This is a genomic window from Micromonospora sp. NPDC023956 (assembly GCF_040639195.1).
Taxonomy (GTDB): Bacteria; Actinomycetota; Actinomycetes; order Mycobacteriales; family Micromonosporaceae; genus Micromonospora.
In genome coordinates this window covers 227,221-269,536 of record NZ_JBEZZN010000010.1, presented here as the reverse complement: position 1 = coordinate 269,536, position 42,316 = coordinate 227,221, and the positions used below count along the sequence as shown (strand labels likewise).

The window sequence follows — 42,316 nt, the reverse complement described above, 5'->3', positions numbered from 1 at the left end:
TTCGGATCGGGCGTCGCTACCCAGCACGGCCTCGCTGACGTTCCCGTTCCCGCACTTGAGCGCGAACCGCACGGCGGCCCCGCCGCCGGTCACCCGGGCGCTGTCACTCGGCCCGGGTGCGTCGGAAGTACTGGCGGGTCGACTCCTCCCGCACGACCAGCCCGAGGGCGGCCAGTTCCCGGCGCAGCTCCCGGGCGTCGTCGCCCCGGTCGTGCTTGAGCGCGTCCTCTCGGGCCCGCAGCAGCGCGTCCGCGCCCGGGGGCAGGTCGGGCAGGCCGGGGACCCAGCGCCGGTACCGGTCCCGGTGCGGATCCTCGGCCAGCCACGGGTAGCCGTGGGCGAGGAACGCCTCGCGCAACCGCCGGGCGCCCAGGTCGCACGACTCCCGGAAGAGTTCCTCGTCGACCGGGCCGAGCAGGACGAGCTGCCGACGGTCCCGGAACACCGCCCGGACCGTCGCCCGGCTCAGCTCCTGCTCCTCGCCCCTGTGGCGCAGGGTCACCCGGTCGGGGGCGACGGTGACGACGAGCCGCTCCCACGTGGCGATCCCGGCGAGCACCAGCCCGGCGAGGGCGCCCACCGCCAGGGCCCCGACGGTGACCTGCGGCTCGGGCAGCGAGGCGACCAGTTCGAGCAGGTCCTGTGCCGGCACCCAGGACCACCCGGCGAGCCGGTCCACCACGGTCGCCAGCAGCCAGCCGGCCCCGGCACCGAGCGTCGGGAAGCCGCCCCAGAAGAGGACCAGCTCGCCGGGGCCCCCGCTCACCACGACCGGCGAACCCGGGTTCGGGCCCGCCGGTACGGCGTCCGCCGGCACGGTCAGGACACCTCGCGGCGCATCGTCCGGACCAGCCCGACGACCAGCGGCGCGACCAGCCAGAGCAGCAGTGACGTGCCGAGCCGGGCCCACTGCCCGCCGGTCATCTCCGGGGAGATCAACGGGGTCATCGTCACCGCCGTGTCCAGCCACTCCGCCGGCGTCCGCAGGGCCTTGACCATCTCGCCGAGCACCGACCAGACGGTCGGCAGGACGAAGTACAGGACGATCGCCAGCGGGGTGTTCCCCAGCAGCAGACCGAAGGCGATCCCGATCAGCACGTTCGCCACCTGGAAGACGACGGCGTGCCACAGCAGCGCACCCGGCACCGACCAGGTGCCGGCGCCCCCGGTCAGGTCGGCGATCAGGGTGCCGGCGGCGGCGACCACGATGCTCGCCACCACCGACAGCAGCGCGGCGACCACCGCCGCCGCCAGCTTCGCGAGCACCACCCGGTGCCGCGCCGGGACCAGGGCGAACGTGGTGAGGGCGGTCCGCTGCGACCACTCCGAGGTCACCGACAGGATGCCGAGGACGGGCAGCAGGATCCCGATCGGCAGCAGCGTCGACTCGAAGAACGGACGGAACGTCTGCTCCTCGGCGGGGGCCACGAACAGCTGCACCGCGACGATCGCGACGGCGGAGAAGCCGATCACGATCAGCAGCCACAGCCCGGCCCGGGTGTCGGCGAGCTTGCGCAGCTCGACCCCGGTGAGCCGGAGCAGCGAGGGACGGCGGTCGGCCGCCGTGGACCGTACGGGTGCCGGGTTGGCGAGGGTGCCGGCGCTCACGGGGCGACCTCCTGCTTCGACTCGGTGGTGGTCAGGGTGAGGAAGAGCTGTTCCAGGCCGCCGCTGCCGGCCGGACGCAGTTCGGTGAGGGCGACCCCGGCGTCGGCGGCGGCCTGCCCGACCGCCCCGGCCTCGCCCCGGACCAGCAACCCCCCGTCGGCGCTGCCGGTCACGGAGAGGCCGGCGGCAGCCAGGGCGCCGCGCAGGGCCTGCGGATCCCGGGCCCGGACCAGGGTGCCGGCCCCGGCCAGCAGCTCGTCCTTGCCGCCCTGGGCGACGATCCGGCCACCACCGATCACCACCAGCCGGTCGGCCACCGCCTCCACCTCCCGGAGCAGGTGCGAGGAGAGGAGCACCGTGCCGCCCCGGTCGGCGAAGTCGCGCAGCAGGCCGCGCATCCAGAAGATCCCCTCCGGGTCCAGGCCGTTGGCCGGCTCGTCGAGGATGAGGATCCGGGGGTCGCCGAGCAGCGCGTGCGCGAGGCCGAGCCGCTGCCGCATCCCCAGCGAATACGCCCGGACCCGGCGCTTCGCCGCAGCCGGACCGAGGCCCACCTGGTCCAGCGTCGCCGGAACCCGCTGCGGGTCGACGCCCATGGTGCGGGCCGCGACGGTCAGCACCTCCCGCCCGGTACGCCCGGCATGCTGCGCCGAGGCGTCGAGCAGGACGCCGATCCGCCGGCCCGGGTTCGGCAGCTGCCGGTACGGCACCCCGTCGACCGTCGCGCTGCCCGACGTCGGCGGGGTGAGCCCGCAGATCATCCGCATGGTGGTGGACTTGCCGGCGCCGTTCGGGCCGAGGAAGCCGGTGACCGTCCCGGGCTCGCAGCGGAACGACACGTCGTCCACGGCGGCGTGCCGGCCGTACCGTTTGGTGAGGTTCTCGACCGTGATCATGTGACGAGCCTGCCCGCGCCACCCGGCCCGCCGCTGCGGCCGAGGGAGTACGACCGCCGCTACCTTGGTCGACGAAGAGGGTGGACTTTGGTCGGTGCCGCAGCAGCGGTGACGCTCCGTAGCATGGGCTCATGTCCCGCACGGCCGTCGTCCCCGAACACCCGTGGTTGCTGCCCGGCGCGCTGACGCCCCCGGGGGACCCGGCGCGGCGGCACCGCCGGACGACCCGTGACTGGCTGGTGGACGTCCTCTGCTTCCTGCTCTCCCTGGGCTGGGTGGTGGGGGCGACGGCGGACGCGTTCTCGGCACGTCCGCAGCTCTCGACGGCGATGCCGTACGACTGGATGGTCGCGGCGGACGCGGTGCTCGGTCTGGTCGTCACCGCCCTGCTCTGGGTGCGCCGCCGCTGGCCGGTCGGCCTGGCGGTGGCCACCCTGCCGCTGACCCTGTTCTCGATGGCCGCCGGTGTGCCGCTGACGATCCTCTACTTCACGGTGGTGGTGCACCGCCGCACCGCCGTCGCCCTGGCCCTGACCGGGGTCGGTTTCGCGACCAACGCGGTCTTCAGCTACCTGCGCCCCGACCCGCACCTGTCGTACTGGGAAACCTCCGCCTGGGGACTGGTGCTCACCCTCCTCGTGCTGGCCTGGGGGATGTTCGTCCGGGCCCGTCGGCAACTGGTGGTCTCGTTGCGCGAACGGGCCGAGCGGGCCGAGGCCGAGCAGCAGCTCCGCGTCACGCAGGCCCGGCAGGTGGAGCGCACCCGCATCGCCCGGGAGATGCACGACGTCCTCGCGCACCGGATCTCCCTGCTCAGCCTGCACGCCGGGGCGCTGGAGTTCCGGCCGGACGCGGCACCGGAGGAGATCGCCCGCGCCGCCGGGGTGATCCGCGGCAGCGCGCACGCCGCGCTCCAGGACCTCCGCGAGGTGATCGGGGTGCTGCGCGCCGAACCCGCCGCCGTGGAACCGGCCGCGCCGGAACGCCCGCAGCCCACCCTCGGCGACGTGCCGTCGCTGGTCGACGAGTCCCGGACCGCCGGGGTCCGGGTCGACCTGCGGGACCGGGTCGACCGGGCGGAGCAGGTGCCGGCGGCGGTGGGCCGCAGCGCGTACCGGATCGTGCAGGAGGGGTTGACCAACGCCCGTAAGCACGCTCCTGGAGTCGTGGTCAGCGTCGACCTCGGCGGCGGCCCGGCGGAAGGGCTGAACGTCGAGATCCGCAACCGCTGGCCGGTGGGGGAGCGCACCCCGGAGATCCCCGGCGCCGGCACCGGCCTGGTCGGCATCGCCGAGCGGGTCCATCTCGCCGGTGGCCGGCTAACCCACGGCCGGGACGAGTCCGGCGACTTCCGGCTGGCCGCGTGGCTGCCGTGGCCGGCGTGACCGGCGCGGGCGACCCCCGGCCGGTGCGGGTGCTCATCGTCGACGACGACCCGCTCGTCCGGGCCGGGCTGTCGATGATCCTCGGCGGGACGCCGGACCTGCGGGTGGTCGGCGAGGCCGGCGACGGCGGCGAGGTGCCCGCCGCCGTCGAGGCCTACGCGCCGGACGTCGTGCTGATGGACATCCGGATGCCCCGGGTGGACGGGCTGGCGGCCACCGAGGCGCTGCGGGCCCGGCCCGATCCGCCGGAGGTGCTCGTGCTGACCACCTTCGACGCCGACGACCAGGTGCTGCGGGCGCTGCGGGCCGGGGCGGGCGGGTTCCTGCTCAAGGACACCCCACCCGCCGAGATCGTGCAGGCGGTGCGCCGGGTCGCGGCGGGCGAGGCGACCCTCTCGCCGACCGTCACCCGCCGGCTGATCGCGCACGTCACCGCCGCCGTGCCGGCCGAGGTCCGGCCGGACCCGCGCCGGGAACGGGCGCTGCGGCTGCTCGCCGGGCTCAGTGAGCGGGAACACGAGGTGGCCCTGGCGCTCGGTCGGGGACGCACCAACGCGGAGATCTCCGCCGAGCTGTTCATGAGCGTGGCGACGGTGAAGGCGTACGTCTCGCGGCTGTTGACGAAGCTGGAGCTGAACAACCGGGTCCAGGTGGCGCTGCTCGTCCACGACGCCGAACTGGTCTGAACCGGCCCTCTGCCTGGTCTTGACCGGTTGCCCCGCCCCGGCGGGCGGTGCCGTCGGGTCCGTCGGTGGTCTTCCCGGTCACGATCCGCACCGGGGTGGGGTGGTCGGAGCCGATCGGCGGTAACGTCACGGACCGGATGACGCAGGAGGTGGCATGGCGCGCGGCGGTATCTTCTGCCTGGAGGGGCAATGGCACCGCGACCTGCACGAACGCGGGTCGGTGCTGCCGACGCTGGAGCTGCTGCAACGGCTCGGGCGGATCCGGTTCATCCACAAGGACGCCGCCACCCCCGACGAGCTGAACTACTTCCTGGACCGTTGGCTGCTCAAACAGTACGCCGACTACCGGGTCGGCTTCTTCGCCATGCACGGCGAGCCGAGCCGGCTCTGCCTCACCGACTGGCACTCGGTGGAGCTCAGCGACGTCGCCGAGCGGATGGCCGGCCGGTGCGGCGGGAAGCGGATCTATTTCGGCAGCTGCTCGGTGTTGCGCGCCTCCAACTCGGCGATACGGGAGTTCCTGGAGGTCACCGGGGCGGCGCTGGTCTGCGGGTTCACCCGGGAGGTCGACTGGGTGGAGTCGGCCGCCTTCGAGACCGTCCTGCTCGACGTGCTCGCCAACGGCCAGCGGCACAACGCCGCCGAGTTGCGGATGGGGTCGGCGCAGTGGGCGCCGCTCGCGTCGTACCTGGGCTTCCGGGTGATCTACGCCAACGGCCGGGAGTGGCGACCGGCGGCCCGGCCCCGGGTGCCCGTCCAGCCGGCCCGTGACCGGACCACCGCGCGCCCGTCGTGAACCGCTGGTAGAAACGAGCGATGGCACGCAGCATCGCGACGAACACGCGGGTCGACCGGCCGGGTCTGGTCGAGTTCCTCACTCCACGGCACCGCGCGGTGCTGATCACCACCCGGGCCGACGGTCGGCCGCAGTCCTCCCCGGTCGCCTGCGGCGTCGACGGCGCGGGACGACTGGTGATCTCGACGTACCCGGACCGGGCCAAGGTGCACAACATCCGCCGTGACCCGCGCGTCTCCGCCTGCGTGCTCTCCGACGACTGGAACGGCCCGTGGGTGCAGCTCGACGGCACCGCCGAGGTGCTCGACCTGCCGGAGGCGCTGGAACCGCTGGTGGAGTACTTCCGGTGCATCTCCGGGGAGCACCCGGACTGGGACGAGTACCGGCAGGCGATGGTCCGGCAGGGCAAGTCGCTGATCCGGGTCACCATCGAGAGCTGGGGACCGGTGGCGACCGGCGGCTTCCCGGCCCGGCTCGGGGACTGATGCGCTCGGCTGCCGGACTGATGCGCCCGGCTGGCGGCCGACCCGCCCCCGGCTGGCGGACTGATGCGTTCGGCTGGCGGACCGACCCGCCAGGCGGCTCGGTGCCGGGGGCGGCGGTCCGGTCGGTCCGCCGGGGCCGCCCACCGTGCGGAGCACGGTAGGGGTACGAAGACTGTCGAGCTGCCCGCAGCTGGCAACGCGGCGGTCGACGGCATCCGGCGCGGTTCAGTAGGCGACGGTGAACCGGGCGTTCAGGTGGCGCGGGTTCTCGATCTCGTCGACCACGGCCACCGCCAGGTCCTCGTACGACAGCGCCGACCGGCCCTCGGCGTCGGTGACCGGGTGGTCCCCGCCGGTGCGGTACCGCCCGGTGCGCTCGCCGGGGTGGAACTCCAGCGGCGGGGGCGAGACGTAGGTCCAGGGCACGCCGTCGGCCGAGGAGCGGTAACAGTCCAACGCGTCGGCCTGCCCCAGCGCCGAGTCGCGGTACTGCTCGGGGAAGTCCGGCGCGTCGAGGAACCGGGTGCCGTCCGGGGCGAGCAGGGTCGCCCCGCCGCCCAGGTGGATGATCCGGGGCGGGTCGGGCAGCTCGCGCAGCGCCGTCACCAGCGTCCGGGCGGCGTCCGCCCAGAGCGCCCGTTCGCCGCCGCCGACCGCGACCACCAGCGCGTCCGCCTCCGGCGCGAGTTCCCGTACGCTGCGCGCGGAGGTGACGTCGCCGGTCACCACCCGGACGCCCGCCGGCAGGTACGAGGTGGCCTCCGGCCGCCGCACGGCGGCGACCACCCGGTGTCCCCGGCGGAACGCCTCGGCGGTGACCCGGGAACCCGCGGTTCCCCCGGCGCCGAACACGACGATGCTGCTCATGACCGCCTCCCGGCCCGACGGACTGGTCCGCCTCCAGGCTAGGAGCGTTCCGTCGACCGGGCGGCGGAACGGCGATCCCGGTGCACCGGCCGACCCGACCCGTGCCCGGCGGGGCGGCTCAGTCGACCAGGGCGGAGTAGACGAGCTGGCGCAACTGGGGCCGCAGCGGGTAGGTGCTCGACGGCATGAGCTGGGTGAACAACAGGGCGGTGATCTCCTCGGCCGGGTCCACCCAGAACGCGGTGCTGGCCACCCCGCCCCAGTAGTACTCGCCGACGCTGCTCGGCACCCGCCCCGGAACCGGGTCCTGCACCACCGCGAAGCCGAGGCCGAAGCCCACCCCGTCGAAGATCGACTCGGCGAAGCCGCCGGTGGAGAGGGCTGCCAGGTCACGTCCGTCGGGCAGGTGGTTCCGGGTCATGAAGCGCACCGTGCGGGGACCCAGCACCCGCGCCCCGTCCAGGGCGCCCCCGCGCAGCAGCATCTGGGTGAAGCGGTGGTAGTCGTACGCGCTGGAGATCAGGCCGCTGCCCCCGGCGAGCAGGGTGGGCTTGTGCCGGGCGACCGCCCCGAACTGGTCGTGCCGCAGGATCCGCCCGGTCCGCGGGTCGGGCACGTAGAGCGCGCCGAGCCGATCGGCGTCGTCCCCGTCGACCCACCAGTGCGTGTCGGTCATGCCCAGCGGGCGCAGGATCCGGTCGGCGACGAAGTCGTCCAGGCGCTGCCCGGAGACCACCTCGACCAGCCGGCCGAGCACGTCGGTGGCGACCGAGTACCCCCACGCGCTGCCCGGCTGGAAGAGCAGCGGCAGCCCGGCCAGGGCCACCGAGGCGCCGGCCAGGTCCACCCCCGCCGGCCAGTGCAGGTCGTAGCCGGCCGTCCGGTACAGGTAGTCGACCACCGAGGTCTGCATGAAGCCGTACGTCAGACCGGCGGTGTGGGTGAGCAGGTGCCAGATCCGGATCGGCTCCACCGCCGGCACCGTGTACGGCTTGAGCGCGGAGCCCTTGGCGTAGACCCGGACGTCGGCGAACTCGGGCAGCCACCGGCTGATCTCGTCGGTCAGCTCGAACCGACCCTCCTCCCAGAGGATCATCGCGGCGACCGAGGTGACCGGCTTGGTCATCGAGTAGATCCGCCAGAGCGTGTCCGGGGTGACCGGAGCGCCGGCCTCCGCGTCGCGCAACCCGTACGTCGAGGAGTGCGCGACGTGCCCGCGCCGGGTCACCACGATCTGCCAGCCGGCCAACTGGCCCGCGTCGACGTACCGGCCGAAGTGCTCGTCGATCCGGGCCAGCCGGGCCGGGTCGAAGCCGATCTCGTCCGGGTCGATGTTGCGCGCCACGTCCACGAGATCTGAACCTACTAGCTGGTACGGACGGTTCGGAAGGGGGTGCGGCTACTCTCGGAGCCGTGCCGGAGCTGATCGAGGACGCGACCTACCGCCACGAGGACTGGTACGGCGAGGAGCTCGTCGACCGGCACTACCTGCGCTGTTCGTTCCAGGGGGTCGACCTGACCGAGGCGACCACCCGGGGCGCGGTCTTCACCGAGTGCTCCTTCGGCGGCGTACGCCTCAACGCCTCCCGGCACGTCGACACGGCGTTCACCCGGTGCGTCTTCACCCGGTGCGTGCTGTTCGAGGCCGAGTTCACCGGCTGCAAACTGGTCGGCAGCACGTTCGCCGACTGTGAGCTGCGTCCGCTTCGGGTCGAGGGCGGGGACTGGTCCTTCGTCGCCCTGCCCCGGGCCGACCTGCGGGGGGCGCGCATCACCGGCGTACGGATGCGGGAGGTGGACCTGACCGGGGCCGACCTGACCGGCGGGGTCCTGACCGACGCGGACCTCTCCGGCGCGCACGTCACCGGGGCCCGCCTCACCCGGTGTGACCTGCGGGGCAGCGACCTGAGCGCGGTCGACCCGACGGCGGTCCAGCGGACCGGCGCGATCATCGACCCGGACCAGGCGCTGGTACTGGCCCGGACGCTGGGCTTCGAGATCCGCTGACGCCGAGGATCGGCACGGCGGCGTGGAAAACCTGTCACCGGATGTCAGGCGCGGCTGCCACCCTCGGTACATGGCATGGTGGTCGGATCTGGTCGACGAGGAACCGGACTTCGCCGAGCGGGTACGCGCCCGCTTCGCGGTCCGCAAGCACGGGACGATGGCGACGCTGCGGCGGGACGGCTCACCCCGGATCAGCGGTACGGAGTTCCAGTTCGACGGCGGGGACCTGCGGGTGGGCAGCATGCCCGACGCGCTCAAGGCGCTCGACCTGCGGCGCGATCCCCGGGTCGCGCTGCACTGCCCGACCGAGGACACGCCCGAGGACGACCCCGGCTCCTGGGCCGGTGACGCGAAGATCGCCGGGATCGCGCACGAACTGCCCCGGCCGGAGGACGGCTCGCACCGGTTCCGCATCGAGGTGACCGAGGTGGTCCTGACCCGGGTGGGCGAGCCGGCCGACCACCTGGTGATCGAGAGTTGGCATCCCGGCCGGGGCCTGCGTCGCCGTACCCGTCGCTAGCGCGCGAACCCGGCGGGCCTCGCGTCACGGGTGCCACCGACCGGCGGGCGAACTGCCGGATCGGTGGCGCCGGGACAGTTTGTCCGTCGCGTTGCGTCGATGGGGTCGTAACTTTCCGTTGTGGAGATTCGACGATCCCGGGAGGCTTCGCTGATGGGCACGAGGACCCGTACCGTCCGACCGGCCGCCACGCGCGCCGGTGGCGCGTCGGCCGGGGAGGTGCTCCGGGAGATACCGCTACCGCCGTACGTCACCGGGGAGGACGCGCAGTTCGCGGTCCGGGCGGTGGTGGTGCACGCGCCGCGCCGGTGGTCCGGCGGGACGGTGTGCCGCAACGACGCCAGCCCGCACCCGTGCCGCCTGCACCGCTGGGGTCGCCGGGTGCTGGCCCTGCGCGGACTCCGCCCGGCCGACATCGACGCCCTCATCGAGCGGGGCGATCCCGCCGCCGTCCCGCCCCCGGTCGCCTGACCCCGGCCGGGGCGGGCCGGGGTGGTGGCAGGGGCCCCGGTCACCGCTCGGTGCGGGACAGGGGCCCCTGGAGGCACCTCAGCAGGTGATCGGCTTGTGCCAGGAGCACTCGATGCCCTCCGGGGTCCGGGGGATCTCCGGTGCCGCCGGGGGTGCGGTCCGCGCCGCCGCGCCGCCGGTGGCGGTGTACGACGCGAGCGTGATCGCGATCTGGTCCTCCAGGTTCTTGACCGAGGAGGCCAGGTAGTTGTTGAGCACGACGGAGAAGACGAGGCGCCGCCCGTCGGCGTCGGTGACGTAACCGGAGAGCCCGGAAACCCCGGTCAGACTGCCGGTCTTGGCCCGTACGTTGTTCGCCGCCGGGGTGCCCGCCATCCGGCTGCGCAGGGTGCCGCCGACGAACCGTTCCGCGTTCCCGGCGACCGGCAGGGCGGCGTACCAGGCGTCGAACCAGGGTTCGGCGCGCACGGCGACCAGCAGGTCGACGAACTCGGCGGGCGGGACCAGGTTCCGCCGGGACAGCCCCGAGCCGTCGCGCTGGCGCAGCGTGCCGGTGTCCATGCCGGCGTCGGCCACGTACCCGCTGATCGCGGAGATTCCGGCCGACCAGGTGCCGGAGCCGCTGAGCACCCGCCCGATCTCCTTGGTCAGCACCTCGGCGTGACCGTTGTTGGAGAGCTTCATGAACGGCACCATCAGCTCGGCCAGCGGCATCGAGTCGTGCCGGGCCACGGCGGTCGCACCGGCCGGGGTCGCCCGCCCGAGCACGGTCTTCCCGAGCACCCGTACGCCGTGCCGGCGCAGCGCCGTGCGGAACACGTCGGCGGCGTACCCGGTGGGTTCCCAGACCGTCACCCAGTCGCTGCTCGGGGTGGCGCCGAGGGCGATCTGCCCGGTCACCACGACGGTGTTGGTGCCGTGCTCGCGTTCGATGGAGACGCTGGTCGTCCCGGTGGCCACGGTGGTGGCCCGGTTGTCGATCCGCAGGTACCCGGTCGACGGGGTGAGGCTGATCGTCGGACGCTGTCCGGCGGCCTTCCCGGGCGCCGCCGCGACGATCACCGTGCCGGCGTCGTAGTCGGTGTCCGGGGCGACGGTCAGCGCGGAGACCTGGGCCGCGTAGTAGTAGGGCTCGTCGTCCCAGGTCCAGTCCGGGCCGAGCCGGGTGGCGTCGTAGCGGGTGTCGTCGGCGACCAGGCCGCCGGTGACCACCCGGATGCCGGACGCCGCGACCCGGGCGGCGAGCGCGTCGTAGTCGGCGGCGAGCATGGTGGGGTCGCCCCCGCCACGCAGGTGGAGGTCGCCGGTGAGGACGCCGCCGCGGGCGGCGCCGGTGCGCAGGACGTCGGTGGTGAACCGGTGTCCCGGCCCGAGCAGCTCCATGGCGGCGGCCGAGGTGAGCAGCTTGGTGTTGGAGGCGGGGATCAGCCGGCGGTCACCGTTGCGCTGGTAGATGGTGTCGCCCGTGGTGGCGTCGGCGACCACCACGCCCGCCTGCGCGCCGTCGAGGCGGGCGTCGGCGAGGATCGCGTCGAGGGTGGCGCTGAGCCGGGTGTCGGCGGGGGCGGGGGATTCGGCGGTGGCGGTGGGTGCGGCGCTGGTGGTCGCGGTGGCCACCGCGGTGGCGAGGGCGACGAGGGCGAGCGCCCGGGGATAGCGACGATGTTGCATCCGCCGATGTTGTCATGAAGGTTCTTTTCAGCGCAGCATCGAGATCGAAGATTCGTGCCACCGACGGGCGTCGGACTCCCCGGGACGCACCTCGCGATCCGGCCCGGACGGGTACGGCGGGGAGGTGGTTGTCCGGACTGCCCGGATGGCCGGCTTCCGCTTGACGGATCCCGCCGCAGCGGGCACCGTTGGCCGGAGAGGGGCGGTACGAGTCGCCCCGTTCCGCAGCAGGTGGCGGGCCCGCTCTCCAGGGCCGCCGGCGTACCGGAGGGCCTGTTCGTGGCGGCCCTGTCCGGACGTCCCACCGGGTGATGTGCCCGGGGCCCCGCGACCGGCGGTGGTCCACGGGACCGGCCGCCGGCCACCGGCGGCGACCCGATCACCAGTGAGGAGTTCCGCGATGCTCACCATGACCGACAACGCCGTACTCGTGATCCGTGACCTCGCCGCGCAGCAGGACGTCTCCGAGGCCGGCGGGCTGCGCATCACCGCCGATCTGGACGCGGGCGCGCTCGCCGTCGAACTGGTCGGACAGCCGGACCGGGACGATCAGGTGGTGGACACCGAGGGAGCCCGGATCTTCCTCGACTCCGACGCCGCCGAACTGCTCACCGACACCTCGGTCGACGCGACCGTCGACGAGGAGGGTGTGGTGCAGTTCGGCTTCACCGAGCAGCCGGCCCGCTGAGCGACCCGCCCCCCCGGGACGAACCCGCCCCGCAGCGGCCGGTCGTCGTCACCTGCCCCACCCCGACTCGTCGCCCCGGGGCGGCCGGGCCGGTCGTCCGCCGTGGCGGGACCCACGGGGTCGGGGGCCCTCGGGGCGTTCGCGGCCCCGGTGCGGGGCCGGCCGGGGCGGGGGCGCGCCCGCCGGCTGCCGGAGCGCGGCAAGCACGTGGGCCAGGTGGTGCGAGGTGCCCCAGGCCGCCCAACTGGTCGCCGAACCGGCTCCGGCGGCACCCCGCGCCCGGCGCAGGATCTCGTGGTCGCCCCAGGAGAACCCGGCCCCGACCGTCGGCCAGTGCGGGGCGGAGACCACCGCCCGGCACAGCTCGGCGACCCGGTCGTCCCCGCGCCCGCCCCGCCGGGACCAGCGGTAGACCCACCAGGTTCCGTCGGCGGTGTACCGCATCGCGGGCAGCCGTTCGGGTGGGGTCGGGGTGGCGGTCCGGATCGCGTAGTCGCCGTAGCCCAGGTCGAGGCCGGTCAGCTTCTGCCAGAGCAGCCAGTCCCAGCGCACCAGCCGGGCCGGCTCGCCGTCCGGCAGGTCGGGCAGCGCGGGCGGCATCGCCCCGGCCGCCACCGTCACCGTCCGCCAGGCGTGCCGGCGTGCCCAGTCGAGCAACCGGCGCACCCGGGGCTCGGCGGCGCGCAGGTCCGCCGCACAGCAGACCTCCCCGACGTCGAGCAGCAGGTCACACTGTTCCGGCATCAGCCCGGTACGCCGCCAGATCCGTTCCGCCGCGCCGGTGGCCGCGTCCGGGCCGCACGGATCGGTGCGCAGGCGCAGGCGGAGCACCGCCCAGCCGAGGTGGGCGCGGGCCATCGCGCCGAGGACGACCAGCCGGTCGGCGTCCTCCCCGAACCGGATCACCGGGACCAGCGGTACGCCCCGGCGCAGCAGCCCGAGCAGCGGCCCGGGGTCGGGGAACCCGGCCAGGTCGACGGCGGCGGCCAGTCCCGCCGGCAGCCGACCGAGCAGGTCGACGGGATCACCGGCGGCGAGGGTGAGGATCGGGACGACGAGCAGGGCGGCGTCGCTGTCGAGATGGCCCAGCGCCTCCAGTTCGCTCCGCCCGGCGGTGAGGACCGGGCGGTACACCGGCTCCGCCGTCCGTCCCGGGTGGGCGGACGCCATACTCCAATGTATCGAGAGATGACCATGTGTCACAGCGCCGTTCGGCTGACCCGGCGCTCGGACCGCCCGCGTGGTCGTCCGTCCCCTTCGGACGGTGCTCCGGTGCCGATCCCGCCTACCGGCCGAGGCAGGGCAGGTCCAGCCATTCCTCGGCCGGGATCCGGTCCCGCACGGTGTCGAGTTCGCGGAGCAGGGCCGCCAGGTCCCGGGGATCGTCGAGGTGGTGCAGGACGGCCCGGTGGAACGCCGCGGTCATCGCCGCCGGCATCAGGTCCGACGCGTCCCGGCAGAGGGTGCCCCGGGTCAGGGTCTCGGCGATCCGGCGCGACACCGGGTCCGGGTAGCCCGCCGGATCGGTACCCCGGTTCAGGGTGAAGGACAGCCCGCCGCTGGCCTCCCGCCAGACCTGCCGGGCCCGTTCCCCGGCCAGGAAACGGATCAACTCGCGGGCCTCCGGGGTGTCCTCGAACATCCCCACCACGTCCTCCGCGATCTCGGTGGTCGTGGCGGTGCCCCCGCGCGCCGCGAAGGGCGGGAACGGGAAGAAGTCGAACCGCCCCGGGGCCTCCCGCCGGTAGTCGCGGACGATGTAGGACCCGTGGTGGTCCAGCTGGCACTCCGGCCGCTCGGCGAACATCCCGAGCCCGGCGACGTTGAAGCCGGTCAGCAGGGCGTTCGGGGTGCTCCGGCCGGCCCGGGTCACCTCGCCCCAGGCCTGCCAGACCTCGCGCATCTGCGGTGAGTCCCACCGCAGGTCGCCGGCCGTCCACGCCTGGTACGTCTGGGCCCCCCACCGGTGCAGGAAGAGGTCCTCGATCCAGTCGGTGCCCGGCCAGCCGGACAGCGGCGGCGCGCCCATGCCCAGGCACCAGGGCGTCCGCCGGCCGGCACCGAACTCCACCAGCTCCTCCCAGGTCGCCGGGGGACGCCCGGCCAGGGCGGGTTGCCGGTCGGTCGCGTACCAGACGAGGCTCTTGGGGACCACGTTCACCGAGAGCCCGTAGACCCGACCGCCGAGGGTGACCAGCTGCGGCTCCAGGTCCGCCCGCCGGTCCGCGCCGAGCACGTCGTCCAGCGGGTGCAGCTTGCGGCTGTGCACGTACGTCTGGAGGTCGTTGAGCCGGGGCAGCACCGCCACGTCGGGCGGGGAGCCACGGTCGACCCCGGAGCGGAGCACCTGGCTGACGTCGCGGGTGCCCCGGTAGTCCACGGTGATGCCGGTGCGTCGCTCGAACTCGTCGAGCACCGCGACGAAGGCGGCAGCCTCGGTGTCCGGGGGCGTCGTCCCGTCGCCCCCCGGCGCCTCGGACCAGGAGGCGATGACGGTGACCCGCCCGGTCGGGGTGGGGTCCGCGCAGGCGGCGATGCCACCGGCGGCGAGCAGGGCCGGGAGGAGCAGCAGCAGTCCGATTCGGCGTCTCATCGTTCGTGGTACCGGTATTCGTCCAGGCGCGGCTGGAAGCCGAGCAGTACGGCCACCGCGGCACAGAGCGCCGCGAGGGGCAGGACGAACTCGCCGCCGTAACTGGTGGCCGCCCGGGTGGCCCGGTCGGTGGCGACGTCGCCGTTCGTCCGCGCGTCGCCCGCCCGATCGGCGGTGGTCGCCGCGGGTGGGGGCACGGCTCCGTCCGGGGGTGCGCTCCCCTCGGCGTCCACCAGGTCGAGGGTGCGCGGGCACCCGCCCCGCCCCCCGCAGGCCGCCTCGAGCCGGTCGGTGAGGCGGCTGCTGTCCTCGGCCGCCAGGAGCGTCAACTGCTCCCTCCGGTCCCGCTCGACCGCGCTGACCGATTCCCGGGTCGCGGTGAGCTGCCCGGCGGACCAGAGGCTGGACGAGGTGGCGGCGCCCATCAGCAGGACGAAGAAGGTGGCCAGCAGCAGCGGGGCGTTCACCCGGCGGCGGAACCGTCGGTGCAGGAAGCGCTGTGCCCGCACCAGCAGCCCGACGAGGACGAGCACCGGCACCAGCCAGAGCGCCGCCGCGGCCGGGGTGGCCCACAGCCGGCCGACCTGCTCGTCCAACGCCGCCACCTGCGCCTGGCGCAGCCGGTCGAGCCGGAGCAGGAGTTCCTCCAGGAGGCTGGCGGCATCCCAGAGCGCGGCGGTGCCGAGAGCGCTGTCCCGGCCCTGGCGGAAGTGCACGTCGGCTCGGGCGATCAGACCGGTGTAGGTGACCAGCAGCGCCTCGACCACCTGGATGTCCCCACTGCCCGTCTCACCGGCCGCGTTCCGCTCGGCGACCTCGGCCAGGTGCTGCCCGGCGGCGGCGATCCGGTTCTGGTACTCCTCGCCGGGACCACCGAGGAGGCGGGTGCCGTCGGAGAAACCGGTCAGGGCCGCGCCGTGCGCCGCCCGGAGGGCGACCTGGGTGTCGTAGACGGCCAGGACCGACGGTACGGACTGCGCGGCGACCGCGTCGGCGGCCCGGTGCACGCCGAGGAAGACCGAGAGGCAGCCGGCCAGCGCGACCGCCGTCGCGACGAGCAGGGTCCGCCGGTGCCGTCGCAGGGTCAGCCGCGTGGTGCTGGTCAGCGCGCCGCTCACGTCGGCACCGGCCCCGGGACCGCGAGTTCCGCCCCGCACCGTTCGCAGTACCGGGCGTCCGGCGACGACTCCCGGCCGCAGCGGCAGGTCCGGACGCCGCCGTCGGTCACCACCGTGTCGTGCCGGGTGTACGACGAGCGGACCGCCACGTTGGCCAGGTCCACCCGGTCCAGGTCGTCCCGGATCCGCACCTCCCCCGTCGCCGGGTCGGCGATGTCGACCAGCAGCCCCAGCTCCTCGAGCCGTCGGGTGTCACCGGCCACGGCGGCCAGCCGGACCGCCCGCCCCAGGAGGCCGGCGGCGGCCGAGGGGTCGCCGCTGTCGTAGCGCTCGCAGCCGTCGGCGATCAGCCGGCTCAGTTCCTCCTGACCGGAGAAGTGCGCGACCCGGGGATCGATCCGGCCGGAGAGGACCGGGTCGTCGGTCCAGTGCACCAGGGCGGCCACCGGTGGTGGCCGGGTGGCTCCGTCCGCCACCAGGTCGATCCGGGCGGCCAGCAGGTCCTCGCCCCGGGGCCGGTCCGTGCCGTCCACCTCCAGGCAGAGGTGGTACTCCCGGCGCTCCTCGCCCCACGGGCCGGTCGGGTGGTCCACCGTCTGGTCGTCCACCGGTACGCCGACCAGGTCCCGCACCGCCGGATGGACCTGCCGGCAGAACAGCACCCGGTTGGGGGCGACGGTACGGATCCGGATCCGTACCCCGGCCACCGGCTGTCCCTGCCCGGCGGACGCCGTGACGGTGAGGATCGCGTGCAGCTCGCGATCGGCCGGGGAGAGGTGGTGGTCGTGGTCGAGGTGCAGGTCGAAGCCGAGGGGGGTGGTCGACACCGGATCACTCCTCACACGTCACAGCAGGGTCAGGGGACGGACCGTGTTCGCCCGGTCGAGGAGCACGCCATGGTCGTTGCGGTTGCGGGCCTGCTGTCGGGCGAGGCCGCGGAAGGAGCGGGCGAGTCGGCGTCGCAGAGCGTTCTCCGAGGGCGGGTCACCGAACGTCCCGGCCTCGTCCAGCCCGTCCGGCCCGGTGGTCAGGACCCGTTCCAGTGCCGCCTCGAGGACGGTCGTGGTCAGCCGGTCGCGGGCCTCGCCGTGCGGGTTGCCGCCGTCGAGCCGCAGCTCGGGGAGGCGTCGGACCGCCTCGTTCAGCGCCACCGCGTCGGGCGGACCGTCGCCGAGCCGGCTGGTGAGCGCCCGGACGGCGGCGATCCGGGCGGTGTCGTGGTGCCGGGAGAACCGGGGCACGCCGTCCAGGGCGGCCACCGCCCCGGCCCGGTTCCGCCCGACCAGCCGGAGCCGGGCCAGGCCGAACGCGGCGCTCGCGGTCAGCCGGTCGCGCCGCCACACCGCCTCGTAGTAGCGGGCCGCCCGGACCTCGTCGCCGGTGTGCTCGGCACAGTAGGCGAGGGCCAGTTTCGGCGCGACCTCGCCGGGGAGTTCCCCGTACACCGCGTCGAAGAGGTCACCGGCCCGGGACACGTCGCCCTGGGTGAGCGCGAGCAGCGCGTGGTGCCAGGTCACCCGCCAGTCGGCGGCCACGTGGTCACCGAGCAGCCGCTCGGCGGCGCTGAGCGCGTCCCAGGCGCGGGGCGCGTCGCCCAGCTCCAGCCGGGCCCGGCACCGGGCGAGTTCGATCTCGACGGAGGGGGCGTCGAAGGCGGCGAGGCCGTCCAGCAGGCGCTCCGGGTCGAGCGCCCCGACGGTGGTGAGGAACTCGGCGGCGGGGTCGCCGGGCACCGGACGGGGCACCGGCAGACCGGTGGCCACGGCGGCCGGGGCGGGCCGACCGTGCGCGCGTACCGCACTGCCCGCCGGTGTGGTCCAGTGCTCCAGCGGCGGCACCGTGCCGAGCCCCGCGTCGAGCAGTGCGGGGGTCGGCGCGAAGACCGTCGACGAGGCGGGCTGCTCGTGCACCGACCGGGCCGGCAGCAGCTCGTGCAGCACCCCCTTGAGCTGCTCGGACATCTCGGTGGCGGAGGCGAAGCGGTGCTCCGGCCGGTCGTGCCGGGCCCGTCGGACCAGCCGGAGGAACGACTCCACCCCGACGTCGACGTCGCCGGGCGGGACCTCCGGGCCGGGGACGAGCCCACGACTCAGCTCCGCCAGCAGCACCCCGACCGCGTACAGGTCGGAGCGGACCGTGGTGCCGTGTCTCTCCAGTTCCCGGTCGCTCACCCGGTACCTCGGGGTGCCCACCAGCGGGCTGGACCGGTCGTCGGCCCGGCGTACCCCGCCGAGGTCGATCAGCTTGATCCGGTCGGCGGTGCGGATCACGTTCCCCGGGTGCAGGTCGGTGTAGAGCAGTCCCCGGCGGTGCAGGTAGTCCAGCGCGGTCAGGATCTCGTGGGCGTACGCGAGGAGGTGCTCCAGCGGCAGCGAGACGTCCGGTCGGGCCGGGTCGCGCGCCGCCAGGCAGAGTTCCGCCAGGGACATCCCGTTCAGGTACTCCATGACGATGTAGCTGGTCTGCCCCCCGAACAGCCGGTCCGGGGCGGTGACGAAGTTGAAGATCCGGACGATGGTCGGGTGGTCCAGCGTGGTCAGGTAGCGCCGCTCGGAGACCTCCATCGCCAGCGCGTGCCGGTCGGTCTTGTTGATCAGCCGTTTCAGGGCCACCGGGTTGTCGTCCAGGTGGGTGTCCCTGGCGAGGTACACCTGACCGAGACCGCCCCGGGCCAGGTAGCCGACGACCTCGTACTGGTCGGCGACCCGGTCGCCGTGACCGAGGTCGGGGACGAAGGCGAAGGGGGTCTGGCACCGAGGGCAGTAGCCGTGGTCCAGGCGGTCCCGCCCGCCCCGCCCGACCGGGCCGCCGCACCGGGTACAGAACCGCTGGTGCTCGGGGACCGTCGGATCACGCAGGACCCGCTGGTCGGTCGGGAACTCCAGCACGGGAAGGGCGACCAGGTCGGCGACCATCCAGGTCGGACCGGTCGGCGGCGGGGTCGGCCCGGGGTGCGCCGGTGGGGCGGTACGGCGGGGGGCCAGCCCGCACCGGTCGCAGAAGCCGGTCTCGTCGACCGTGCCGGTGCAGTCCGGGGTACGGGTGCAGCGCATCAGGCGGACCCTCCGTCGGACTCCGCGGCGGACCGGCCGTCGAGGACGCGGCGCAGCGGACCGACGGGGTGCGCACCGGTGAGGACGTGCCGGTCCCCGGGCGGGGTCCCGCTGCCCGGAGTTCGGCCGTCGACATGCCGGTTCCGGCTCGTCCATGGCGGGTGACCATGGGATTTCCGCACACCGTCACCCTAGGCCGGGGTGGGACGCAGGGCTATCACGGAGTGGACAAGGTGACGCGTCGAAGCGGTCGCACCGGCACCGACGGGACGGACAGCCACCGGTGCCGCCCGGCGACGACGACCGGTCAGGACCCGGCGCCCAGCCGCCCGGAGCAGCGCTGGTCCGGCGGGGCCACCGGCCGGCGGGGCATCATCCAGTCCAGGGCGGTCTCCTCGACCGGCCAGCCGTGCACGGTGACCACGCTGAACGGGACCCGGGTGGCCTCGGAGCAGAGGGTCTGCGTCCGGACCCGACCGTTGGGCAGGAACCGGACGACCCCGCCCCGGTCGAGCACGACCGTCGACGTGTCGGTCACCGTGATCAGGTGTCCGAGCACGACGCCCGTCGCCCGGCCGGTCTCCGTCGACGCGACCTCGACCGCGGCGGTGGGCAGGACGGGCACCCGCAGGAACACCGCCCCCATCACCAGCGGAAGCGTCGCGGCGACGGCGTACGCGAGCCCGTGGGTCAGGGCCGGGGCGGACCGCCGGGGGAGCGGACCGGTGAGCACGGTGGCGGCGGCCGGTGGCACGGCCAGCAGCGCGGCGGTGCCCCACTCGTCCGCCCGGACCGCCGCCCAGACGGCGGGCCCCAGCACGGCGTACGCCACCACGGCCGCCGCCACCGGCAGCGCCAGCCCGACCAGCATGATCCGCAGCGGCCGGTCGGGGTGCAGGTACCGGGTGCGCAGGGCGAGCAGCCAGAGGGCGAGCATCAGCAGGGCCGGGAGGAACCGCAGCTGCCAGGTGAGCGCGGCCAGCGCCACCGCGGCGGTGAGCACCCAGCCCGGGGTACGGGCCGTGCCGGAGGCGAGCAGCGACCGCTCCGGATCGAAGCGCTCCGGCGCGCTCACCCGCAGCGACCGACCGAGCACCCCGACCACCAGGACGGCCAGCGGCACCGCCCACACCAGGGCGATGAGCAGGGCGCTGAGCAGCCCCAGTGGACTGACGTACTGCATCAGCAGCAGCATGGTCGAACTGTCCTGGCGGCTGAGCTGCCACAGCCGCAGCACCAGCAGCAGGACAGGGAATGCCGGGAGGAGCGTCAGCAGCCACTGCTGCGCCTGCCGCGCCCCGGCCGTCCGGCGCGGGCCGCCGAGCGCACCGGCGTCACCGGCGGTGCGGGGTGACCCGGCAGCGGTAGCGCGAACCTCTCCCACGGCCACTGCCGTACCTCCACCTTCCTCGGATCGGGCTGCTGCTCCTCCGCCACCGACTGCGGCCGGTTGAACGGCTGCTGCCAGCGGAGGTTGTCGTCGTACGCCTCCTCCCAGACCTTGTTCTCGTCATCCTTGGCGGAGGCGTGCAGCGCGAGGTCGACCAGGTCCCGCAGGGCGGTGTTGGGGCCGGTGTTGACGCCCCAGCGTTCCTGCGGGGAGGAGCCGATGTCCCAGTGCCGCAGGGGCTTGGTGTTCTTCAGGCCGGTGGGGAAGGCGTCCGGGTCCTGACTGGCGGTCACGAAGCCGGCCAGGATCGCGGCGTCGGTGGTGACCGCGTCGGTCCGTCCGTCGTGCAGCTCCTGGACGCACTGGCTGATCTTGTTCCGCCCGTACGCCTCGGCGCCCACGTCGCGCAGCCGGGCCTGGGAGGTCGAGGTGGTCAGCGTGCAGACCCGCCGTCCGCGAAGGTCCTCCAGGCTGCTCACCGGGCCGGGCTCGTCCGCCCGGGTGATCACCGACTGCTCGGTGTGCAGGTACGGCGCGGAGAAGGTGGCTCCCTCCCGGGCGCGTTCGTCGGTGACGCTGTACGAGGCGATCACCATGTCGACGGTGACGAACCGGTCGTTGTAGGGGGCCTGCCGACGCGCCCGGTCCTCGCTCTCGATCGGCAGCAGCACGACCTTGCTGCGGTCGAAGTCCAGGTAGCTGGCGATCATGTAGGCGATGTCGATGTCGAAGCCCCGCCAGCCGCCCCCGGGCAGCTGCGACGCGATGCCGGGCTGGTCGTCCTTGACCCCGATGAGCAGCTCCCGCTTACCCTTCATGCCGGCCCGTTCCATCAGCTCGTCCCGGGTCGGTGGTCCGACGTCGAGCACGATGGGAACCAGGGCCACCGCCAGTACGGTCAGCACCACCGTCAACGCGACGAGCCGGAGCTGCCGCGACCGTGGGGTGCTCGACGGGGCGGTGGTCGTCGTACTCGGCTCAGTCTCCTGACTCAAGCTCGTCCCTCCCGCTGCCGCACCGGTGACCGGCCCTCCATTGTGGGGTCTACCGGTGCCGGACCGGGAAGCCCGCGCCGAGGCTGAACAGCCGGGTATCCGACGTTCGGCCCAACGGCCGACCGGGGGTCGGCGGTCTCGTGGTGTGGGCGGAGCCGTCCGGTGTGGTATTGCGGGACGGTCGACGAGGAGCGGGAGAGGCGTCCCCGGACACGAGCGCGCGGCGCCGTTTCGATCCCGGTGGATCGTCACGTCGCCGCGCTCTGGCCGTCTCCCACCGTCGCAGCCTGCGGCGGTACGCCAGTGGGGACCTGGCTCGACCGGCCTTGTCGGTGCAGCCGGTCAGTCTGCATCATGCCCCGTGTCGGCAGCGCCAAACCCACCCGCTGTGCAAAAGTCCACCATTCGGTGTTGTCGGCGTGACCGGGGCCGGAACCGGGTATGAGCGCGTCATGGAGCACTACACGATCGCGACCGTCGCCGAGCGGAGCCCCGACTTCCGTCGGGTGCTGTGGACCGGAGAGCAGACCCAGCTGGTGATCATGACGATTCCGCCGGGTGGGGAGATCGGCGAGGAGGTCCACGAGGACACCGACCAGATCCTGACCTTCGTCAGCGGCACCGGCGAGGCCCGGGTCGCGGGCGAGAAGAAGACCGTGAACCAGGGCGACCTGGTGGTCGTACCGGCCGGCACGAAGCACAACTTCGTCAACACCGGCCCCAACCCGCTGGTCCTCTACACCGTCTACGGCCCGCCCGAGCACGCCGACCAGGTCGTGCACCGGACCAAGGAGGAGGCCGACGAGATGGAGGCCGCCGGCAAGGACGAACCGCCGACCGCCTGACCCGCGGCGGGCCGGCGGGTGGCCGCCGGCCCCGGGCCTGAAAGCGGCCGATCCGGGTACGCCGGGCGGGTGGACCGGCCGGCGATCTCCGACTACGGATTCCTCTCCGACTGCCGTTCCGGCGCCCTGGTCGGCCGGGACGGCTCGGTCGACTGGTGGTGTCCCGACCGGTTCGACTCGCCGGCGGTCTTCGGGCGGATCCTCGACGACGCGGCGGGGCGGTGGCAGCTCGCCCCGGCCGGCGCCGGCCGGGTGGAGCGGGCGTACCTGCCCGACACGCTGGTCCTGCGGACCGTGCACCACACGCCCGAGGGGAGTGTGGCGGTCACCGACGCGCTCGCCGCCGAGCCCGGCGCACGGGGGCACGAGCTGGGGCGGAACTCCCCGGCGGTGCTGCTCCGGGTGGTCGAGGGGCTCAGCGGCCGGGTGCCGATGCGGCTGGACCTCGTGCCCCGGCCCGAGTACGGGCTGCTCACGCCGTACCTGCGGGAGCAGCCGGACGGCGCGGTCCGGTTCGAGGCGGGGCCGGTCGCCCTCCAGGTGCGCGGCGGCGTGCCGCTGCACGCCGGCCGGGACCGGGTCCGGACGGACTTCGCGGTCTCCGCCGGCGAGCGGATCGGCTTCGACCTGGCGTACGCCCCGGTCTACGGAGCGGGGCCCGCGTGCCTCGACCCGGTCGACGCGCTCGCCGACACGGTCCTCGCCTGGCAGGCCTTCCGGGAGACGCACCGGTACCGGGGCCGGCACCCCGCACTGGTACGGCACAGCGCGACGGTGCTCCAGGGGCTGACGTACACCCGCAGCGGCGCGGTCGCCGCCGCCCTGACCACCTCCCTGCCGGAGCGGCTCGGGGGCGACCGCAACTACGACTACCGCTACTCCTGGCTGCGCGACTTCGCGATGACCCTGCACGCGCTCTGGGTGGCGGCCTGCCCGGACGAGGCGTCCCGTCTCTTCGCCTGGGCGTCCCGGTCGATCGGCCAGCTCGGCGACACTCCGGTGCCGGTGCTCTTCGGTCTGGAGGGGGAGCGGGGGCTCGCCGAGCATGACATCGCCCACCTGCGCGGGTACGCCGACAGCCGGCCGGTGCGGCTGGGCAACGACGCCTGGCGGCAGCGCCAGCTGGACGTGCCCGGCGAGCTGGTCTCGGCCGTGTGGCGGTTGCACGAGTACCTCGGTGAACGCCTCGACGACGAGCTGCGGGACATGGTGGTCGGCCTGACCGAGCAGGTGGCCGCGACCTGGCGGCTGCCGGACCGGGGGATGTGGGAGACCCGGGAGGAGGAGCGGCACCACCTCTCCTCGAAGGCGCTCTGCTGGGTGACCATGCAGCTCGCGGTGGAGCTGGCCCCCCGACTCGGTGACCGCGCCGATCCGGCGCGCTGGCGGGCGGTGCGGGACGAGATCCGGGCGACCGTGCTGGATCGCGGCTGGAACGAGCGGGCCGGCGCGTACACCGGGGCGTTCGACTCCGCCGAGCTGGACGCCTCCGCGCTCTACCTGCCGGTGGTCGGTTTCCTGCCCGCCACCGACCCCCGGATGCGGGCCACCATCGCGGCGGTGGAGCGGGAACTGGCCACCCCGGACGGGCTGGTCCGACGCTGGGCGACCGACCCGGGCGGTTTCCTGCTCTGCTCGTTCTGGCTGGTGCAGTGCCTCGTGCTGGCCGGCGAGCCGGAACGGGCCGAGGCGCTCTTCGTCCGGGTGGCCGGGCACGCCAACGACGTCGGGCTCTTCGCCGAACAGGTCGACCCGGTCACCGGTGGGCTGCTCGGCAACTTCCCGCAGGCGCTGTCCCACATCGGACTGGTCAACGCGGCCTGGGAGCTGACCGACCCGGGCGGCGACTGAGCCGGGCACCGGCCGGGCCGACGCGACGGCGGGCACCGGGCGTCGCGTTCCCGCCGGTACCCGCGGGCCCGGTCCGCCGTGCGGACCGGGCCCGCGGATCCGGGCGCGGCTGCACCGGCATGGCTGGGCTGCGGGCGGGTACGCGGAACGGCATGAGGTCCTCCGACCAACCCACCGTGGTGCTGCCCGGCCGGGTGCGGATGCCGCTGCTCGGCTTCGGCACCTGGCAGGCGTCCGGCGAGTCCGCGTACGACGCCGTGCGGACCGCTCTCGCGGCCGGCTACCGGCACATCGACACCGCCACCATGTACGGCAACGAGAAGGAGGTGGGACGGGCGCTCCGGGACAGCGGACTGCACCGCGACGACGTCTTCGTGACCACCAAGATCCCCTCGGACGGGGTGGGGCGCGAACGGCACGTCCTGGAGGCCAGCCTGGCCGCCCTCGACACCGGTCACGTCGACCTGTGGCTGGTCCACTGGCCCCCGGCCGCCCCCGGGGACAGCGTCCGGATGTGGCGGCAGGTGTTGAAGGCCCGCGACGACGGCCTGACCCGCGCCGCCGGGGTGAGCAACTACTCGACCGCGCAACTCGACGAACTGATCCAGGCGACGGCGGAGGCGCCGGCGGTCAACCAGATCCGCTGGGGTCCGCCGCTGTACGACGCCCGGCGGCACGCCGAGCACCGTGATCGCGGGATCGTGCTGGAGGGGTACAGCCCGTTCAAGACCACCGACCTCACCGATCCGGTCCTGACCCGGATCGCCGAGGCGCACGGCGTCACGCCGGCCCAGGTGGTGCTCCGGTGGCACATCGACCACGGGATCGTGGTCATTCCCAAGTCGGTCACCCCGGCCCGGATCCGGTCCAACGCCGACATCTTCGGCTTCGCGCTGACGCCGGAGGAACGGGACATGGTCGACGCCCTGGCCGGCCAGGGGCGCGGCGAGACCGCGACCGTACCGACCGACGTCATCGCCTAGGGGCGACGTCCGCCCCCGGCGGGCGGACGGCAGCGATCGCGTTCATTGGAGTCCGGGCACCCGTGTCGGCGCTGCGGCGTCGGCCCGGCGGACGCCGGGGCCCTTCCCGCGGCCAGGCACGGCGGCGGGAAGGGCCGAGGGTGGCGCGGTGCCTCAGCGGCGGGCGCAGGTGGTGCCGTTGAGGGCGAAGCTGCTCGGCGGCGAGTAACTGCCGCTCATCGACGCTTGGTGGCCGAAGGTGACCGAGGCGCCGGGGGCGATGGTGCCGTTGTAGCTGAGGTTGCGGGCGGTCACCGTGCTGCCGTTCTGGGTCACCGTGGCGTTCCAGGAACCGGTGATCTGCTGGCCGGCCGGGAGCTGGTAGGCCAGCGTCCAGCCGGCGACCGGCGTCGCGCCGGTGTTGGTCACGGTCACCTCGGCGGTGTAGCCGGTGTTCCAGGTGTTCGTCGGGGTGTAGCGGACCGCGCAGTCGGCCCCGCCCGGCGGCGGGGTGGTCGGGGGCGCGGTGGTGGGCGGCGGGGTGGTCGGGTTGGTGCCGCCCCCGTTGACGCTGGCCGAGAAGGAGTTCACCGCCAGGCCGACGCCGCCGGACCAAGGCTCGAAGCCGGCCTGGATGCTGGTCAGGTACCAGGAGTTGGTGATCGCGCCCCGGTTGCGGACGTCGGCGATGAAGTCGAGCACGCTGAAGCTCAGGCTGGTGATCGGCGACGGCGCGACGTACGAGATGACGTTGTTGGCGCCGTTGCTGCCCCGCCAGACCTCCCAGGTCCGGCCGGCCAGGGTGGTGGTGCCGACCGGGGATCCGATGGGCTGGATCGGGCCCTGCCGGTTCAGCCAGATCATGATCTCCATCTGGTTCACCCCGTCCCGTTTCGGCGACGGGTCGAGCCAGATGTCGTACGAGGCGTTGTAGGTGGCCCCGCTGACGTAGCGGTACTCGATGCTGCTGGTCGCGTTGCTGATCTGGCTCACCTGCATCGGCAGCGTGGTGCCGGGGGAGCAGTTGGTGTAGTGGCAGCCGTAGAAGACCGAGGGGTACGCCGTGGGTGCGCCGTTGGTCGGGTTGCTGCCGTCCTGGCGGGTGATCGAGAAGCCGGTGCCGGTGACGTTGATGCACTGCTGGGCGCTGGTGCCCCAGCGGTTGTTCTGCACCACGTAACGGTTCTGGATGACGGTGCTGCCGTACTGCTCGCAGATCTGGGTGTCGGCGGAGGCGCTGCCGCCGAGGGCGACGCCGGTGATCGCGCCGACCGCGAGGACGCCGGCCGCCACGACGGCACGGAGGATACGGGTCATGTGCGTGCTGCTCCTTGACTCGGCACGGGGGTGCCGGGGATTGCGGGGGGAAGTCGGGAGCGCTCCCATGGACAGCTAACACATTTACATGCTTGAAATTATCGTGCAACCTGACCGGTGCCCCGCGTGCACCCTGGGTCTACTCCCCCTCGGTCGAAGGGGAGATCCCGCGCCATCCGATCGGATCTTCCATGGTTCGGTTGCGGGGAGTAGTCTCTTGCCTTCAACGCGTGCCGCTCCCCTCGGAGGCGTACACCAGCATGGGCGGATCCCCCCTGCGTATTCTCGTCGTCGGTGCGGGCATCGCCGGGCTCGCCGTGGCCCGGGCCCTGCGGAGGGCAGGATTCCGCCCGGACGTCACCGAGCGACGGACCGGCACCGACCTGCCCGACAGTGGCCTCTACCTACCCGGCAACGCCGCCCGCGCGCTGCGCCGGCTCGACCTCGACCTGCCCGTCCGGCCGCTCGGCCAGGTGATCCACCGGCAGCGGTTCCTCGACGCCGCCGGCCGTGAACTCTGCGAGGTCGACCTGACCAGACTCTGGGCCGGGGTCGGCGAGTGCCGGGCCCTGCCCCGCAGCGACCTGCACCGGGTGCTGCTCACCGGGGCCGGTGGCGCGGTCCGGCACGGGGTCGAGGTGCGCACCCTCGACCTCGCGGCCGACGCGGTCACCGTCACCTTCGACGACGGCACCGTCACCGAGTACGACCTGGTGATCGGCGCGGACGGCCCCCGGTCCGCGGTGCGGACCCTCGCCGCGCTCGGCGGGCCCGCCCGGCCGGCCGGGCAGATCGTCTACCGGGCGGTGGTCCGGGGCGGTCCGTCGGTGGTCGAGTGGACCGCCCTGCTCGGCCAGCGCGCCGGGTTCGTGGTGATGCCGATCGGCGGCGGGCGACTCTACTGTTACGCCGACGAGGCCGGCAGCGCCCCGCCGGCCGACCCGATGGCCCGGCTGCGCGAGGTGTTCGGCTCCTACGGCCCGCCGGTGCCCCGGGTGCTCGACGCCCTGGACCGGGTGCACGTCGGGCTGACCGACGAGGTCGAGTTGGGCCGCTGGTCCCGGGGCCGGGTGGTACTGGTCGGCGACGCCGCGCACGCCACCGCGCCGACGTTGGCCCAGGGCGCGGCGATGGCGCTGGAGGACGCGGTGGTGCTCGCCGAGGCGCTCGCCGCCACCGGCAGCGTCGGGGCCGCGCTGGTGGCGTACGAGAGCCGTCGCCGGCCGCGCACCAAGTGGGTCCGGGACCGCACCCGCGACCGCGACCGTACCCGCGACGTACCGCCGGCCCTGCGCGACCCGTTGCTGCGCGGCCGGGGCGGGCGCATCTTCCAGGAGCACTACCGGCTGTTGGTCGATCCGCTCTGACCCGCCACCAGCCGGCGGGCGCAGGGCGTGTCCGGCCACCCGGCGCGGCGTGTCGACCTGCCGGGGACTATCCTTCCTTCGGACTACGGCTCGCAATTACCAGCGCGTGCCGAGGGGGACGAACGAGAACCGGAGGCCACTCGTGACCACCGTCGCACCGAAGCCGGTCGTGACCCGGCCCTGGCCGGTCCGAGAGCCGGTGAAGGGCTCGGCCATCGCGCGGATGCTTCGTACCACGGACGCGAAGCAGATCGGGATCATGTACATGGTCACCGCGTTCGCGTTCTTCATGATCGGTGGCCTGATGGCCCTGATCCTCCGCGCCGAGTTGGCCCGTCCCGGCCTCCAGTTCCTTTCGCCGGAGCAGTACAACCAGCTCTTCACCATGCACGGCACGGTGATGCTGCTCTTCTTCGCGACGCCGATCGTGTTCGCCTTCGCGAACTACGTGGTGCCGCTGCAGATCGGCGCGCCGGACGTGTCGTTCCCCCGGCTGAACAGCTTCGCCTACTGGCTCTTCCTGTTCGGTGGGACGATGGCCGTCGCCGGTTTCCTGTCTCCCGGCGGTGCGGCCGACTTCGGCTGGACGGCGTACACCCCGCTGAGCAACGACGCGCACTCCCCGGGCATCGGTGGCAACCTCTGGGTGGTCGGCCTGGCCGTCTCCGGTCTCGGCTCGATCCTCGGCGCGGTCAACCTGATCACCACGATCCTGACCCTGCGCGCCCCGGGCATGACCATGTTCCGGATGCCGATCTTCACCTGGAACATGCTGGTCACCAGCCTCCTGGTGATCCTGGTCTTCCCGCTGCTCGCCGCCGCGCTCTTCGCGCTCGCCGCCGACCGCATCCTCGGCGCGCACGTCTTCAGCCCCGACACCGGCGGCCCGATGCTCTGGCAGCACCTCTTCTGGTTCTTCGGACACCCCGAGGTGTACATCATCGCCCTGCCGTTCTTCGGCATCATCACCGAGATCATTCCGGTGTTCTCCCGGAAGCCGATCTTCGGCTACAAGGGTCTGGTGGCCGCGACGATCGCCATCGCCGGCCTGTCGATGAGCGTCTGGGCGCACCACATGTTCGCCACCGGTCAGGTGCTCCTGCCGTTCTTCAGCTTCCTGAGCTTCCTGATCGCCGTGCCGACCGGTATGAAGTTCTTCAACTGGATCGGCACCATGTGGCGGGGCCAGATCAGCTTCGAGACGCCGATGCTCTTCGCGCTCGGCTTCCTGGTCACCTTCCTCTTCGGTGGTCTGACCGGTGTGCTGCTGGCCAGCCCGCCGCTCGACTTCCACCTGCACGACTCGTACTTCGTGGTGGCGCACTTCCACTACGTGCTCTTCGGCACGATCGTGTTCGCGGTGTTCGGCGGCATCTACTTCTGGTTCCCGAAGATGTTCGGCCGGATGCTCGACGAGCGGCTGGGCAAGGTGCACTTCTGGCTGACGATGATCGGCTTCCACACCACCTTCCTGGTGCAGCACTGGCTGGGCAACGAGGGTATGCCCCGGCGGTACGCCGACTACCTGCCCACCGACGGCTTCACCACGCTGAACATGATCTCCACGATCGGCGCGTTCATCACCGGTATCTCGACCCTGCCGTTCATCTACAACTGCTGGAAGTCGTACAAGACCGGTCCGGTGGTCGAGGTGAACGACCCGTGGGGGCACGGCAACTCGCTGGAGTGGGCCACCACCTGCCCGCCGCCGCTGCGCAACTTCGACCGGATGCCCCGGATCCGCTCCGAGCGGCCGGCGTTCGACGACAAGTTCCCCGAGCTGGCCGCCGGCCAGACGCTGGCCGGCCCGCCCGAGGGTGGTGCCAAGCCGCTGACCAGTGAGTCCGACGGTGGGGCCACCTACCAGGAGGACACCGCGAGCGACCTCGACCGGAAGAACTGACCCGGAGCGCGCGTACGACGGGCGCCGCACCCCCGACCGGGGTGCGGCGCCCGTCGCGTCGTGCACCGTGCCGAGATGCGGAGACGTCGGCGGTCAGCCGTCGGCGGTCGGTCCGGTGAGCGGCAGCAGCACCCGGAAGGTGGTCGATCCCGGAGCCGAGTCGACCCGGATGTCCCCGTGGTGCTTGCGGACCACGATCCGGTACGAGATGTCCAGGCCCAGGCCGGTCCCCTCGCCGACCGGCTTGGTGGTGAAGAACGGCTCGAAGATCCGGGGCCGGACGTCGGCCGGGATGCCCGGCCCGGTGTCGCCGACCGTCACCACCAGCGAGTCACCGTCGCGCCCCGTCCGGACGGTGAGCGTGCCGGTGTCGCCCATCGCGTCGAGCGCGTTGACGATCAGATTCGTCCAGACCTGGTTCAGCTCGGCGGCGTACGCCGGCACCGGTGGCAGGGCGAGGTCGTACTCCCGGACCAGCCGGACGCCGGGCGGGATCTTCGCGCGGAGCATCACCAGGGTCGCGTCGAGCAGCTCGTGCACGTCGACCACCTGGTAGGGGGCCCGGTCGAGCTGGGAGTACTGCTTCGCCGCGCCGACCAGTCCGGAGATCCGGGTGACCGCCTCGTCGATCTCCCGCAGCAGCAGCTCGGTGTCGACCGTGTGGGTGAGCCAGCGCAGCGCCGACGCCAGGTTCCCCGGACCCACGGCCGCCTCGACCCGGCCCAGCCACTCCGGGTCCACCCCGGCGGCGACCAGCGTGGGCGCGAGTTCCCAGCCGGTGGCGACGTCGTGCTCGTCCAACCAGTCGGTCAGGGCGTCCTCGGCGTCGCTGACCGCCAGGGGCGAGAGCGTCGAGGCGTCGGCGACCCGCCGGACGACCTCCTCCTGCAACGCCACCAACCGGTGCAGGGCGTCGCCGTCGAGCCGGCCGTCGGCGATCGTCGCCAGCTCGTGCCGGATCCCCGCGACGTGTTCGCGCAGCACGGAGGTGGCCCGGACGGCGGCCCCGGCCGGGTTGTTGAGTTCGTGCGTGAGGCCGGCGGAGAGCGCCCCCAACGCCAGCAGCCGCTCCCGTTCGCCGACCCGGACCTCGGTCTGCCGCATCCCGACGAAGAGCCCCTCGAGCAGGTGCATCGCCATCGGGAACCAGGACCGGACGGCGTGCGCGAACGTCTCGGCGGGCAGCACCAGGAAGGTCGCGTCGTCGACCGCCCGGAGCGAGTTGATGTAGACCTGCGGTACCTGGTCGCCCAGGTACGCCTGGGTCGCCCCGCCGTAGACCCCGCGCTGGCCGGTGCGGATGACCTCGACCTCGTCGCCCCGAACCCGCCGGGTCATCGTCACCGTGCCGTCGAGCAGGACGTACAGGCAGGTGGCCGGTTCGCCCTCGGTGTAGACGGCGGTGCCGGCGTCGCGCTGCTCCACCCGGCTGTGGTCGGCCAACCAGTCGAGCTGCCCGTCGTCGAGCGACTCGAAGAGGAAGAGCGTGCGCAGGTCCGCGACGGTCGGCCGGTCCACCGCGCCGGTGGCGTCACCCGGTCGCGGAGCGTCCCGGTCCGTCGGCCCGGCCGGGGACGGTACCTCCCGGCCGGCCGGGCCCTCCGCCCCGCCGGCCGGGCCGGTCATGAGGACTCCAGGTAGCGGTGCACCAGCGAGACGGCCATCGCGCCCTCGCCGACCGCCGAGGCGACCCGTTTGACCGACTCGGCCCGGACGTCCCCGGCGGCGAAGACCCCGGGCATGCTGGTCTCCAGGTGGTACGGGTCCCGCGCGAGCGACCAGCCCGGCGGTCGGCGTCCCCCGGCGACCAGATCCGGTCCGGTCACCACGAACCCGCGCTCGTCGCGGACCAGGACGCCGTCCAGCCAGTCGGTGCGGGGCTGGGCGCCGATGAAGATGAACAGCCAGGAGGCGTCCACCTCGCGGGACTCGCCGGTACGGCTGTCGGTCAGGGTGAGCCGTTCCAGGTGCTCCGTGCCGGCCCCGGCGGTGACCACGGTGTGCGGGTGCACCACCACCCGGTCGATCCGGTCGAGCTGGTCGATCAGGTACCGGGACATCGAGGCGGTCAGGTCGGCCCCTCGGATCAGCAGGTGCACCCGGCTGGCGTACCGGGAGAAGTGCACCGCCGCCTGCCCGGCGGAGTTCGCTCCGCCGACGATGTAGACCTCCTGGTCGACGCAGCTCGGTGCCTCGGTGGCGGTCGAGCCGTAGAAGACCCCGCGACCGGTCAGCTCGGCCAGGCCGGGCGCGTCCAGCACCCGGTACGACACCCCGGTGGCGAGCACCACCGCGTGCGCGGCGATCGTGCTGCCGTCGCCGAAGGTGAGCAGCCGGGCCGAGCCGGCGTCGGTCAGCCCGGTCACCTCCCGGGTGGTCAGCAGTTCGACGCCGAACTTCAACGCCTGCCGGCGGGCCCGGTCGGTGAGCTGCGCGCCCGACACCCCTTCCGGGAAACCGAGGTAGTTCTCGATCCGGCTGCTCTGCCCGGCCTGCCCGCCGGTGGCCCGCCGTTCGACCAGCACCGTGCGCAGCCCCTCGGACGCGCCGTAGACCGCCGCCCCCAGCCCGGCGGGTCCGCCACCGACGACCACCAGGTCGTAGAAGTCCTCGGTGGGCGCCACCCGGAGGCCGACCAGCGCGGCCAGTTCGGCCTCGGTGGGTCGGGACAGGTGCCGGCCGTCGGGAGCGATCACCACCGGCACGTCGTCGGCGGTCGCGCCGGCCGCGGTCAGCAGCCGACCGCCCTCCGGGTCGTCGGCGAGCAGCCAGCGGTACGGGACCAGGTTGCGGGCGAGGAAGTCCCGGACCGCGAAGGACGGCGCGGACCAGCGGTGCCCGACCACCCGCAGCTCCGCGGCGGCGGCCGCCGGGGTGGCCGCCCAGGCGTCGAGCAGGCTGTCCACCACCGGGTAGAGCTTCTCCTCCGGCGGGTGCCACGGCTTGAGCAGGTAGTGGTCGAGGTCGACCAGGTTGATGGCGTCGATCGCCGCGTCGGTGTCGGCGTACGCGGTGAGCAGCACCCGGCGTGCGGCCGGGAAGAGGTCCATCGCGGCCTCGAGGAACTCGATACCGGTCATCTCGGGCATCCGGTGGTCGGCGACCAGCACCGCCACCTGCTCTCCCCGGAGCTTGAGTTCGCGCAACGTGTCCAGGGCGCTCGGCCCCGAGCCGGCGCGGACCACCCGGTAGCGGTCGCCGTAACGCCGTCGCATGTCCCGGGCCACGGCACGGGACACGGCCGGGTCGTCGTCGATGGTGAGGATCACCGGATTCGCCACGCCCCCATCAAAGCACCCCGGCCGGTGGTCGCCCACAGCGCCGTGGCCTGCGGATTCAGTGGTGAGAGCCGACCAGGTCGTCGGTCTTCGCGGGGGCCGTGCCGCGACGTCGGTGGCGCAACTCGGCCGGGAGCACGACGAGCGCGACCACCGCACCGATCAGACCGATGGCGGCGAAACCCCAGGCCGGCGTGGTGCGGTCGATGACCGCGCCGGCCAGCGGCGCGCCGATGGCGACGCCGACGGTGATCGCCGAGGCGTGCAGCCCCATCGCCTCGCCCCGGACCGGGGCCGGGGCGAGGCGGCTCACCGCGTCGGCCGTGGCGGCCAGCGTCGGCGCGCAGAGCAGCCCGGCGGGGATCAGGGCCAGGGCGAGCAGCCACCAGTGCCCCCCGGCCAGGCCGATCGGCACGGTGCAGACGGCCAGCGCGGCCATCAGGGCCAGCGGTGACACCGGCCGGCTGACCGCGCCGTAGGCGAACCCGCCGACCAGGGAGGCCGCCGCCCAGAGGGCCAGCACCGCCCCGGTCCAGCCGACCTCGCCGTCGTCCCGCAGCGCCGCCACCACCGCCACGTCGGTGCCGCCGAGCACCAGCGTGCACGCCGCGCTGACGGCGAGCACGGCGAACAGGCGCGGAGTGAGCCACTCCCGGCGGGGGATCCGGCGCGACGGGCCGGCGGTCTGCTCCTCGGCGGTCCGGACCGGCGGGTTCAGCGCCAGCAGCGCGAGCCCGGCGGCGACGATGCCGCCGCCCACCGCCCAGAGGGTGACCTGGGGCGCGATGGCGGTGGCCAGCGCCACGCCGAGCGCCGGACCGACCATGAACGACAGCTCCACGGACATCGAGTCCAGCGCGTACGCCGGCCGGCGGTGCTCGGACGGCACCAGGGCGGCGATGCACTGCCGGATCACCGAGGAGAGCGGCAGGGCGAGCAGCCCGGCCAGGAAGGCCGCCGGGAGCAGGAGGGCGTACGGCAACTGCGGCGCGCTCGCCCAGAACAGCGCCTCGCCGGCCGTGGTGAGGAGCAGGACGAGGGTCAGGCCCCGCCGGTCGATGAGTCGGCCCAGCAGCGGGGCGCCGAGCGCCGCGCCGACGGTCAGGGCCGCGCCGACCAGGCCGGCCGCGCCGTACCCCCGGTCGAGTTCGAGCAGTACGTAGAAGGTGAGGGCGATGCCCGCCGCGGTGTGCGGGATGCGGGCCAACACCGCCACGAGCAGCAGCGACCGGAGACCGGGCACCGCGAGGGTGGCCCGGTAGGGCGTGAGATTCATGACGGCGCGCACCTCCGCCGACCATCCTCGGCCGAAGGTCCGACGGGAACCACCCGATTACCGGGTCATGCGTTCGGTATCACAGGCCCGCCGTGCAGGGTGACCCCCGCGCCGTCCATCGCCCGCAACGCCACGTCGGTGGTGGCCGGCGCGACGGCGGCGGTCAGCTCCAGCAGCACGGTGGTGGCGAAGCCCTCCCGGGCGGCGTCGAGCGCGGTGGCCCGGACGCAGTGGTCGGTGGCGATGCCGACCACGTCGACCCGGTCCACGTCGTGCCGGCGCAGCCAGTCGGCCAGGCACTCGCCGTCGGTGGCGTGCCCCTCGAAACCCGAGTACGCCGCGGCGTACTCGCCCTTGTGGAAGATCGCCTCGACCCGGGAGGTGTCCAGCCCGGGGTGGAACTCCACGCCCGGCGTACCGACCACGCAGTGCCGGGGCCAGGAGTCGACGAAGTCCGGCGGGTCGCCGAAGTGGGCCCCCGGGTCGATGTGGTAGTCCTTCGTGGCGACCACGTGGTCCCAGCGGTCCGGCTCGGCGGCGAGCAGCCGGGAGATCCCGGCCGCGACGCCGGTCCCGCCCGCGACCGCGAGCGAGCCGCCCTCACAGAAGTCGTTCTGCACGTCCACGATGATCAGCGCGTTGGCCATCGTCAGCGTTCCTTTCCGGGTGTGGTGGCCTGCTCGGGGAGTGGTCAGCCGGCGGGTACGACGGTGACGGGGACCGCCGGATCCCCGGCGGACAGCTTCAGCCCCTCCCAGGGGATGGAGATCAGGCACTGCCGCAGGTGCTCCCGCGACTGGTCCAGCCGGGGCAGGTCGACCGCCCCGCCGTCGACCACGTACGACCGCTGGAGCAACCGGTCGTGCGGCGCGTGGTCCGGCACCCCCTGCGGGACGATGACCTCCTCGGTGGCGGTGCCGGTCGGCTTGTGCCGGCGGACGGCGACCTTGCGACCGCCGATGGTCCCCTTCTGCTCGGAGCGCTTGACCACCGGCCGCCCCTCCACCTCGACCAGCTTGTAGACCAGTCCGGCGGTGGGTGCGCCCGAGCCGGTGACCACGGCGGTGCCCGCGCCGTACATGTCGACCGGTTCGGCGGCGAGCGCGGCGATGGCGTACTCGTCGAGGTCGCCGGAGACAATGATCTTGGTTTCGGTGGCGCCGAGCGAGTCGAGCAGTTCCCTCGACTGCCCGGCGATCACCGCCAGGTCGCCGGAGTCGATCCGGACCGCCCGCAGCTCCGGTCCGGCGACCGCGATCGCGTTCCGGATGCCCTGGCTGATGTCGTACGTGTCGACCAGCAGCGTGGTCTCCTTGCCCAGGGTGGCCACCTGGGAGGCGAACGCGGCCCGCTCGTCGTCGTGCAGCAGGGTGAACGCGTGCGCCGCGGTGCCGGCGGTGGGGATGCCGTACCGCTGGCCGGCGGCCAGGTTCGAGGTGAACGCGAAACCGGCCAGGTACGCGGCCCGCGCGGCGGCCACCGCCGCCTCCTCGTGCGCCCGTCGGGAGCCCATCTCGATCAGCGTCCGGCCCCGGGCGGCGGTCACCATCCGGGCCGCCGCGGCGGCCACCGCGCAGTCGTGGTTGAGCACCGAGAGCACCAGCGTCTCCAACACCACGCACTCGGCGAAGCCGCCGGAGACGGTGAGGATCGGGGAGCCGGGGAAGAACAGCTCGCCCTCGGCGTACCCGTCGACGTCGCCGGTGAAGCGGTACCGGGACAACCAGTCCGCCGCCGCCTCGTCGACCACCCCGGTCCGGCGGAGGAAGTCCACCTCGGCCTCGTCGAAGCGGAAGTCCCGGATCAGCTCGACCAGCCGGGTGGTGCCGGCGACCACGCCGTACCGCCGGCCGGCCGGCAACCGCCGGCTGAACACCTCGAAGACACAGCGCCGGTCGGCGGTGCCGTCCCGCAGGGCGGCGCTGATCATGGTCAGCTCGTAGTGGTCGGTCAGCAGTGCGGGGCGAAGGGTGCTCACGACCCCAGCCTAGAGTTCAGCGGGTAGCCGCGTCCCCGTGGCCCGGGATGCAGCGCAGCGCGGCCCGCAGCTCGGGCCGCCCGGCGACCCCCAACTTGCCGTAGACCCGCTGGAGATGGTTCTCCACCGTGCGCGGTGAGAGGAACAGCTGCTCGGCGATCCGGCGACTCGCCACGCCGTCGGCGGCGAGCCGGGCGATCTGCCACTCCCGGTCGGTGAGCGCGGGCTGACCGAGCCGCAGCGCCGGCGTACGGAGCTGGTCGCAGCGACCCAGCAGGTCACCGAGCCGGTCGTGGGCGGCGCCGGCGGTGACCGCCCGCTGCCGGCGGAGCAGGTGCAGGGCCAGCGCCGCCGCCTCGGCGGCGAAGACGTTCAGCTCCCGGTCGGCGAACTCGTCGGCGACGGACAGCAGGTCGTCCGGGGACCCGTCGGCGACGGCCCGCGCGTGCCGGGCGAGCAGCGGTGGCAACACCCCGTCCACCTGCTCGGTCAGCTCGGTCAACCGCTGGGCCACCGTGCGCCGGTGCCCGTCGGAGCAGCGCGGACCGACCGGGAGCGTCGCCTGGTCCAGCCGGACCAGATCGTGCAGGACCGGCACCTCGTGCCCGGCGAAGCCGTTCTCCCGCAGCCGGTCGGCCAACCCGGCGAGGTGCCGCGTCGCGCCGACCAGGTCGCCGGTGGCCGCGAGCACCGCGCCGCGCGCCTGTTCCAGCCACGGGTAGAGCACGGCCATCCGGGGCGAGTGGGTACGGTCGGCGTCCGCCATCGCCTCGGCCGCCTGGACGGCGTCCCCGCGCAGCGCCGCCGCCTGGGCCCGCTCGGCGTGTGCCAGACCGGCGTAGACACCGCTGCTGGCCAGCACCGCGCAGGCGCCGAGGCTGGTCTTGAGCGCCTCGGCGCTGCGCCCGCGCAGCCGGGCCGCGTACGCCTGGAGGATGCCGAGGTACCCGGTGCCCAGCCGGAAGTCGCCGGCCCCGGCCAGGTCGGCGAACTCGTCGACCACGATGGCGTCGATGCCGGCGAGTTCCCCGGCCAGCATCAGCCGGGTGCCCCGCGCCAGCTCCAGCGCCAGTTGCAGGTACGGCATGTCGCCCCGCCACTGGGCGGCCTCCGCCTCCACCGCGGCGATCGCCGCCGCGCTGAGCGCCAGCCGGCCCTGGGCGGCCTGGAGGTGGGCGATCGTGCACCGGGCCAACTCCCGGGAGGCCACCCCGGCGGCCGGCCGGTCCAGCACCGCACAACTCAGCCGCTGGGCGGTGGCCAGGTCGAGCCGGTGCAGCCGCATGATCGCCTCGAACGCGCGAACCCGGGCCTGGTCGGCGGGATCGGTCAGCTCGGCCGCCCGGACCGCCAACTCCTCCACAGTGGACTCCTGGCGCAGGCCCCAGTAGCTGACCATGCCCCGGACGGTCAGCCACCGGCTGTACCGGTCGTCGGCGTCGAGCTGGCCGGCGACCGCGTCGAGCACCTCGACCGCCTCCTCCGGCCGGTCGGCGAACATCAGGATCGTGGCCAGCAGCTCGGCGGCGGCGTATCCGCCGTCGGCCTCCACCGCCGCGCGGGCCAGCCGGGTCGCCAGCGGCACGTCGTACCGGGCGAAGGCCTGGACGGCCGCGCCGAGCAGCAGCGCGGGATCCTGCGCGGTGCCGGAGTCGAGCCGCCACACCGCCACCCGCAGCAGGTCGTCCCGGCGGCGCTTGCCCGCCGCCTCGATCAGGTCGGCGAGCTGCGCCTGCAACCGCCGGGTCCGGCTCACCGGGCACCGCCGGCGCATCACCTCGCCGTAGAGCGGGTGCGCCAGCCGGACGTCGAGCCGCCGGTCGTCCCGCACCACCGTGATCAGCCCACGTTCCTCGGCGGTCTCCACGGCGGCCGGGTCGGCGGTCCGGTTGAGCAGTTCCAGCCCGAGCGGCTCGCCGAAGGCGGCCAGTTCGACCACCGTCCGGACCTCCGGGGTGAGCTGGCCGATCCGGACCCCGATCAGGTCGGTGAGGCTGGGGGCCAGCTCCAGCCGGCCGGTCCAGCGCCAGATGTGGTACGTCTCGTGCAGCTCGCCGCTGCCCAGCGCGGCGAAGACCAGCTCCCGCAGCAGCAGCGGGTTGCCCCCGGAGAGCCGCCAGAGCCGGTCCGCCGAGGACGACTCCACCGGGCCGCCGAGGATGGCGGTGAGCAGCCCGGTGGTGTCCGCCAGGTCGAGCGGGGCCAGTTCGGCGTGGTCCACCAGGTCGTCGGTCCAGAGCGCGCGGATCGGCAACGGCACCTGCTCGCCGTTGCGCAGCGTGCCCAGCACGGTGGCGTTGTCCATCCGGGCGATCAGGTGCACCAGCGCGGCCGAGGGGGAATCCAGCAGGTGCGCGTCGTCCACCGCCAGCACGATCGGCCGCCCGGCGGCCTGCTGCCGCAACGCGTCCACCGCCCAGCGCAGGACACCGGCGGGGGAGAGCCCCCGGGGCTGCTCGTTCGGCAGGACCTGCACCAACCCGCCGAACGGGATGGCGGCGGTGGTGGCGCTCGCCGCCACCACCCAGATCGCGTACCGGTCGGCGGGCAGCGTCCCGACGCCCTCCCGCAGGAGGCGACTCTTGCCGATGCCGGCCGTTCCACTGAGGAACAGGCCACGCCCCTGGCCGTTGGTCACTGCGGACAGCAGGCGACCCAGATCCTCGGTCCGGCCGATGAACTCCCACCGACTCATCGGGGCAGCATATCCATCGGATTCACTCTGCGCGCAGCCCGTCACGCACGGAGATTGAGTAGCCCTCCCATTACCGCTGAGTATCGGAACTCTCCGTTTTGGGACGGTCTCCGGCCGTAGTCTTCCGGCGTCCGGTTCCACCAGCCGAACATTCCACGCCGCCGGCGTGCCACGCCGGCCCGACGCGTCAGGGAGGCCGCCGCGATGACGCCACGTCCTCGGTCGGCCGACGAAGGGCCGGGCGGGACGGGCGGTGCGGACCTCGACGCCGCCGACGGCGACCGCCGTCCGGCAGAGGCTCCGGCCGGCTCGACCGGTCAGCGGTACGCCGGGCCGGCGGAGGTCACCCGGCCCCGGACGGCGCCGGACGAGCCCCTCGCGGTGATCGCCACCGGTCCGGCCGGGGCGGCCCGGCGGGACGTGCTCGCCGCGTTGCTCGACGTGTCGCCGATGACCGTGCCGATGCCCGACGACAGCTACCTGGTGGCCCGGTACGCCCCGGAGCCCACCCGGGTCGCCTTCGTGCCCGGCTACCGGCAGCCGCACGCCTACCCGATCGACGTGCTGGCCGCCGGGCCGGCGTTCCCCCGGCCGCCCCGCCGGATCGAGCTGCACCTGCCCGCACGGCTGCTCCAACACCTCGCGCTGGTCGGCGCGCCGGACACCGACGGGCTGGGCGTCCCGGGGGCCCGGGTGCTGAGCGAGGCCGCCGGCCGGGGCGGGGCGTTGCTCGTCGTCGTCTCCGTCGACCAGGTGTTCACCGCGGCCGAGCTGGACCTGCTCGGCGGGGCCGCCCGCGCGGGTCTGGCGGTCTTCTTCGTGGTCACCCCGGGGACGGCCGGATGGCACGGCGGCGACACGTCGACGGCTCCGGCGCAGGGCCCGGCCGCCCCCGGCGGCGACACGCCCACCCCCGGTACGCCGCGCGAGCCGGTCGGGCTGGCCGTGCAGACGCACCGGACGGCCCTGCTCGCGGTCGTCCCGGAGCTGGCCGAGGCGCCCTGGTTCCCGTTCCACCCCGGCGACGTCCGGGCGCTCCGGCGGGCCCTGGTCGCCTGGGCGGCCGACGAGGGGCCGCGCCGGCTCGCCACCGCCGTCCCGGCCGGGCCGCACCGCACCGTACCGGTCGCCCCGGACGCGCACGGCCGGGACTGGGCCGACCGGCTCGACCGGCAGGCCCGCGCACACGTCCACCGGATCCGCCAGCACCTCGGCCTCGAACTGGCCCATGTCCACCTGCGCGGGGTTCGGGAGATCGTCTTCGGGGCCGGCTGTGCGGGTCTGCCGCGCGTGCTCGACCGCGAGATGCACGCGCTGTCCCTGCTCGCGACGGTGGAGTGCGACCGGGCGGTGGACCGGATGGTGCGCGACGCCGGCACCGTGGTCTTCGGCGCGCCGCCCGACGACGCGACGTACCGCCGGATCTGCGCCGCCGTCCGGGCGGGCCTGACCGGCCAGCGGACCGACCGGAACCTGGAACGGGTGCTGCTGGTCACCGACGCCGGTGATCTCGCCGACGTGACCGGGGCCGGCGCGCTGGCCGCGCTCGACGGACACCCCGGCGCCCCGCGCACCGCCGTCCTGCCACCGGTCGCGGTGGCCCTCGCCGGGGCCTGCTACCTCTATTTCTGGGGGTTGGGCGGCACCGATCCGGGCGGCGCGCGGTCCTGGCTCCAGCGCATGCTGCGCGAGCTCGACCGGGAGTTGCAGCGCGAGGTGTCCCGCCGGGTCGAGGCGGTCCGCCAGGCGCTGGGCGTGGTGCTCGCCGAGGCCGTCGACCACGGCATCCTGCTCAGCTGACCGGGTGGTGGACCGTGGGACGAAGACGGTCGGCGGCGGGCGGTCCGGGCACCGATCCGGGCCCGGCCGGCGGTCCGGTTCATCGGAATCGGGCTACCGATGGCACGATGGGTGGCATGGCGGCTCCACAGGTGGCACCGGTCGAGACGCCGGACACCGAAGAGGTGCCGGTCTCGGACCGGCCATGGGTGACGATCGTGTGGGACGACCCGGTCAACCTGATGACGTACGTGACCTGGGTCTTCCAGAAGCTCTTCGGGTACAGCCGGGAGAAGGCCGAGCAACTGATGCTGGATGTGCACCACAAGGGCCGGGCGGTGGTCTCCACCGGCGCGCGGGAGCGGATGGAGCACGACGCGTCGCAGCTGCACGCGTACGGGCTCTGGGCGACGGTGGACCGTTCGTGAGCATGTTCCGTCGCCGGGGCGACCGGTACGTCGCCACCTTCGCCGTGGACGAGGTCCGGGTGCTGCGCAAGGTCGCCTCCGAGGTGGTCGGCCTGCTCACCGACGGCTTCGACCACACCGACCCGGTGGTGGGGCGGCTCTTCCCCGACGTCTACGCCGACGACCCGGCCACCTCCGCCGAGGTCCGCCGGTACACCGAGGGCGACCTCAAGACCGCCAAGATCGACCAGGCCGGTGCGATCCTCGCCGCCCTGCCCGGGGACGAGGGCGGCGAGGTGCGCCTGGACGCGGAGGCCGCCGAGGCGTGGCTGCGGGCGCTGAACGACGCCCGGCTGGCGATGGGGGTCCGACTCGGCGTCAAGGAGGGGACGGACCTGGGCGAGGAACTGGACGACGCGGTCGCCGCCGACCCGGCCTCGACCCGGGTGTTCCAGCTCTCGGTCTACGCCTACCTCGGCTACCTCCAGGAGTCACTGCTCAACGCCCTGATCGACTGACCGCCGCGCCGGCCGTGGTGGTGGCAGGGGACCCGTGGTGACCCTTCTGGGCGGATTCGACGGGTCCCCTGCACCACATCTGCCATCCCGGGCCGGCGGGACGGCGCGGTCGCGGCGTGCGCCGGGTCAGCCGGTGGCGCTCAGGGTGGCGATCTCCTGCTCGTCGAGGACCAGGTCCCCGGCGGCGGCCGAGTCGCGGATCGTCTCCGGCCGGCTCGCGCCGGGGATCGGCACGACCACCGGGGCGAGGGCGAGCTGCCAGGCCAGGCAGACCTGCTGGGGGCTCACCCCGCGCTGCTCGGCGATCCGCGCGAAGGGTGCGAACCGGTCACCGAGCCCGCCGGCCCGCCCGATTCCGCCCAGCGGTGACCAGGGCAGGAAGGCCAGGCCGAGTTCGGCACAGAGCCGCAGTTCCGGCTCACTGTCCCGGTAGGCCGGGGAGAACTGGTTCTGCACCGACACCAGGTGGTCGCCGAGGATCTGGCGGGCCTGGTGGATCTGCGCCGGGTCGGCGTTGGAGATGCCGGCCATCCGGATCTTGCCGGCGTCGGCCAACTCCCGCAGCGCGCCGATCGACTCCGCGTACGGCACCTGCGGGTCGGGGCGGTGGAACTGGTAGAGCCCGATCGCGTCCACCCCGAGCCGGGTGAGGGACGCCTCGCAGGCCGCCCGGAGGTGCTCGGGCGAGCCGTCCAGCGCCCACGCGTCGCCGCCGGGGCGGGTGTGACCGCCCTTGGTGGCGACCAGCACGCCGGAGGTGTCCCCGCCGTACGTGGCCAGCGCGCGGGCGATCAGCGTCTCGTTGTGCCCGACGTCCTCCGCGCCCAGCGCGTACGCGTCGGCGGTGTCGACGAGCGTGACGCCCGCGTCGAGCGCGGCGTGGACGGTCCGGACGGCGCGGTCGGTGTCCG

At 73.9% G+C, this 42,316-nt stretch carries 37 protein-coding genes (1 of these 37 cut by a window edge); 16 read left to right on the top strand and 21 right to left on the bottom strand.

The genetic code is table 11. The annotated features are described in order from the left end of the window. Positions 1 to 103: 103 nt before the first annotated feature. Genes AB0F58_RS20880 through AB0F58_RS20870 form a run of 3 tightly spaced genes read right to left on the bottom strand, consistent with a single transcriptional unit; the run spans position 104 to position 2,504 of the window. Positions 104 to 817, bottom strand: a complete 714-nt coding sequence (locus tag AB0F58_RS20880) for a hypothetical protein (RefSeq protein WP_357145205.1) — start codon at positions 815 to 817, stop codon at positions 104 to 106. 2 nt (positions 818 to 819) lie between these two features. Next, on the bottom strand, positions 820 to 1,608 hold the full coding sequence (locus AB0F58_RS20875; protein WP_357145203.1) for an ABC transporter permease: 789 nt from the start codon (positions 1,606 to 1,608) through the stop codon (positions 820 to 822). Then, on the bottom strand, positions 1,605 to 2,504 hold the full coding sequence (locus AB0F58_RS20870; RefSeq protein ID WP_357145201.1) for an ATP-binding cassette domain-containing protein: 900 nt from the start codon (positions 2,502 to 2,504) through the stop codon (positions 1,605 to 1,607). The genes AB0F58_RS20875 and AB0F58_RS20870 overlap by 4 nt, the downstream gene beginning before the upstream one ends. 131 nt (positions 2,505 to 2,635) lie before the next feature. On the opposite strand from AB0F58_RS20870, the gene AB0F58_RS20865 reads away from it, so the two are divergent. From AB0F58_RS20865 to AB0F58_RS20850, 4 genes are all read left to right on the top strand, one after another. Next, positions 2,636 to 3,889 carry a histidine kinase gene (locus AB0F58_RS20865; RefSeq protein WP_357145198.1) on the top strand — a complete coding sequence of 418 codons (1,254 nt, stop codon included), beginning with the start codon at positions 2,636 to 2,638 and terminating at the stop codon, positions 3,887 to 3,889. Further along, positions 3,868 to 4,575 (top strand): response regulator transcription factor, encoded by a 708-nt coding sequence (locus AB0F58_RS20860; protein WP_357145195.1) that lies wholly within the window; start codon positions 3,868 to 3,870, stop codon positions 4,573 to 4,575. The genes AB0F58_RS20865 and AB0F58_RS20860 overlap by 22 nt, the downstream gene beginning before the upstream one ends. Before the next feature lie 154 nt (positions 4,576 to 4,729). Continuing rightward, the gene (locus tag AB0F58_RS20855; RefSeq protein WP_357145192.1) at positions 4,730 to 5,371 is read left to right on the top strand and encodes a hypothetical protein; all 642 of its coding nucleotides are present in this window, start codon (positions 4,730 to 4,732) and stop codon (positions 5,369 to 5,371) included. Positions 5,372 to 5,391: 20 nt separating this feature from the next. Continuing rightward, positions 5,392 to 5,856 carry a PPOX class F420-dependent oxidoreductase gene (locus AB0F58_RS20850; protein WP_357145189.1) on the top strand — a complete coding sequence of 155 codons (465 nt, stop codon included), beginning with the start codon at positions 5,392 to 5,394 and terminating at the stop codon, positions 5,854 to 5,856. Between the two features lie 225 nt (positions 5,857 to 6,081). Here the strand turns inward: AB0F58_RS20850 and AB0F58_RS20845 are convergent, their stop codons facing one another. Both AB0F58_RS20845 and AB0F58_RS20840 read right to left on the bottom strand, forming a co-directional pair. Continuing rightward, complete coding sequence (locus AB0F58_RS20845) at positions 6,082 to 6,723, bottom strand: NAD(P)H-binding protein (protein ID WP_357145186.1); 642 nt, start codon at positions 6,721 to 6,723, stop codon at positions 6,082 to 6,084. 118 nt (positions 6,724 to 6,841) lie between these two features. Beyond that, entirely contained in the window at positions 6,842 to 8,074 is a 1,233-nt protein-coding gene (locus tag AB0F58_RS20840; RefSeq protein WP_357145183.1) for a serine hydrolase domain-containing protein, read from the bottom strand. 62 nt (positions 8,075 to 8,136) lie between these two features. Between AB0F58_RS20840 and AB0F58_RS20835 the strand changes: the two genes are divergently transcribed. The 3 genes from AB0F58_RS20835 to AB0F58_RS20825 all read left to right on the top strand — a co-directional run bounded on the left by AB0F58_RS20835 (position 8,137) and on the right by AB0F58_RS20825 (position 9,721). Beyond that, complete coding sequence (locus AB0F58_RS20835; protein ID WP_357145181.1) at positions 8,137 to 8,730, top strand: pentapeptide repeat-containing protein; 594 nt, start codon at positions 8,137 to 8,139, stop codon at positions 8,728 to 8,730. Between the two features lie 70 nt (positions 8,731 to 8,800). Next, positions 8,801 to 9,250 carry a pyridoxamine 5'-phosphate oxidase family protein gene (locus AB0F58_RS20830; RefSeq protein WP_357145178.1) on the top strand — a complete coding sequence of 150 codons (450 nt, stop codon included), beginning with the start codon at positions 8,801 to 8,803 and terminating at the stop codon, positions 9,248 to 9,250. A gap of 153 nt (positions 9,251 to 9,403) precedes the next feature. After that, positions 9,404 to 9,721, top strand: a complete 318-nt coding sequence (locus AB0F58_RS20825) for a hypothetical protein (RefSeq protein ID WP_357145175.1) — start codon at positions 9,404 to 9,406, stop codon at positions 9,719 to 9,721. Between the two features lie 78 nt (positions 9,722 to 9,799). On the opposite strand, the gene dacB is transcribed toward AB0F58_RS20825, so the two are convergent. Next, a complete protein-coding gene (gene dacB / locus AB0F58_RS20820; RefSeq protein ID WP_357145172.1) occupies positions 9,800 to 11,392 on the bottom strand; it encodes a D-alanyl-D-alanine carboxypeptidase/D-alanyl-D-alanine-endopeptidase in 1,593 nt (530 codons plus the stop codon). A gap of 400 nt (positions 11,393 to 11,792) precedes the next feature. Between dacB and AB0F58_RS20815 the strand changes: the two genes are divergently transcribed. Beyond that, positions 11,793 to 12,080: an adhesin gene (locus AB0F58_RS20815; protein ID WP_357145169.1), complete on the top strand. Its 288-nt coding sequence runs from the start codon at positions 11,793 to 11,795 to the stop codon at positions 12,078 to 12,080. Positions 12,081 to 12,128: 48 nt separating this feature from the next. On the opposite strand, the gene AB0F58_RS20810 is transcribed toward AB0F58_RS20815, so the two are convergent. The 7 genes from AB0F58_RS20810 to AB0F58_RS20780 all read right to left on the bottom strand — a co-directional run bounded on the left by AB0F58_RS20810 (position 12,129) and on the right by AB0F58_RS20780 (position 21,229). Further along, positions 12,129 to 13,250: a hypothetical protein gene (locus AB0F58_RS20810; protein WP_357145166.1), complete on the bottom strand. Its 1,122-nt coding sequence runs from the start codon at positions 13,248 to 13,250 to the stop codon at positions 12,129 to 12,131. A gap of 115 nt (positions 13,251 to 13,365) precedes the next feature. Beyond that, positions 13,366 to 14,673: an ABC transporter substrate-binding protein gene (locus tag AB0F58_RS20805; protein ID WP_357145164.1), complete on the bottom strand. Its 1,308-nt coding sequence runs from the start codon at positions 14,671 to 14,673 to the stop codon at positions 13,366 to 13,368. Then, positions 14,670 to 15,791: a hypothetical protein gene (locus AB0F58_RS20800; RefSeq protein WP_357145162.1), complete on the bottom strand. Its 1,122-nt coding sequence runs from the start codon at positions 15,789 to 15,791 to the stop codon at positions 14,670 to 14,672. The genes AB0F58_RS20805 and AB0F58_RS20800 overlap by 4 nt, the downstream gene beginning before the upstream one ends. Continuing rightward, on the bottom strand, positions 15,788 to 16,618 hold the full coding sequence (locus AB0F58_RS20795) for a zinc ribbon domain-containing protein (protein WP_357145159.1): 831 nt from the start codon (positions 16,616 to 16,618) through the stop codon (positions 15,788 to 15,790). Before AB0F58_RS20795 ends, AB0F58_RS20800 begins: the two co-directional genes overlap by 4 nt. Before the next feature lie 18 nt (positions 16,619 to 16,636). Beyond that, complete coding sequence (locus AB0F58_RS20790; RefSeq protein WP_357145156.1) at positions 16,637 to 18,844, bottom strand: tetratricopeptide repeat protein; 2,208 nt, start codon at positions 18,842 to 18,844, stop codon at positions 16,637 to 16,639. A gap of 307 nt (positions 18,845 to 19,151) precedes the next feature. Next, positions 19,152 to 20,081, bottom strand: coding sequence for a hypothetical protein (locus AB0F58_RS20785; protein WP_357145153.1), 930 nt, complete (start codon positions 20,079 to 20,081; stop codon positions 19,152 to 19,154). A gap of 32 nt (positions 20,082 to 20,113) precedes the next feature. After that, entirely contained in the window at positions 20,114 to 21,229 is a 1,116-nt protein-coding gene (locus AB0F58_RS20780) for a transporter substrate-binding domain-containing protein (protein ID WP_357145150.1), read from the bottom strand. 452 nt (positions 21,230 to 21,681) lie between these two features. Between AB0F58_RS20780 and AB0F58_RS20775 the strand changes: the two genes are divergently transcribed. From AB0F58_RS20775 to AB0F58_RS20765, 3 genes are all read left to right on the top strand, one after another. Beyond that, entirely contained in the window at positions 21,682 to 22,074 is a 393-nt protein-coding gene (locus tag AB0F58_RS20775; protein WP_357145147.1) for a cupin domain-containing protein, read from the top strand. Positions 22,075 to 22,143: 69 nt separating this feature from the next. Further along, complete coding sequence (locus AB0F58_RS20770; protein WP_357145144.1) at positions 22,144 to 23,925, top strand: glycoside hydrolase family 15 protein; 1,782 nt, start codon at positions 22,144 to 22,146, stop codon at positions 23,923 to 23,925. A 152-nt stretch (positions 23,926 to 24,077) separates the two neighbouring features. Continuing rightward, on the top strand, positions 24,078 to 24,908 hold the full coding sequence (locus AB0F58_RS20765; RefSeq protein WP_357145142.1) for an aldo/keto reductase: 831 nt from the start codon (positions 24,078 to 24,080) through the stop codon (positions 24,906 to 24,908). Positions 24,909 to 25,061: 153 nt separating this feature from the next. Here the strand turns inward: AB0F58_RS20765 and AB0F58_RS20760 are convergent, their stop codons facing one another. Continuing rightward, a complete protein-coding gene (locus tag AB0F58_RS20760) occupies positions 25,062 to 26,204 on the bottom strand; it encodes a cellulose binding domain-containing protein (protein WP_357145139.1) in 1,143 nt (380 codons plus the stop codon). A 260-nt stretch (positions 26,205 to 26,464) separates the two neighbouring features. On the opposite strand from AB0F58_RS20760, the gene AB0F58_RS20755 reads away from it, so the two are divergent. Both AB0F58_RS20755 and ctaD read left to right on the top strand, forming a co-directional pair. Then, positions 26,465 to 27,571, top strand: coding sequence for an FAD-dependent monooxygenase (locus AB0F58_RS20755; protein ID WP_357145223.1), 1,107 nt, complete (start codon positions 26,465 to 26,467; stop codon positions 27,569 to 27,571). 142 nt (positions 27,572 to 27,713) lie between these two features. Further along, positions 27,714 to 29,474, top strand: coding sequence for a cytochrome c oxidase subunit I (gene ctaD, locus AB0F58_RS20750; protein WP_357145136.1), 1,761 nt, complete (start codon positions 27,714 to 27,716; stop codon positions 29,472 to 29,474). A 93-nt stretch (positions 29,475 to 29,567) separates the two neighbouring features. On the opposite strand, the gene AB0F58_RS20745 is transcribed toward ctaD, so the two are convergent. From AB0F58_RS20745 to AB0F58_RS20720, 6 genes are all read right to left on the bottom strand, one after another. Further along, positions 29,568 to 31,100, bottom strand: coding sequence for an ATP-binding protein (locus tag AB0F58_RS20745; protein ID WP_357145133.1), 1,533 nt, complete (start codon positions 31,098 to 31,100; stop codon positions 29,568 to 29,570). After that, a complete protein-coding gene (locus AB0F58_RS20740) occupies positions 31,097 to 32,755 on the bottom strand; it encodes an FAD-dependent oxidoreductase (RefSeq protein ID WP_357145131.1) in 1,659 nt (552 codons plus the stop codon). Before AB0F58_RS20740 ends, AB0F58_RS20745 begins: the two co-directional genes overlap by 4 nt. A 55-nt stretch (positions 32,756 to 32,810) precedes the next feature. Next, complete coding sequence (locus AB0F58_RS20735; protein WP_357145128.1) at positions 32,811 to 34,028, bottom strand: MFS transporter; 1,218 nt, start codon at positions 34,026 to 34,028, stop codon at positions 32,811 to 32,813. A 65-nt stretch (positions 34,029 to 34,093) separates the two neighbouring features. Next, complete coding sequence (locus AB0F58_RS20730; RefSeq protein ID WP_357145124.1) at positions 34,094 to 34,675, bottom strand: nicotinamidase; 582 nt, start codon at positions 34,673 to 34,675, stop codon at positions 34,094 to 34,096. 44 nt (positions 34,676 to 34,719) lie between these two features. Further along, positions 34,720 to 36,006 (bottom strand): nicotinate phosphoribosyltransferase, encoded by a 1,287-nt coding sequence (locus tag AB0F58_RS20725; protein ID WP_357145121.1) that lies wholly within the window; start codon positions 36,004 to 36,006, stop codon positions 34,720 to 34,722. Positions 36,007 to 36,022: 16 nt separating this feature from the next. Next, on the bottom strand, positions 36,023 to 38,701 hold the full coding sequence (locus AB0F58_RS20720) for a LuxR C-terminal-related transcriptional regulator (protein ID WP_357145118.1): 2,679 nt from the start codon (positions 38,699 to 38,701) through the stop codon (positions 36,023 to 36,025). A 204-nt stretch (positions 38,702 to 38,905) separates the two neighbouring features. Between AB0F58_RS20720 and AB0F58_RS20715 the strand changes: the two genes are divergently transcribed. From AB0F58_RS20715 to AB0F58_RS20705, 3 genes are all read left to right on the top strand, one after another. After that, positions 38,906 to 40,501 carry a hypothetical protein gene (locus AB0F58_RS20715; protein WP_357145115.1) on the top strand — a complete coding sequence of 532 codons (1,596 nt, stop codon included), beginning with the start codon at positions 38,906 to 38,908 and terminating at the stop codon, positions 40,499 to 40,501. A 116-nt stretch (positions 40,502 to 40,617) separates the two neighbouring features. After that, positions 40,618 to 40,908 (top strand): ATP-dependent Clp protease adapter ClpS, encoded by a 291-nt coding sequence (gene clpS / locus AB0F58_RS20710; RefSeq protein ID WP_091646564.1) that lies wholly within the window; start codon positions 40,618 to 40,620, stop codon positions 40,906 to 40,908. Between the two features lie 2 nt (positions 40,909 to 40,910). Continuing rightward, positions 40,911 to 41,405: a DUF2017 domain-containing protein gene (locus AB0F58_RS20705; RefSeq protein WP_357145220.1), complete on the top strand. Its 495-nt coding sequence runs from the start codon at positions 40,911 to 40,913 to the stop codon at positions 41,403 to 41,405. A gap of 126 nt (positions 41,406 to 41,531) precedes the next feature. Here AB0F58_RS20705 and AB0F58_RS20700 read toward each other — a convergent pair whose 3' ends face one another. Further along, positions 41,532 to 42,316, bottom strand: partial view of an aldo/keto reductase gene (locus AB0F58_RS20700; RefSeq protein WP_357145112.1) — the 3' portion only. 79 nt of this gene lie beyond the right edge of the window; only the last 785 of its 864 coding nucleotides appear in the window; its start codon lies beyond the right edge, outside the window; the stop codon is at positions 41,532 to 41,534.

Coding starts and splice junctions, on each gene's coding strand:
- AB0F58_RS20870 (WP_357145201.1), bottom strand. CDS start 2,504: ATGATCACGGTCGAGAACCTCACCAAACGGTACGGCCGGCACGCCGCC.
- AB0F58_RS20865 (WP_357145198.1), top strand. CDS start 2,636: ATGTCCCGCACGGCCGTCGTCCCCGAACACCCGTGGTTGCTGCCCGGC.
- AB0F58_RS20855 (WP_357145192.1), top strand. CDS start 4,730: ATGGCGCGCGGCGGTATCTTCTGCCTGGAGGGGCAATGGCACCGCGAC.
- AB0F58_RS20850 (WP_357145189.1), top strand. CDS start 5,392: ATGGCACGCAGCATCGCGACGAACACGCGGGTCGACCGGCCGGGTCTG.
- AB0F58_RS20845 (WP_357145186.1), bottom strand. CDS start 6,723: ATGAGCAGCATCGTCGTGTTCGGCGCCGGGGGAACCGCGGGTTCCCGG.
- AB0F58_RS20830 (WP_357145178.1), top strand. CDS start 8,801: ATGGCATGGTGGTCGGATCTGGTCGACGAGGAACCGGACTTCGCCGAG.
- AB0F58_RS20825 (WP_357145175.1), top strand. CDS start 9,404: ATGGGCACGAGGACCCGTACCGTCCGACCGGCCGCCACGCGCGCCGGT.
- dacB (WP_357145172.1), bottom strand. CDS start 11,392: ATGCAACATCGTCGCTATCCCCGGGCGCTCGCCCTCGTCGCCCTCGCC.
- AB0F58_RS20815 (WP_357145169.1), top strand. CDS start 11,793: ATGCTCACCATGACCGACAACGCCGTACTCGTGATCCGTGACCTCGCC.
- AB0F58_RS20810 (WP_357145166.1), bottom strand. CDS start 13,250: ATGGCGTCCGCCCACCCGGGACGGACGGCGGAGCCGGTGTACCGCCCG.
- AB0F58_RS20805 (WP_357145164.1), bottom strand. CDS start 14,673: ATGAGACGCCGAATCGGACTGCTGCTGCTCCTCCCGGCCCTGCTCGCC.
- AB0F58_RS20790 (WP_357145156.1), bottom strand. CDS start 18,844: ATGCGCTGCACCCGTACCCCGGACTGCACCGGCACGGTCGACGAGACC.
- AB0F58_RS20775 (WP_357145147.1), top strand. CDS start 21,682: ATGGAGCACTACACGATCGCGACCGTCGCCGAGCGGAGCCCCGACTTC.
- AB0F58_RS20765 (WP_357145142.1), top strand. CDS start 24,078: ATGAGGTCCTCCGACCAACCCACCGTGGTGCTGCCCGGCCGGGTGCGG.
- AB0F58_RS20760 (WP_357145139.1), bottom strand. CDS start 26,204: ATGACCCGTATCCTCCGTGCCGTCGTGGCGGCCGGCGTCCTCGCGGTC.
- AB0F58_RS20755 (WP_357145223.1), top strand. CDS start 26,465: ATGGGCGGATCCCCCCTGCGTATTCTCGTCGTCGGTGCGGGCATCGCC.
- AB0F58_RS20745 (WP_357145133.1), bottom strand. CDS start 31,100: ATGACCGGCCCGGCCGGCGGGGCGGAGGGCCCGGCCGGCCGGGAGGTA.
- AB0F58_RS20735 (WP_357145128.1), bottom strand. CDS start 34,028: ATGAATCTCACGCCCTACCGGGCCACCCTCGCGGTGCCCGGTCTCCGG.
- AB0F58_RS20730 (WP_357145124.1), bottom strand. CDS start 34,675: ATGGCCAACGCGCTGATCATCGTGGACGTGCAGAACGACTTCTGTGAG.
- AB0F58_RS20720 (WP_357145118.1), bottom strand. CDS start 38,701: ATGAGTCGGTGGGAGTTCATCGGCCGGACCGAGGATCTGGGTCGCCTG.
- AB0F58_RS20715 (WP_357145115.1), top strand. CDS start 38,906: ATGACGCCACGTCCTCGGTCGGCCGACGAAGGGCCGGGCGGGACGGGC.
- clpS (WP_091646564.1), top strand. CDS start 40,618: ATGGCGGCTCCACAGGTGGCACCGGTCGAGACGCCGGACACCGAAGAG.
- AB0F58_RS20705 (WP_357145220.1), top strand. CDS start 40,911: ATGTTCCGTCGCCGGGGCGACCGGTACGTCGCCACCTTCGCCGTGGAC.